This is a genomic window from Stenotrophomonas terrae (assembly GCF_039674165.1).
Lineage (GTDB): Bacteria > Pseudomonadota > Gammaproteobacteria > Xanthomonadales > Xanthomonadaceae > Stenotrophomonas > Stenotrophomonas terrae_A.
This window is the reverse complement of sequence record NZ_JBDJMY010000013.1, coordinates 57672-111547: the sequence shown is the minus strand read 5'-3', so window position 1 is coordinate 111547 and position 53876 is coordinate 57672. Positions and strand designations below refer to the sequence as shown.

Genomic DNA, 53876 nt, shown 5'->3' with positions numbered 1-53876 from the left:
GCCGAGCATGGCTCGGCATTACAGGGTCAGCTTTGTCGGGAATGCCCCTGCCGAGCATGGCTCGGCACTACAGGGCTGGCTTTGTTGGGAATGCCCATGCCGAGCATGGCTCGGCACTACGGGGCTGGCTTTGTCGGGAATGCCCCTGCCGAGCGTGGCTCGGCACTACAGGGTTGGCTTTGTCGGGAATGCCCCTGCCGAGCATGGTTCGGCACTACAGGGCTGGCTTTGTTGGGAAGGCCCCTGCCGAGCGTGGCTCGGCACTACGGGGTTAGATGTCGCTGCCGGCGGGCATTGCCTGCAGGGCCTTGATGGCCTCAGACAGAACGTCCACTTCAGGGCTCTCGAAGCCGCCGCGCACGTGTTGCTCGCTGGCAAACAAACCTTGCTCCAGCAACGCCAGGCAGGTTTCTTCGCGGGTCCAGCCACGCGCCACCGACAGGCGGCGGATGCGCTCCATCAGCAGCGGGTCGATATCCCGCAGAGTTACATCAGTCATGTCGACCACACCGCGTTGTCGGTGGATCCCCCGACGGCATCATCAACGACACCATCCGGGGATTCAATCCATGCGACCGATCAACCGGTGTGGGAGAGCTGGGTAGTGGCATCAACCTCGCGCCGCAGCCACCACGCCATCAGCAACCCAGGCAGGCCCACCACCACTGAAACCAGGAAGAAGATCTGCCAGCCATAGGCATCGGCCAGCACACCCGCAAACGGACCGACAAATACCCGCCCGAGTGTGGCGAATGCCGATAGCAAGGCGTAATGGGTAGCCGAGAAGCGTGTGCCACACAGGCCGCTGAGCAGCGCGACAAACGCCGCCGTGCCCATGCCACCGGCGAAATTGTCCAGGCTCAGCGCAAACAGCAGCAGGCCATCCATCGGGGTGGGGTGATCCAGATGGACGATCAGCAGGTTGAACGCAGGCACCTGCACCGTGCCCCAGGCTCCTGCCCCTTCCCGCGCCAGCAGGTAGAAGCCAAGATTGGATACCAGCTGCAGCACACCGAACCCGATCACCGCGGTCGACAGGCGCAGCCGCAACAGGAAGAACCCACCGACGATGGCGCCAACAATCGTCATCAGCAAACCAATGGTCTTGTTGGCCAGCCCCACTTCAGCCTGGCTGAAACCCATGCCTTTGAGCAGGAACGGCGTGGACAGGCTCAATGCGAATGCATCGCCCACCTTGTACAGCACCACCAGCGCCAGGAATGCCCCGGCCCCTCGCATGCTGAAATAGCTGCGCAGTGAGGCATTGAGGGTTTCGAAGCGCACCCAGCGGGTGACACCCAGCCCCAACAACATGGCGGCGGCGATCTGGGTGACCACAAACACCAGCCGCACCCAGCGATCGGTACTGTCCGGATCCAGTCCAATCAGCACCAGTGCCTGATGCGCCAACCAGGCGCCCAGCGCCACTCCGGCGACCAGCGCCAGAAAGCCACGCAGTTCGCCGCCGGCTTTGGAAACAGGAGCCTTGAAGCGCTCTGGGAGCTTCGGCATCAGCAACAACGCCAGCACGCCGACCGCTACCGACAGCCCCGCCATGACCCGATACACCTGCGGCCAGCTTTGCCATTGCTCGGCCCAGATCAGGGTAATGCCACCGGACAGCACCATCGCCAGCCGGTAGCCGAGCACCGTCAACGACCCGCCCAGGCCGCGCTCGGCCGGTGCCAGCAGATCGGTGCGGTAGGCATCGATCACCACATCCAGCGTGGCTGATAAACAGGCCACCAGCACCGCCACGGACGCAAACAGCGCCAAGTTGCGAGAAGGCGACAAGGTACTCATCAGTGTCAGCGCCGCGCCCAACGCGAACAGCATCAACACGATCCAGCCGCGCCTGCGCCCAAGCACCGGCAGGTCGAAGCGATCGATCAACGGCGCCCAAAGGAACTTGAAGGTGTACGGAATGCCGATCAGCGACAGGAAGCCGAGCGTGACCAGGTCGAGCCCGTCCACGGTCAGCCAAGCCTGCATCGCACCGCCAGTCAGTGCCAAGGGCAGGCCGGAGGCAAAACCAAGCAACAGGATCACGAACAGCCGGCGCAGGCGTTGCAGCCCAGCCGGCGGAGCCTCCACTACCGCCTCACTCACAGGTCATAGTCCACAGTGAACGGGGCGTGGTCGGAGAAGCGCTGGCCGGTGTAGATCGAGCTGCTGCGCAGGCGTTCGCGAAGGCCCGGGGTGACGAACTGGTAATCGATGCGCCAACCCACGTTGTTGGCGCGGGCCGCGCCACGGTTGCTCCACCAGGTGTAGTCCTGGCCTTCCGGGTGCAGCGCGCGGTAGGCGTCTACCCAGCCACGGCCGTTGGCCGCATCGGTCAGCTCGGCCTGGTCGGCGCAGAAACCGTTCATCCAGTCGCGTTCCTGCGGCATGCAGCCGGAGTTTTTCTGGTTGGATTTCCAGTTCTTGATGTCCAGCGCGCTGCGCACGATGTTCCAGTCGCCGCACAGCACGTAGTCACGGCCGCTGGCCAGCCATTCGTCCAGGATCGGCTTCAGCCACTCCATCACCTCGTATTTGAAGCCCTGCCGCAGCTCGCCCGAGGAACCGGACGGGATATAGAACGACACCACGCTGAGGTTGCCGAAACGCGCCTCGATGTAGCGGCCTTCATCGTCGAACGGTGCCCAACCCAGCGCGGTGCGTACTTCGTCCGGCTCGCGGCGGCTCCAGATGCCTACGCCGCTGTAGCCCTTCTTGGTGATCGCATCGCGGTAGAAACAGTGGTGGCCGTCCGGGCGGAACAGCGCATCGGTCAGCTGCGACTCCTGCGCTTTGGTTTCCTGAATGCAGAGCACGTCGGCCTGCTGGCCCAGGAACCACTCGTTGAAGCCCTTGGTGGTGGCCGAACGGATGCCGTTGGCATTGAAGCTGGTAATACGCATGAAGGACCGCTGTTGGGAAAGCTCAAGACCGGCACAGCATACCGCCCGGACCAGGGCGGTCGACACACTGGGCCGGTGCTTTCCCCTGACAGTGAGCCGGGCCCGGGCTTCAGCCGGCGGGAGCGCCCGCAACGCAGCATTTGCAAGGGGCATGCTTTACCCTAGGACCCTCAATAGACGACAAGAATGCGTATTTACATGAGTGACCATCGTTCCCGTTTCCTGCAGCTGGCGTTGAATGCCGACGCGCTGCGTTTTGGCCAGTTCACCCTCAAGTCCGGCCGGGTGAGCCCGTATTTCTTCAACGCCGGCCGTTTTGACACCGGTCTGGCCCTGGCCCAGCTGGGCAACTGCTATGCCGACGCCATCGATGCCGCCGGCATTGCCTATGACCAGCTGTTTGGCCCGGCCTACAAGGGCATCCCGCTGGCCACCGCCATCGCCTGCGAGTTCTCGCACCGCGGCCGCAACCTGCCGTTGACCTTCAACCGCAAGGAAGCCAAGGACCACGGCGAAGGCGGCACCCTGATCGGCGCCGACATGGCCGGCAAGCGCATCCTGATCGTCGATGACGTGATCACCGCCGGTACCGCCATCCGCGAGGCGCTGGCCATCATCCGCGAAGCCAATGGCATTCCCGCCGGCATCGTGGTGGCACTGGACCGCCAGGAAATCGCCTCGGAGACCGACCCGCGTTCAGCCGCGCAGGCCGTGGCTGCCGAAACCGGTATTCCGGTGATTGCGGTGGCCAATCTGGCCGATCTGCTTGCATTCGCCTCCGGGAACCCGGAACTTGTCGGCTATCGCGAACCGTTGCTGGCCTACCGTGGCCGCTACGGGAGCAATCCGACAGGCTGATAGCAGGGGGCTGCCAAGGTGCCAAATCCGACGAAGAAAGCGGCAACGTTGTTGCTGGTGCTGGCCGCACTGGCAGCCCCGGCGCTTGCCCAGAACAAGCCCGCCGACACCGGCAAGAAGCTGTATTGCTGGGATGAAGGCGGCAAGCGCATCTGTTCGGACACGCTGCCGCCGGAAGCGGTGAACAGCGCGCGCCAGGAGTTCAGTGCGCGCAGTGGAACGCGCGGTGCCGAGGTGCAGCGCGCGCTAACCGCCGAAGAACGAGCCGACGCTGCCTTGGCACAGGCCCAACAGGAAGTGGACGCAGCGGCGGCGGACACGCGCAAGCGTACCGAACAGGCGATGTTGTCCACCTACGCCACCGAAGACGATCTGCGCCGTGTGTTCAATGAGCGCACCGCGATTGTCGACAACAACATCAAGACCGCAGTGTTCAACGTGACCAGCCTGCGCAGCGCGCTGGCCGCCCAGCTCACTGCCGCCGGCAACAAGGAACTGGCCGGGCAGAAGGTGGCCGACAAGCAGGCCACTGAAATCCGCCAGCGTCACAATGAACTGCTGGCGCAGCTGCGTCTGCAGTCTGCGTTCGAGCAGCAGCGGCAGGCGATGGATGTTGAAATCGCCGAGAGCCTGGCACGGTATCGCGAGCTCAAGGGCATTGCTGCACCGGTGGATGCTTCCAGCGCCGCGTCGGCTGCTGCACCGGCGCCTGCTGCGGTTGTGCCTGCCAAGGGCTGAGCCGATTGGTGTTGGATTGAAGTATGGGAGCGGCCTTCGGGCCGCTTTTTTGTTTTGGGGCTTTCAGTCAAGAGCTCCCCCTCATCCGCCCCTTCGGGGCACCTTCTCCCGTAAACGGGAGAAGGGAATGGCTTCCTGCGGCGTTGAGTTCGCGAGTGGTTCCGGGTCTACGAGTGGGTTCCTGAGGCATTTAGTCCGCGTGTGGCTCCGGATCTGAAGTGGCTCCCTGCGGCGGTGAGTCTGCGCGTGGTTCCGGGTCTGCGAGTAGCTCCCTGCGGCATTGAGTCTGCGTGTGGTTCCGGCTCTGCGGGTGGCTTCCTGAGGCGTTGAGTCCGGGTGTGACTCCGGATCTGAAGTGGCTCCCTGCGACGTTGAGTCCGCGAGTGGTTCCGGAGCTGCAAGTAGCTCCCTACGGCGCTGAGTCCGCGAGTGGCTCCGGGTCTGCGAGTCGCTTCCTACGGCTTGGAGTGCCCGAGTCGCGGCAGATCCGCAGGCTGCAGCGGACTTGCCGCAAGCCATGAACCGTTTCCCTTCTCCCGCGTGCGGGACTGCAGCCCCCTTTTTGGGGGAAGGTGCCCCGAAGGGGCGGATGAGGGGGCTTTGGCTTTGGCTTTGGCTTTGGCTTTGCTTCCGCATCTACCCCCACACCCCAAGCCCCCCAAACCCCACTTTTTACGCGCCTTTTACGCCAGCCCCCGCTCTGCAGCGTCGATCGTTTACGCCCCCCAGGCGGACGATAGCGCTCTGATCGGGGTGATCAGAACTGCCTTCCTTTGCGGCCTGTCGCCCCGCCCGTCCACCAACGCGCGTGCTGGCAGCTGCGGCTACGTGCTGATCGTAATTCGAGGTTTCCATGCCTGGCTGGCTTGCTCTGTTGTGCGGCGTAGTGGTGCTGATCGCCGCTGCCTATCTGCTGTACGCGGTCCTTCGACCCGATTCGTTCTGAGGAGCGCCATCGTGATCGAAGCCATCATCATCATTCTGGCCAGCCTTGCGCTGGCCTGGCCGCTGGGCCTGTACCTCGCGCGGCTGATGCGCGGTACGCCGATGCGTATCGACATCCTCTTCCACTGGATCGAAAAACCGCTGTACCGCGTGCTCGGGGTCGACCCCAACCACTCCATGTCCTGGCGCGGCTATGTGCTCGCCTTCCTGATCAGCAACCTGGTCCTGGCGATACTGACCCAGACGGTGTTCATGACCCAGGCCTGGCTGCCGTTGAACCCGGACAACATCCCCAACATGCGTTGGGATACCGCGTTCCACACCATGGTCTCGTTCCTGACCAACACCAACCAGCAGCATTACAGCGGCCAGGCACAGCTGTCCTACTTGTCGCAGATGACCGGTATCACCGGCCTGCAGGTGATCACCCCGATGATGGGCCTGGCTCTTGCAGTGGCCACGCTGCGCGCCTTGTTCATGAAGCCGGCGACAAGCGACAACAGCAACGCGCCGGTGCACGTCACCGTCGGCAACTACTACGCCGACGTGGTGCGCCTGTGCCTGCGCTTCCTGCTGCCGCTATGCCTGGTTTGGACGCTGCTGCTGAACTGGCAGGGCGTACCTTCCACACTGGCCGCTGGGCCGCAGGCCACGCCGATCGACGCCAGTGCCGGCATGGAAACGCAGAAGATCCCGCTCGGCCCGGTCGCAGCAATGGTCGCGGCCAAGCAGCTCGGCGCCAATGGCGGCGGCTGGTATGGCCCGAACAGCAGCTTCCCGCTGGAAAACCCGACCCCGCTGTCCAACGCGCTGGAGCTGATCGGCATCCTGCTCATTCCGATGGCCACTATCTGCATGCTCGGCAGCTTCACCGGCCGGCGGCGGTTCGGCGCGCTGGTGTTCGGCTGCATGCTGACCATGTCGGTGCTCTCCACTTCCGCCAGCCTGTGGCTGGAAGGCCATAGCGCCAGCGCCGCCAGCGGCCTGTTGATGGAAGGCAAGGAGGCCCGCTTTGGTGCCGATGGCACGGCCTTGTGGTCGACCATCACCACCCAGGTGCAGAACGGCTCGGTCAATGGCATGCATGATTCGCTGAGCCCGCTCGGCGGACTGGTGCCGCTGGTCAACATGCTGATCAGCGCGATCTGGGGCGGCATTGGCTGCGGCATCCAGCAGTTCCTGGTCTATCTGATGATGGCGGTGTTCCTGGCCGGTCTGATGACCGGGCGCACGCCCGAGCTGCTCGGCCGCAAACTGGAAACGCCACAGGTGCGCCTGCTCGCGGTACTGGTGCTGCTGCAGCCGATCACCCTGCTCGGGCTGACCGCACTGACCTTGGCCGTGCCCGGTCTGGCCGGCACGTCGAATCCCGGCTTCCACGGCATCAGCCAGGTGTTCTACGAGTTCACCTCGGCCTATGCCAACAACGGCTCCGGCTTTGAAGGGCTGGCCGACAACACCGTGTGGTGGAACCTGAGCTGTGCGCTGGTGTTGGCCTTGGGCCGATTCCCGATCCTGATCATCCCGCTGATCATCGCCACACAGCTGGCGGCCAAGCGGCAGGTGCCGCAAAGCGCCGGCAGCCTGCAGATTGAAACCCCGACCTTCGCACTGACGCTCATCTGCGTGGTCATCGTCCTTACCGTGCTGCAGTTCCTGCCAGCGCTGGTGCTTGGCCCGGTGGCCGAACACCTGAGCCTGCTGGCCCTGCAGGGAGCCCCCTCACCGTGAACGCCCCCATGAACCGCTCCGCTTCTCCTGCGGCATCGCGCCGCCCCGCCCTGCTTGATGCGGCCGGCCTGCGCCGTGCGCTGATCGACTCGGTACGCAAGCTGTCGCCGTTGCATCTGCTGCACAACCCGGTGATGGCGGTGGTGATGGCCGGCACCGTGCTGGCGCTGATCGTCACCCTCAGCGGCAACGCGCCGCTGGGCTTCGGCCTGGCCGTCACCGCGATCCTGCTGGTGACGGTGTTGTTCGGCAATTTCGCCGAAGCCGTGGCCGAGGCACGTGGCCGTGGCCAGGCCGCGTCGCTGCGCCGTGCACGTCAGGACCTTGTCGCGCGGCGTGTCGCCACGCCGTTGCAGGGTGCTGCCGAAAACCGTGTTCCGGCGGCCGAGCTGCGCCCAGGCGACCATGTAATTGTCAGCGCCGGTGAGTTCGTGCCAGCCGATGGCGAAATCGTGCGCGGCCTTGCCACCATCAACGAAGCTGCCGTCACCGGCGAATCGGCACCGGTACTGCGCGAGGCCGATACCGATCGCTCCGGCGTGATCGGTGGCACCAAGGTGCTGTCCGACGAGATCGTGGTGCGGGTCAGTGCCGAACCGGGCCACAGCTTCCTCGACCGCATGATCGCGCTGGTCGAGGGCGCCAACCGGCAGAAGACGCCGAACGAGATCGCGCTCACTTTGCTGCTGGCGGCGATGTCGCTGACCTTTCTGGTGGTGGTGGCAACGCTGCCGGCGATTGCGGGCTTCGTCGGCGTCAGCGTTGACCCGCTGCTGCTGATCGCACTGCTGGCATGCCTGATCCCGACCACCATCGGTGGCCTGCTGCCGGCCATCGGCATCGCCGGCATGAACCGTGCGCTGTCGGCCAATGTGCTGGCCAAATCCGGCAAGGCAGTGGAAGTGGCCGGCGACGTGGATGTGCTGCTGCTCGACAAGACCGGCACCATCACCTACGGCGACCGTCAGGCCACGCACTTCCATCCGCTGGCCGGCATCGATGCTGCGCAGCTGCGTGAGGCATCGCTGCTGTCCTCAATGGCCGACCCGACGCCGGAAGGTAAATCCATCGTGCGTCTGGCCCGCGAGCAGGGTTGCACCACCGCCGAACCCGACCACGTTGATGCGGATCCCTCCGCAAAAGCCCGCACATCCATGTACGGCGTTCCAAATTTCCTGGCGTTCACCGCGCAAACCCGCATGTCCGGCGTCGACCTCGACAACGGCCGCAGCATCCGCAAAGGCGCTGCCGATGCCATCACCGCGCATGTGCTGGCGCTGGGTGGCACGGTACCGAACGAGTTGCAGGCGCGGGTGGATCAGGTTGCCCGTGGTGGTGCCACGCCGCTGGTGGTCAGCGAAGGCCGGCATGTGCTCGGCGTGGTGGAGCTGGCCGACGTGGTCAAGCACGGTATGCGCGAGAAGTTCGCCCAGCTGCGGGCAATGGGCATCCGCACGGTGATGATCACCGGCGACAACCCGCTCACCGCTGCCGCCATTGCCGCCGAAGCCGGCGTCGATGACTACATCGCGCAGGCGCGGCCCGAGGACAAGCTGGCACGCATCCGCGCCGAGCAGGCCGGTGGCCGCCTGGTGGCGATGGTCGGCGACGGCACCAACGACGCGCCCGCACTAGCCCAGGCCGATATTGGTCTGGCGATGAACTCCGGTACGCAGGCGGCCAAAGAGGCCGGCAACATGGTCGATCTGGATTCGGACCCGGCCAAGCTGCTGGCGGTGGTGGAAGTGGGCAAGCAGCAGCTGATCACCCGTGGCGCGCTGACCACCTTCTCGCTGGCCAATGACGTGTCCAAATACTTCGCCATCCTGCCGGCGCTGTTTGCCGCCAGCATCCCGTCGATGGCGGCCTTGAACGTGATGCAGCTGTCGAGCCCGCGCAATGCGGTGCTGGCGGCGCTGATCTTCAACGCATTGGTGATCCCGGCGCTGATCCCGCTGGCCCTGCGCGGTGTGCGCTTCCGTCCGGCCACCGCCACCGCGCTGCTGCGGCGGAACATGCTGGTGTACGGACTGGGCGGCGTGCTGCTGCCGTTTGCGGCCATCAAGGCCATCGACTTCCTTCTTGCTCTGGTATTTGGCGCATGAACACTTCAATCGCTTCTTCCCGTCGTTCCGGCAACCCGTTGTGGCGGCCGGCTATTGGCCTGTCACTGTTCGGTCTGTTCGGCACCGGTCTGGTCTATGCGGTGCTGGCAACCTGCCTCTCCGGTGCGCTGTTTCCGGCGCAGGCCGATGGCAGCCTGATCCGCGATGCCGTTGGACAGGTGCGTGGCTCGCTGTATCTGGCACAGCCCTTTGCTGGCGACGGCTATTTCCAGACCCGTCCTTCGGCCGCCAACTACGACCCCATGGCCGCAGCCGGCAGCAATATGGCGCGCAGCAATCCGGACCTGGTCAAGCGCGTGAGCGAAGCCACTGCTGCCGTTGCCGCGCGCGAGAAGATCGATCCGGCCACAGTGCCGGGCGATCTGGTCACGCAGTCGGCCAGTGGCTTGGACCCGGAGCTGTCGCCAGCTGCGGTGCAGGTGCAGATACAACGCGTGGCGGCAGCGCGCGGCTGGCCCGAGGCCCGCGTGCAGGCGCTGGTGGATGCACAAACAGAGGACCGCCAATGGGGCGTGTTCGGCCAGCCGCGTATCAACGTCATCGCGCTCAACCGTGCGCTGGATCAGGCCGCGCATGCGCCCTGATGCAGCCCGCACCCGCAACGGCGCACAATCGCGGCCATGAACGACTCCCGTAGCCGCCAGGCCGATGCCCTTGCGGGCGCCCTGCAACGCGACGCCGGCGGCAAACTGACCGTCTTCCTCGGCGCCGCGCCGGGCGTGGGCAAGACCTTCAGCATGCTCACCCGCGCGCAGGAACAACTGCGGCGCGGCGTGGATGTAATGGCGGCCGTGGTTGAAACCCATGGCCGCAGCGATACCGCCGCCCTGCTCGACGGCCTGCCGCGCATTGCAATGTGCGCGCTGGCGTACCACGGCCACCAGCTGCAGGAGATGGATCTGGACGCGGTGCTGGCACGCAAGCCGGCATTGGTGCTGGTCGATGAGCTGGCCCATCGCAATGCTCCCGGTAGCCGCCATGAGCGGCGCTGGCAGGACGTGATGGAACTGCTCGACGCCGGCATCGACGTCTGGACCACGATCAACATCCAGCACCTGGAAAGCCTCAACGATGTGGTGATGCGCATCACCGGCGTGCGCGTCAGCGAGACCGTGCCGGATGTGGTGTTCGACCGCCTGCACGACATCGTGCTGGTCGACCTGCCACCGCGCGAGCTGATCGAACGCCTGCAGCAAGGCAAGGTCTACGTGCCCGAACAGGCGGCGCAGGCGCTGCAGGCATTCTTTTCGCCGGCCAACCTCACCGCACTGCGCGAACTGGCAATGCAGGAAGCCGCCGACCGCGTCGACAGCAGCCTGCGCGAGACCCGCGCAGCGCGCGGCGAAAGCAATCTGCCGCTGCGGCGGCGGGTGGTGGTCGCCATCGATGGCAGCGGCCAGAGCGAATACCTGGTGCGGGTGGCGCGGCGCATTGCCGAGCGCCGCGATGCGCCGTGGACGGTGGTGACCGTGCAGCATCGCCGCTACGACGAGGCCACCCGCCGCGAGATCGATGATGCGTTCGCGTTGGCACGACGGCTCGGCGGCGATGCCGAACTGCTGCACGGGCCAGGCATCGCCGATGCGCTGCTCGACTATGCCGCGCACAACGCGGTGTCCTCGCTGCTGCTGGGCCGCACCCGCGAGCGGCCGTTGGCGCGGCTGTTCAACCAGACCCTGACCCAGCAGTTGATACAACGCGGCGCGCACTACGAAATCACCATCATCAGCACCCCGCAGGCACGCGCCAATGCGCGCCGCTTTGGGCTCTCGCTCGCGCCGGACAGCTGGGGCAAGGACGCAACCACCGCCGTGCTGGCCACCGCGATTGCCTGCCTGGCCGCGTGGCTGGGTGAGCGCTGGATAGGGCTGAGCGACCTGGCGATGGTGTTCATCGTCGCCGTGGTGCTTGTGGCTGCGCGCACGCGGATGAGCGCGGCAGTGCTGGCGGCGACGCTGTGCTTTCTGGCCTACAACTTCTTCTTCATCGCGCCACGCTTCACCTTTGCGATCGGCGCGCGGCAAGGCGTGATCACGGTGTTCCTGTTCCTGGCCGCCGCGCTGGTCGCCGGCCGGCTGGCATCGCGGCTGCGCATGCAGGTGGTGGCGCTGCGTGCGGCCAATCGCCATGCCAATGTGCGGCAGACGCTGGGCCGGCAGCTGGTCGGTGCCACCGACAACGCGCAGGTCGCACATGCCGGCCGCGTTGCCCTGGAACAGGCGTTGGATGCGCCGGCCTGGGTGCGCTTGGCCGGTGACACCAGCACCAGCGGCACGGCTGCACCTGGCGACACCGACCTGGCCGCTGCCGATTGGGCACTGCGCCACGGGCAACCGGCGGGCCGCTTCACCGATACGCTGGCCGGCGCCTGCTGGTGGTTCCTGCCCTTGCTGGATGGCGACGCGCGGGCGATAGGCGTGGCCGGCCTGCGTTTTGATCATCAGCATCCACGGCTTGCCCCGGAGCAGCGCCAGCTGGTGCAGGCGATGGCTGACGACATCGCTCAAGCCGCCCTGCGCACGCGGCTGGTCGCCGACCTTGAAACCGCGCATCTGCACAACGAGACCGAACGCCTGCGCTCGGCGCTGTTGTCTTCGGTGTCGCACGACCTGCGCTCGCCGTTGGCGGCGATGATCGGTTCGGCCGACAGCCTGTCCAACTACGCCGATGCGATGGACGCCAGCGACCGCCGCGCCCTGCTCGACACCATCGTGGTCGAAGGCGAGCGGCTGGACCGCTACATCCAGAACCTGCTGGACATGACCCGGCTTGGCCACGACGGGCTCAAGCTCAACCGTGACTGGATCGGCGTGGACGAGCTGATCGGCTCGGCCGCGCGGCGCCTGCAGCGCTATCAACCGGATGTGCGCCTGCAGCTGGATATTCCAGCGGAACTGGGGCCGATCTGGGTACACCCGGCCTTGGTCGAGCAGGCGGTGTTCAACGTGATGGAGAACGCCGCCAAGTTCTCGCCGCCCGGCGTGCCGGTGGAGGTACGTGCACGCCAGCAGGCCAACGAGCTGCGCATCGAGGTTATCGACGCCGGCCCGGGCATTCCCGATGCCGAGCGCTCGCGCATCTTCGACATGTTCTACAGCGTGGAGCGCGGCGACCGCGGCCGCCAAGGTACTGGCTTGGGCCTGACCATCTGCCAGGGCATGATCGGCGCACACGGCGGCAGCGTCGAAGCGCTGCCGGGGCGCGACGGACGCGGTACGCTGATACGAATGACCCTGCCCCTGCTCCAGCCGCATCCCGAGAGCCCGCGCGACGATGGCTGACGCGCCGGCCATTCCGCCGCCGCGCGTGCTGGTGGTGGATGACGAAGTGCAGATCCGGCGCTTTCTGGATATCTCGCTGCGTGCGCAAGGCTATGCGGTCAGCCAGGCCAGCAATGGCGCCGAAGGCCTGCAGCGGCTGGCCGAGGACGGTGCCGACCTGGTGGTGCTGGATATCGGCCTGCCCGACATGGAGGGCCATGAGGTGTTGGCCGAACTGCGGCAATGGAGCCAGGTGCCGGTGATCATGCTCAGCGTGCGCGCCGGCGAAGCGGAGAAGGTGCGCGCCTTGGACAACGGCGCCAACGACTACGTGACCAAACCATTCGGCACCCAGGAATTGATGGCGCGCGTGCGTGCCTTGCTGCGCAGCCGCAGCACCGACAGCGAAGGTCAGGTGCCGGTGTTCGATGACGGCCGCCTGCATATCGACCTGTCGCGCCGCGATGTACGCGTGGATGATGAAGCGATTGCATTGACGCGCAAGGAATATGCGCTATTGGCGTTGTTGCTGCGCAATGCCGGAAGGGTGGTGACGCAGCCGCAGATCTTGCAGGAAATCTGGGGGCCAACGCACCGGCATGACACCCACTACCTACGCATCCTGGTGGGGCGCTTGCGGCACAAGCTGGGCGATTCGGCACTGGAATCGCGTTACCTGTTCACCGAGCCGGGGGTTGGTTTGCGGTTTGGTGGGACTTGAAGTGACGCCGGGCAATTGGGGTTGTGGTTGTTGTTGTGGGAGCGGCGTCAGCCGCGAAGCTATCCAAACAACAGACACCCGTTGATCTGAGGTTGCAGATTGTTGAACGCCGAGGCTGCGTCAGCTTCGCGGCTTACGCCGCTCCCACAAGCGAAAGCGACAGCAAGGGCAACGGCACCCCTCCCCAACCCTCCCCTTGGCTACGCCAAAGGGAGGGGGCGCAGTGCGCGCGGCCTGCTGGGTCGAAGCGCAGCCGCTTGTCTCCCTCCCTTTGGCGCAGCCAAGGGGAGGGTTGGGGAGGGGTGCTTTTCGCAGCAATCCAAACCACCCCAGCAGCGCCCGCTCCGCAAAAAGCAGCCAGCGAAGTCCAACCCACAAAAACAAAAAGCCGCCTGCGCTACGCGCAGACGGCCTTTCGTCATGCAAAAACCAATCAGAACCCCAGTTCAGTCCCGGCCGGCAACACCTGCAGCAGCTGCTCGCGGAATACGCCCTTGATCCGCTCCAGCGCCGCTTCATCATTGGCCTCAAAGCGCAGCACCAGCACCGGCGTGGTGTTGGACGCGCGCACCAGGCCCCAGCCATCATTGAAGTCGGCACGCAGGCCATCAATCGTCGAAATACGCGCGCCCGAGAACGCCGAGTCCTCCAACTGCGCGGTCGCCACGATCAAGGCCACCTGCGCATGCTGGGTGCCCTCTTCCACCGCCACCTTCAACTCCGGCGTGGACACCGCATCCGGCAATTCGTCCAATACCTCGGAAGGCTCTTCATCGCGCTGGCCCAGGATTTCCAACAGGCGCGCGGCCGCATACAAGCCATCGTCAAAGCCGTACCAGCGCTCCTTGAAGAAGAAGTGGCCGCTCATCTCGCCGGCCAGCTCGGCGCCGGTCTCGCGCATCTTGGCCTTGACCAGCGAATGCCCGGTCTTCCACATCATCGGGCTGCCGCCATTGCGCAGGATGTAGTCCGACAACTTGCCCGTGCACTTGACGTCGTAGATGACCATCGCGCCCGGGTTGCGGGTCAGCACGTCGGCGGCGAACAGCATCAGCAGACGGTCGGCGAAGATGATCTTGCCGTCCTTGGTGACCACGCCTAGGCGGTCGCCATCGCCATCGAAGGCCACGCCCAGGTCCGCGTCGAAACGCTTGACCATCTGCACCAGGTCTTCGAGGTTGTGCGGGTCGCTGGGGTCGGGGTGGTGGTTGGGGAAATTGCCATCCACATCGCAGTACAACGGAATCACTTCGGCGCCGATGGCTTCCAGCAACTGCGGTGCCACCGCACCGGCAACACCATTGCCAGCGTCGGCGACGATCTTGAGCGGGCGGTCCAGCTGTACGTCGTCGGCAATGCGTTGCACGTAGTCGTCGATGACCTCGCGCTGCTGCAGGCTGCCGTCGTTGTCGGCGCGCTGCAGGCGGCCTTCCTGGATGCGCTTGTACAGGTCGGTGATGGCGTCGCCGGACAGGGTTTCGCCACCAATGACGATCTTGAAACCGTTGTAATCCGGCGGATTGTGGCTGCCGGTCACCGCCACGCAGCTGCCGGCGCGCAGGTGATAGCTGGCGAAGTACACCACCGGGGTAGGCGCCAGGCCGATATCGATCACATCGCAGCCGGCGCGGCGCAGGCCGGTGATCAAGGCGTCGGACAGCTCCGGGCCGGACAGGCGACCGTCGCGGCCCACCACCACATCGCGCAGGCCCTGTGCCTGCATCTCGCTGCCGATGGCCTGGCCAATCAGCGTGGCGACACTGGCATTCAACTCGGCGCCGAGCACGCCACGGATGTCGTAGGCCCGGAAAATGCCCGGCAACACCGCTTCGGCCCCCGGCTCAGGCTGCGCCTGCGGCTGATCGCCAGCGCGCGCATTGGCCGACAGCGGCAACGGCTGCGGGTCCTGTTCCAGCGCTTCCTGCAGGGTTGGGCCGGTGTCATCGGCCTGTGCCGTGTTCTTGCGCAGCGCCGGCAGGTTCATCAGGCGCTTGCGCCCCAACAGCAACAGCAGCGCGGTGGCCAGCAACAGCAGCGCCACAATGGCGCTGGGAATTACCCCAAGGCCGAGCGGGCCGGCGCTGGCATCGGGCAGTTCTGCAACCACCCGCAGGCCGCTGTCACCGACCGGGCGCGCCAGTGCATCGGCGCTGTTGCCAAGATCGGTCGAGCCCTTCTGGACGATGGTGAAACCGCCCTGGCGCAGCCCGAGGAAGGCACTGGCCGGCGAAGCAATGCCGTCAAATACCGAGGTCAGCCGGGTCAGCGGCTGGCGGATATAGATCACCGCCGGCTTGCCCTGCAGCAGTACCGGTGCGGCCAGGCCCAAACGCGGGCTGCCGCCATCGCGGACCACCTTGGCGGTCGGCTGGCCGGCGGCCATTGCCTGCTCAAGCAAGGCCAGGCGCGAGTAACCAAACGTGGCCGGCTCGGCATAGGCCTGGGCCAGGGTGGCATCCAGCACCTGCGCGTCTTCCACGCCGTTCCACTTGTCGCGTACGGCCAAGGCGACCGCAGTCGCATCGCCGCTGGCCAAGGCGGCCTTCACTGGCTCCAGCGCGAGCTGCTTGTTGAACTGCGCGGTCTGGGCGTCCAGTGCCTTCTGCACCTCGGCCACCGCCTGGTCGCGGGACTGCTCCAGCCCGGCACTGGCGCCGGACTGCATCCACTGGTCCGCCGCGCTCCAGCCGAACCAACCGGCCAACAGCAGCAGCATCACCGCCAGCAATGGCGTAGAACGACCCAGTGCGGGACGTGGCCGCCCGCTTTCATTCCCTTGGCTCATCGTGCGTTTCCCCCTGTCAGCGCACCCCGGTGTGGCCGAATCCACCCGTTCCACGTGCACTGTCAATGAAAGTATCCACTACCTGCAATGCAACGCGTGCAATCGGCATCACCACCAATTGCGCGATGCGGTCGCCGGGCTCGATCGTGAATGCGTCACGACCACGGTTCCAGACGCTGATCAGCAAGGGCCCCTGGTAGTCGGCGTCAATCAAACCCGTGCCATTGCCCAACACGATGCCGTGGCGATGGCCCAGCCCCGAGCGCGGCAAAACCACAGCACACAGGCCCGGGTCGGCAATATGTATCGCGATGCCGCTGGGCAGCAGCGCCGCATCACCGGGTTCCAGGGTGAGCGCGACTTCGGTCGCCGCGCGCAGGTCCATGCCGGCGCTGGCTTCGGTGGCGTAGCCCGGCAGCGGCCAGCTGTCGCCGAAGCGCGGGTCCAGCAACTTCACCTGCAAGGGCTGCAGTCCATTACTCATGCGTCCAACCTCTCTGCAATCAGATCCAACAACTGTTCGGCCAACTGGGTCTTGGCGGTGCCCGGGAACTCGCGCAGGCCACCGTCCCAGTAGGCAACGGCGGCATTCTGGTCGCTTTCAAAGCCATTGCCGGCAATGCCGACCTGGTTGGCGATGATCAGGTCCAGGTGCTTGTCGGCCAGCTTGCCGCGCGCGTACTTCTCCACGTCGTGGGTTTCAGCGGCAAAGCCCACCACCAGTTTCAGTGCCTGCTCCTGCACGGCGACTTCGGCCAAGATGTCGGCGGTGCGCACCAGCTCCAGGGTCAGCGTCTGGGTGCCGGCGGTTTTCTTCAGCTTCTGCGGCGAAACCTGGCGCGGCGTGTAATCGGCCACGGCGGCGGCACCGATATAGATATCGGCCGGCAACGCCGCCAGCACGGCCTCACGCATCTGCGCGGCCGAGCGCACATCAATGCGCTGCACGCCGGCCGGGGTGGCCAGCTGCACCGGGCCGCTGACCAGCACAACCTGCGCGCCCTGACGGGCGGCGGCGGCGGCCAGGGCGTAGCCCATCTTGCCGCTGGAGCGGTTGCCGACATAGCGCACCGGGTCCAGGTCTTCATAGGTGGGGCCGGCACTGATCAACACGCGCATGCCGTTGAGGCGGCCCGGCTTGGGCGCTGCCTGCGGCGCCAGATTGGCCGCCAGCGCGGCAATGATGGTCGGTGCCTCACTGACCCTGCCAGGGCCGGATTCGCCTTCGGCCAGCGGGCCGTCTTCGGGCCCGATCACCTGCACCCCGCGCTCGCGCAGCAGGGCCATGTTGGCCTGGGTGGCAGGATGCAGCCACATGCGGTGGTTCATTGCCGGGCATACGGTCAACGGCGCGGTGGTAGCCAGGCATAGCGTGGTCACCAGGTCGTCGGCATTGCCATGCGCCAGCCGTGCCAGCAGATCGGCGGTGGCCGGGGCAATGAGGATGCGGTCGGCCCAGCGCGCCAGCTCGATATGGCCCATGGCCTGCTCGGCGGCGCTGTCCCACAGTGTGGTGCGGGTGGGATGGCCGGACAGGGCCTGGAAGCTCAGCGGCGTGACGAACTGCTGTGCACCAGCCGTCATCGCCACCTGCACGGTGGCGCCGGCATCACGCAGCCGCCGCACCAGCTCCAGCGACTTGTACGCGGCAATGCCGCCGCCTACGCATAGCAGCAGCTTCTGTCCTTCCAAGGGGCGGGAAGTGGGGGAAACGCTGGTCACGGGTGGATAGTCCTAGGTACAGAAGAATCATTAGCTTAACCGAAGGGTTTGTTACGCCTGATCCAGTTTTTGGCAAATAGCGGTGAATCTGCGACGCATGCATATCCGTGATTGGCCCAGCGCGGAACGCCCGCGCGAAAAACTCCTTGCACGCGGGGCGGCTGCGCTTTCCGATGCTGAACTGTTGGCGATCTTTCTGGGTTCGGGCCTGCGCGGCCGCGATGCGGTGCAGACCGCGCGCGAACTGCTGCAGAGCCACGGCCCGCTGCGGGTGCTGCTGGACCGCAGTGCCCCACAGCTGGCCAAACTGCCGGGGTTGGGCCCTGCCCGCGCCTGTCAGCTCAGCGCTGCGCTGGAACTGGGCACACGCCACCTGGCTGCGGACCTGGAACGCGGCCAGGTGCTGACCGACCCGGCCGCCGCTGGCCGCTACTTCGCGCAACGCCTGCGCCACCGCCCGCAGGAGGTGTTTGCCGTGCTGTTCCTGGACAACCGCCACCGGGCGCTGGCTTTCGAAGAGTTATCCACAGGCACGGTGGACAGCGCCGAGGTCCACCCGCGCGAAGTGCTGCGCCAGGCCCTGGCCCACAACGCGGCGGCGCTGATCATCGGCCACAACCACCCGTCCGGGAATCCTGAACCGTCGGCGGCCGACCGCGCCATCACCGAACGCCTGCGCCAGGCCTTGGCGCTGGTGGATATCCGGCTGCTGGACCATTTTGTGATCGGCGATGGTGCGCCGGTGTCGCTGGCGGCACGGGGTTGGGTCTGAACAGGCTGGGCAAGCTGGCGCGGCGCCGGGCGGGAGCTGCGGTTTTCGGGCCAATGGCGTGCAGCCACCGGCCGGGGGCTGCCTGACCGGTCCAGGCGCCGCTCCAGTTCCAGTACGCTTCGCTGGCGCGAAAGGGCGAGCCAAGCAGATCCGCACAACGGATCTCAATCAGGCTGAGCCGGAGATCTTTCTGTTTTTTTGACATTCCTGACCCCCGGCCTGCGGCCCTTGGGGCGGCCGTGCCGCAGGTCAGGTAAAATGGTCAGTTCCGCGCTTCAAGCAGAATAGTCACGTGAAACCCCAACTCCGCGCCCTCATCGGCCAAGGCATCGAAGCCTTGCGCGCCAACGGCACTTTGCCTGCCGACACCCTGCCGCCGGATTTCGTGGTCGAACGACCCAAGACCCGCGAACACGGTGATTTCGCCACCAACGCCGCCATGCTGCTGGCCAAGGCCGCGCGCAGCAATCCGCGCGCCGTTGCGCAGGCTTTGGTTGCCGCGTTGCCGGTCAGCGACGACATCGTCAATGTCGAGATCGCCGGCCCAGGCTTCATCAATTTCAAACTCTCGCCGGTGGCTTACCAGCGCGAAGTCGTCAGCGTGCTCAAGGAGGCCGAAGACTACGGCCGCAACCTGAGCGGCAACGGCCGCAGCGTCGGCGTTGAATACGTATCGGCCAACCCGACCGGTCCGCTGCATGTCGGCCACGGCCGCGCTGGCGTGATCGGCGATTGCATCGCGCGCGTGCTGGAAGTCAACGGTTGGAACGCCAAGCGCGAGTTCTATTACAACGACGCCGGCGTGCAGATCGAAAACCTCGCCAAGTCGGTGCAGGCACGTGCGCGTGGCTTCAAGCCGGGCGACGAACAGTGGCCGGCCGATGCCTACAACGGCGAATACATCGGCGATGTGGCCAAGGCTTATCTGCTGGGCCAGACCGTGGACCTGGAAGGCAGCCAGATCGTCGGCGCCCGCGATGCCGAGAACCTGGATGAAATCCGCCGTTTCGCCGTGGCCTACCTGCGCAACGAGCAGAACCTGGACCTGGCTGCATTCGGCGTGGATTTCGACATCTACTTCCTGGAGAGCTCGCTGTACAAGGACGGCAAGGTTGCCGAGACCGTGCAGCAGCTGATCAGCTCCGGCCACACCTACGAGGAAGGCGGCGCGCTGTGGCTGCGCTCCACCGATTTTGGTGACGACAAGGACCGCGTGATGCGCAAGTCCGACGGCACCTTCACCTACTTCCTGCCGGACGTGGCCTACCACCTGAGCAAGTGGCAGCGCGGTTACGAACGCGCCATCACCGAGCTTGGTGCCGACCACCATGGCTCGTTGGCGCGCGTACGCGCTGGCCTGCAGGCGCTGGACGTGGGCATTCCCAAGGGTTGGCCGGAATACGTGCTGCACCAGATGGTGACGGTGATGCGCGGCGGCGAGGAAGTGAAGCTGTCCAAGCGTGCCGGCAGCTACCTGACCCTGCGCGACCTGATCGACGAAGTGGGTGCCGATGCGGTGCGCTGGTTCCTGATCGCCCGCAAGCCCGACTCGCAGCTGACCTTCGACATCGACCTGGCCCGCCAGCAGAGCAGCGACAACCCGGTGTTCTACGTGCAGTACGCGCATGCCCGCGTCTGTTCGCTGCTGCGCCAGGCGCAGGAGAAGGGCCTGGACTACAAGCAGGCCGAAGGCCTGGCAGCGCTGTCGCAGCTGAGCGACGAACTCTCGCTGGAACTGATGAACGAGATTTCGCGTTACCCGGAAGTGGTGGAAGCGGCCGGCATCGCGCTGGAACCGCACCAGGTCGCGCAGTATCTGCGTGAATTGGCGCACGCTTTCCACACGTGGTATCACGGCACGCCGGTGCTGGTGGATGATGCCGCCGAGCGCAACGCCAAGCTCGTCCTGGCCAGCGCCGCACGGCAGACCCTGGCCAATGGCCTGAGCATCCTGGGCGTCAGTGCCCCGGAAAAGATGTAAACACCTGGAGACGCAGTAGACATGGCAGCACGACGCGGCAAAACCCAAGCCCGGCGCAACAACAACAATGGCACGCCCGGCTGGGTGTGGCTGGTTGCCGGCGTGGCGATCGCGGCCGTGGTGTTCCTGGCGGCGCCCAACCTGTTCAAGAAGGACGGCGACGGCTTTCTGCGCGTAGGCCCGCAACCCAACCCGGACGCACAGCCGGCGCCGGTAGCCGATGCCGACGTCGACGCCGGTGTGGAATCGAACAAGCCAGCCACGCCTGCCGGTGCCAAGCCGGAAGAGAAGCCAGCCACCCAGTACGATTTCTACACCTTGCTGCCGGGCACGGAAGTGCAGATGTCCGACGCCGAACTGGCCGCCAGTGCCAAGGCCGAGGAACAGCGCCGTGCCGCCGCAGCGCGCGCGGCAGCGGCTGCCAACCCGTCCACGCCGGTCGCTGCACCGACCGAAGCACAACGTGCGCAGGCCGCGCTGGAAGGACGCCCGTTGCCGGCACCGGTAGCTGAAACAGCGCGCCAGCCGGCACCGATCAGCGAAACCCCAGCACGCCCGGCTCAGGTTGCCAGCGCTACGCCGGCACCTGCGGCTACCGCGCCCAAGCCAGCGCCCGCAGCAGCAACACCGGCCGCGCCGGTGGCAGCAGCGGCACCGGCGGCGACGGAGAACGTGCGCTACATCCTGCAGGCGGGTGCGTTTGGTGCCTCCGGCGATGCCGAGTCGACCAAGGCCAAGCTGGCGATGATGGGTTTGGCGGCGCGGGTGGAATCGGCACAGATCAACGGCAACACCGTGTACCGCGTGCGCATGGGCCCCTACGGCACCGCCAGCGAACTGGCCGAAGCCAAGGCCAAGCTCAACGGTACGGGCCTGCAGGCGATGGCGATCAAGGCGCAGTAACGCCGCTGATGGCAGTGTTAGCCCAAAGTTTGTTGTGCAAACTTTGGGCCCCGTGCCTGTTTTCTCCACAACCCTGCGCCTGTCGGCGCGCCCCCTTAACTAAAGGGGGGAAGTGAAACCGCCGATGGCGGCTTCACCCCAAGATTTGCTGCGCAAACCTCGGGCCCCACTCCCGTTGCATCCACATCCCCGCGCCTGTCGGCGCGCCCCCTTAACTAAAGGGGGCTATTGCGGCTAACGGGTCGCTCGAAAAGCTCTTCGAACATTTAGGCCGTGACATCACTTGATGTTGGGGCCTTTTTGTTTGCGCCGTTGTAGCCCGGGTAAGCGGAGCGCACCCGGGGCTTTGGCGCATGATCCATAAGGGATTTCGGTGTGGTGTTTTCGCTGGTGCGAAGAGCAGGAGCACCCCTCCCCAACCCTCCCCTGCGCCTGCGGCGCAAGGGAGGGGGCTGAGAGCGGCTGCGCTGTCTGCTGTCTGATGACCGTTGGCAGCTTTCTGTTTTCTGCTTTCTGCTTTCTGTTTTCTGCTGCCTGGTACCTGCAGCGCTCGCCACCGTGCTCGTTGTCAGGTCACGCGTTCTGCCCCCTCCCTTTGGCGAAGCCAAGGGGAGGGCTGGGGAGGGGTGCTTTTGGCTTTAGATTTGGCGGTAAAGCCCTGCCGAGCATGGCTCGGCACTACAGGCACCGCTCGACTTTGGCTTTGTCCCTTCTCCCGCAAGCGGGAGAAGGTGCCCCGAAGGGGCGGATGAGGGGGCTTTGGGCTTTGCGGCAAAGCTCCTGCCGAGCGTGGCTCGGCACTACAGTTGAGGCTTGGCTTTGCCTGGATTCCTTCTCCCGCTTCCGCCGCCACAGTGCGAAAATCGGCCTCCCCTGCCCCAAGGATTCCGCAATGTCCAAGACCGCTCTGATCACTGGCGCCACTTCCGGTTTCGGCGCCGCCGCCGTCCGTCGCTTCGCTGCTGCGGGCTGGAAAGTGATCGCCACCGGTCGCCGTGCCGAGCGCCTGCAACCGCTGGTGGAAGAATTCGGCGCCGACACGGTTCATGCCGCTGCCTTCGACATCCGCGATGCCGCTGCCATGGAAGCCGCATTGGCCGCTCTACCGCCGACCTTCCGTGACATCGACCTGCTGGTCAACAACGCCGGTCTCGCCCAGGGCACCGCCGCCGCCCAGCACGCCAGCCTGGAAGACTGGCGCACCATGATCGACACCAACATCACCGCGCTGGTCACGTTGACCCACCACCTGCTGCCCAAGCTGGTCGAACGCCGTGGCGCCATCATCAACATCAGTTCCACCGCGGCCCTGTATCCCTACCCGGGCGGCAATGCCTACGGCGGCACCAAGGCCTTTGTCAGCCAGTTCTCGCTGGGCCTGCGCGCCGACCTGCATGGCACCGGCGTGCGCGTGACCGCGATCGAGCCGGGCATGGCCGAAACCGAGTTCACCCTGGTGCGCACGCATGGCAACCAGGCTGCATCGGATCAGCTGTACGGCGGCGCCAGCCCGATGACTGCCGAGGACATCGCCGAGCAGATTTTCTGGGTGGCAACCTTGCCGCCACACTTGAACGTCAACCGCATCGAGTTGATGCCGGTTAGTCAGTCGTTTGCTGGGTTTCAGGTGTTTCGGGGGTAAGTCGGGTTTGCTTGCTTAGAAGCCTCCCCTCACCCCAACCCCCGCTCCGCGCCCCGGCCCTTGCGCTGACGCAAGGGCGTTCGGCGGACTGCGAACCCTTGGTTCGCAACCAGTCCCCCTCACCCCGCAACGGGAGAGGGGCTCTTAGATCTCGCTTGCTTTTAGGCCAGCGGTTCGTCTGACAGGTAGGTGTAGCCGGTCAGGCCGGCTTCCAACGCTGCGTCGAGTTCGGCGGCGCGATCGGCCGGCAGCTGGGCGTCGGCCACGCGCTTGCGGTAGGAGGCGCGCAGCTCATCCAGGCTGTAGCCCACGTAGTCGAGCATCACGTCGGTGGTGTCACCGCGGCGTTGCTGGGTGATCACGTAGCCATCGTCTTCAACCACCACTTCCACCGCATCGGTGTCGCCGAACAGGTTGTGGATGTCGCCGAGGATTTCCTGGTAGGCACCGACCAGGAAGAAGCCGATGCGGTAGCTCTCGCCATGGCGCACGGCGTGCAGTGGCAGCGAGCTGTCCAGGCTTTCGTTCTCGACGTAGGTCTTGACCATGCCATCGGAATCGCAGGTCATGTCGGCGATCACGCCGCGACGCTCCGGGCGCTCGTTCAAGCGCTGGATCGGCACGATCGGGAACACCTGGTCGATCGCCCACGCATCCGGAATCGACTCGAACACGCTGAAGTTGACGAAGTACTTGTCCACCAGCCGGTCGTTCAATTCATCAAGCGCCGGGCGATGGCTCTTTTCGTCATAGCTCAGGCGCGCGCGCACGCCGGTGGCGATGGCGTAGAACAGGTCGTCGATGCGCGCACGCTGCGGCAGGTCGATCTGGCCCAGTGCATAAGCGCTCAAGCCTTCGGCGTGGAAATGCTGGGCTTCCTGGAACAGTTCCACCGCCGGGCGCTGGTCCAGCTCGTCGTGGATCTCGCGCAGGTGACGGATTGCCGCCGGCTCGTCGTCATGCGCTTCGGGCACGCGGCCTTCGGCTGCCTGCTCCACTTCCGACACGTTGGCGATCAGCACCGCGTGGTGCGCGGTCATCGCGCGGCCACACTCGGTGATGATGCGCGGCGGGGTCAGGCCATGCGCTTCGCAGGCTTCGGCCAGCGGCTGCACGATGTTGCTGGCGTAGGCGTTGAGGCCATAGTTGATCGAGCAGTAGCTGCGCGAACGGGTGCCTTCGTAATCGATGCCCAGGCCGCCGCCCACATCGACGTGGCTGATCTTGGCGCCCAGGCGCGACAGCTCGACGAAGTAACGGGTGGCTTCACGCATGCCATTGGCGATGTCGCGCACATTGCTGATCTGGCTGCCCATGTGGAAATGCAGCAGGTTCAGGCAATCGGCGTATTCGGTGTCGCGCAGGCTCTTCCACAGGTCCAGCAGCTGGCGCGGGGACAGCCCGAACTTGGCCTTGTCGCCACCGCTGTTCTGCCACTTGCCGGCACCCAGCGAGGCCAGACGCATGCGCACGCCCAGGCCCGGCATCACGTCCAGTGCCTTGGATTCCTCCAGCACCAGCTTCAGCTCGGACGGCTTCTCGATGACGATATAGGTCTGCAGGCCCAGCTTGCGGCCAATCAGCGCCAGGCGGATGTATTCGCGGTCCTTGTAGCCGTTGCAGACGATCAGCCCACCCGGCCGGCTCAGCGCCAGCACCGCCATCAGTTCAGGCTTGGAACCGGCTTCCAGGCCGAAGCCTTCGCCGTGGTGGCTGGCCAGGGTGCCGGCCACGCCACGGTGCTGGTTCACCTTGATCGGGTAGACCGCGGTATAGCCGCCGGCGTAGTCCCAGTCGGACTGGGCCTGGGCGAACGCCGCCTGCAGCTTGCCCAGGCGCTGGCCGAGGATGTCCGGGAAGCGCACCAGCAACGGCAGTTTGGCGCCGGCGGCGCGCGCCGAATCGACAATCTGCGGCAACGACACCGCCGTGCCTTGGGCACCTGCGGGACGGACCACCACGTGGCCTGCGGCATCGACGTCAAAATACCCGTCGGACCAGTGCGGAATCGAATAGGTCTTGCGGGCCTGTTCGAGGGACCAATCGCTCATCGGCGTAGCAACTCTCAGCTGTGGATAAATAAGGACGCGCATTCTAACGCTAGCGGGGCAAGGGTCCGTTACAATCCGCGCCCTCACTACCTCCCCTCTCCCCCCGGGAGAGGGGTCGGGGGTGAGGGCAAGCGTGAAACCTGACTGTGACAGGCTTCGCCCTTACCCTCATCCGCCCCTCCGGGGCACCTTCTCCCGGGGGAGAAGGACAGCCCCAGCACCCAGGAATCATCATGACCTCCAACGAAAACTGGTTCATCGAACACTTCCAGCCGACCGGTTCGGCTATTGGTTTCCGCATCACCGGCAAGCTGGACGAGGTGCAGTCGCCGTTCCAGAAGATCGAGATCTACAACAGCACCGACTGGGGCAAGTTGATGGTCATCGATGGCGCCATGATGCTGACCACCAAGGACAATTTCTTCTACCACGAGATGATCAGCCACCCGGTGCTGTTCACCCACCCGGCGCCCAAGCGCGTGGTGATCATCGGCGGCGGCGACTGCGGCACCCTGCGCGAGGTGCTCAAGCACCCGGGCGTGGAAAGCGCCACCCAGTGCGACATCGATGAGCAGGTCACCCGCATGGCCGAGAAGTACTTCCCGGAACTGTGCGAATCCAACGGTGACGTGCGCGCCGAGCTGCTGTTCGACGACGGCGTGGCCTATATGGCCAACTGCGCCCCGGGCAGCGTGGACGTGGTGATCGTGGATTCCACCGACCCGGTCGGCCCGGCCGAAGGCCTGTTCAACAAGTCCTTCTTTGAAAGCTGCTTCCGCGCCCTGAAGGACGACGGCCTGCTGGTACAGCAGAGCGAGTCGCCGCTGGCGCTGCTGGACCTGATCAAGGACATGCGTTCGGAAATGGGCAAGGCCGGCTTCCAGTCGTTCAAGACCCTGCCGTTCCCGCAGCCGTGCTACCCGACCGGCTGGTGGTCGGTGACCGTGGCCAGCAAGCAGGCCGGTTTCGGCTTCGGCTTCCGCGAGGCCGATTCGGCCGCCAAGCCGTTCGACACCCTGTACTACACCGCGCCGCTGCACACCGGCGTGCTGGTCAGCCCGCCGTTCGTGGCCAAGGCCCTGGGCGAATAAGCCCGCTGCCAGCGTTGTGAACACGACCCCGCGCCCGGCAACGGCGCGGGGTTTTTCGTTTCAGGACACAACGGCGCACAAGACACCTGAGCGCAACAGGTTCGCCCCCGCAACAATCCTTTCCGTCACAAAGTTCCTACATTTTTTTTACATTCAGCAATTCATGGACTGTGCAGTTTTATAATTGCGCCACATCCCGCCCGTACGGGCACGTTAGACCGGCTTTGCAAGACGCTTTCCGCGCCGTTGCCCGCGTCAGGAAGGTTTTCATGAACACATTGCCCAGCTTCGACGGCGAACACGCTGTTGTTCCCGACAACCAGTTGCTCAAGCGCGGCGAACGCCTGCTCGAGCCCGATGTCTACCGCACCGAACTGGACGGGCGTGCGGCTGTGGTCAAGGACTACCGTCGCTACCGTGGTACGCCGTTGTCGCCAGTAGCGCGCCTGCTGGTCCGCCGCGAGGCCCGGGTGCTCAAGCGCCTGCAGGGCTGGAAGCACGCGCCGGCCCTGCTGGGCACCTTGGGCGGCCTGGCGCTGGGCATGGAGTTCATTCCCGGCGACACCTTGAGCGCAGGCGTGCAGGGTGTCAGCCAGGAAGTCTTCGACCAGCTGCAGAACGCCCTGGCCCGCCTGCATGCCGCCGGCATCACCCATAACGATCTGCACGGCACCAATGTGGTGGTCAGTGCCGGCGTGCCGGTGCTGCTGGACTTCACCTCGGCGCTACGCGCACCGCGCTGGCTGCGCAACTGGCCGATCTTTCGCCAGCTCCGCCGCAGCGACATGAAGAACCTGGTCAAGATGCGCCAGCGTGTGACCGGACTGAAGCCTTCCGCCGAACAGGCCGCAGCGCTCGCCGAGCCAGGCTGGGTGCAGGCCGTGCGGAATACGTGGAAGCGGCTGTATCGGTGGATCAAGGGCTGAGCTGAGCCGACCCCTCCCAACCCTCCCCTCCGCCTGCGGCGCAAGGGAGGGCCAAGCTCTGCTCCCTCCCTTTGGCGCAGCCAAGGGGAGGGCTGGGGAGGGGTGCTTTAAAGCTTTAAAGCTCTAAAGCTCTAAAACCCCAAACCCGCAAAACCTCAAAGCGCATCGCCATCCAGTTCGCCGGTGCGGATCCGCACCACGCTGCCCAGGTCGTAGACGAAGACCTTGCCGTCGCCGATCTTGCCGGTGCCGGCGGCCTTGACGATGGCTTCCACCACTTCGTCGGCCTGCGCATCGGTGACTGCCACTTCGATCTTCACCTTGGGCAGGAAATCGACCACGTATTCGGCACCGCGGTACAGCTCGGTGTGGCCCTTCTGGCGGCCAAAGCCCTTGACCTCGGTGACGGTGATACCGGCCACGCCGCGTTCTGCCAGCGCCTCGCGCACGTCGTCCAGTTTGAACGGCTTGACGATGGCCATGATCATCTTCATTGGTCGGCTCCTTGAGTGGTGGCTGAAGCATACCCCGAGACGACAGGGTGCCACCCGCCAGCTTCCGGACTATCCTTACCGCAAGTCAAAACGGATACCGATGCCCGCCAACGGTGGCCAGCTCCCACGCTAGGCCCAACCCTGCGGAGAAACCCCATGATCGACCTCAACCACATCGATGAGCTGGCCCGCCGCCTCAGCAGCCTGGTGCCGCCGGGCCTGCGTGAATCACGCGAAGAACTGCAGGCCACTTTCAAGACCGCGCTGCAGGCCGGGCTGAGCAAGCTGGACCTGGTGACCCGCGAAGAATTCGAAGTGCAGCGTGCCGTCCTGCTGCGCACCCGTGAAAAGCTCGACGCGCTGGAACAAGCCCTCGTCGCCCTGGAAAACCGCGTCTCCGACAAGAACGCCTGAGCGCGCGGCCATGAGCCTGGCGCTGGTGCACAGCCGCGCCCGTGCCGGCGTGCATGCACCGCTGGTGCAGGTGGAAGTGCACCTGTCCGGCGGCCTGCCCTTCACCCAGATCGTTGGCCTGCCCGAAGCGGCCGTGCGCGAATCGCGCGACCGGGTGCGCGCAGCCATTCTCTGCGCACAGTTCGACTATCCCGCGCGGCGCATCACCATCAATCTGGCACCGGCTGATCTGCCCAAGGAAGGCGGCAGGTTCGATCTACCGATCGCACTCGGCATCCTCGCCGCCAGCGGGCAGATTGATCGCAACGCCTTGGCCAACTACGAGTTCATCGGCGAACTGGCACTGACCGGTGAACTGCGCGCGGTGGATGGCGCCTTGCCTGCCGCCATCTCGGCCGCCAACGCGCGGCGCTGCCTGATCGTGCCACCGGGCAACGCAGGTGAAGCGGCGCTGGCCCAGCGCGCCGAGGTCAAAGTCGCGCGCACGCTGCTGGAAGTCTGCGCCGCACTCAGCGGCAACAAGCAGCTGCCGGACGCGCAGGTGCCAGCAACCACACCGGCGATGCTGGCCGACCTCAGTGACGTGCGCGGTCAGCAACATGCGCGGCGTGCCTTGGAGATCGCCGCCGCAGGGGGCCACCATCTACTGCTGCTGGGTTCGCCCGGTTGCGGGAAAACCCTGCTGGCCTCACGCCTGCCCGGCATCCTGCCCGAGGCCAGCGAAGCAGAAGCATTGGAAACCGCCGCCATCGCCTCGGCCAGTGGCCGTGGCGTCGACCCCAGCCGCTGGCGGCAACGCCCCTATCGCGCGCCGCACCACACCGCCAGCGCGGTTGCCCTGGTGGGCGGTGGCTCACATCCACGGCCCGGTGAAATCTCCCTGGCGCACAACGGCGTGCTGTTCCTGGATGAACGCCCGATTTAGTCTTCTGTATGATAGTTATCACAAATCCGCAGAGCCTTCTACAGCTTACGTCTTGAGTCCATCACGCTTGGGAGAATGCCATGCCATATGTCACCGCTCCACGGTGCTTTGCCGGGTACCCCCTGTCGGCGATCCCTGATGCGCTGATAGAGGCGCTTCAAGCGAGCCGTGATTGGCAGAACAAAGTTAGGTGCATCTCGATACGGCTACAAGCATTCTGTGAACTGACCGAGCAGTCACTCATCGGATTGCCTGATTCGCAGGCATCGACGCTCATTCAAGCGTTTGTAGCTTCACTCCACAGTTCATGGTTCCAATTGGACAACACGAAGACGCTGGTATGGCACAGTCTTCACCAGTTCCGCACCGCCCTGCCCATTCCGCTGCAGCCCTATTTCCCTTGCACAAGGGACAAGTCAAAGTGGCCCACGAGTTTTCGCGCAGAGGTTGAACGATACGACCGGACGTGCTTAACAACGGAACTTGCGGAATTCTGGACGGGCTGGACCGCCGTGGGAGCAAGCGGACGCTTGGCGACTATGACGCTCTGGCAGTTTTGGCAGCAGCACGGTCCGGAACGCGCGAGACAACTGCATTCAGCCACACGAAACTGGTATGCGTCATCGCGGCAAAGCAGGATCGGTGCCGTCGAACCGTTTTCCCAGTACTTGGCCCGCATACCGTCGTTTGATTTCGACGACTCCATTGCGGTCGGCCGCGCTATCGCGGACTTCATGCCGGTCTACTTTCGGCAGCGACACGCCAGCGGGGTTCACCTCGCAACCTTGACGTCGGAGTGGTCTCGCTTTGCTGACCTACTGAGTAAACACCTCGTCGGGCATGTGTGGGCGGCCCCTATTCCCACGATTCCACTGCCGCGACGGCGTCGCGTCTTGAACTCGCAGGCACACGTGCGAAAAACGTCCGAAGGACATGTCGTCAAGACCTCTCTTCTAACGACAATCCCTCTCCAGCTTTCCGATACCCAGGCCAAGGAACTTTTGTTCCGAGACATCCAGCAGGATTTCGACTACGTCTTGGCTTGGGCACAACGTGAGGTATCCGAAGCTCGGTCCCGCAGGCTTCTACGAGTCGCTGCCGCCGGCGAAGTTGAATCGCTGACGCCCTCTCGCAAGCGACGCCTGCATGAAACCGATACAGCGGCAGAACGTGAAGCCCACTTTGCCCGTAGCTCCTACGCTCTCGAGCAATTCGGCTTCTCGTATCTCAGCGACGAACCGCAGCAGGTCGAAGTGGAAACCCTTCTGCAGAGCTACTGCCCTTTGGATCTCGGCCTAGCCACTCCCGCGTTGCTTCTCGCACATGCGGCCGTACTCGTGGCCAATCATCCCGTGATTACCACTGCATTCCTGGAGGAGCTGCAGATGTACGACGCGGAGGGCACACAAGTCGGCTTGGTACCCACAGACGCCGGCTGGTACTTACGTGGCGTCAAGCGACGAAAGGGCGCAAAGCTCGCCCAGCAAGACATCCTCCTTACGACCGAAACGCATCAAGTTGTTCTTGACGTCATTGAGATGACCGCACCTATGCGCCGCTGGCTGAAGGATCAAGGTGATCCCCTGTGGCGAAGGCTGTTCCTCGCTCTCGCCTCGATGGGATGTCGACCGAGTCAATGGCGACCCAGCGCAGAAGCCTTCCGTCAGAAAGCGTGGCTGGTGCATCGCATGCAAAGCGCCACGAAGCCCTCCGATACGGATTTGAATTGCCAAGGGCGCTTGCAAGGTGAGGGGCAAGCGCAACGGATTGCATCATCTTTTTCGCTCAAACGACTTCGTTCCTCAGCCGCGGTCCTTGTCTACATCGGCACGGGCAGCGTGGACGCAATGGCAAAGGCACTGGGCCACACGACGTGGAGGCCAAAACTCTTAGACCGCTACCTCCCGAAGCCTATCCAAGAATTTTTTACCGAGCGGTGGATTCGTCTATTTCAGACAGGAATAATCTGTAAAGCGCTTGAAAACTCTCCGTTAGTGCTAGACGTATCTGGATTCGAGTCCCTCGCGGACCTCGACCAGTTTCTCGAGAACCACGCACTCAAATGCGTACCTACCCATCTAGAGGACGCCGATGTCGCGAACGACACCCCGCCGCAGGAGAACACGCGACTGGTATTTGGCCTCGATGTCGACATCCTAACTCTACTCATTAGTACCGAAGCTGCCGTCCGGGACGCGACGTCCGTACCCGCGGGCCGCGCAGTACGCTGGGCAAGAATTTCTGAGCGGCTTGTTTCTTTCTTAGAGTCACAGACCGACGAACCGCTGTTTACTGAGATGGTTAAAGATGCTCAAAGGCGCGCTGATCCGCGCCTAGTGCAGGACCTCATCTATGGCTAGGTCGCAGGCCAACTTAGAGCTCGAGGATCTTGAGGGTATGCTCGCACCATTCGCGCGCACTTCCGGGCCTCGCTATTCCACTGCAGATTGGCTATTGAGTCCATTGGATTCAGAGCTATGGCTGGTACGTTTCCGCTCGATGAGCTCAGTAAATTGGCGAATTCCACTTCCCGACGGAACAATGCTTACAGACAGGGTTCATGCGCGCCTTCTGTCGACCTTGCGAGCATGGTTACTAGCGCGCTTCCATGTTGACTTCACCGGCGGTCGCCGATACGCAAAGCAATCAGCCAGAAACATCGTCGCCAGCAACCTGCATTGCATCGACTATCTCCTGCTCCGAGCAGACAAACTTGGCATTCTCAGTCATGGGTTGAGCGCACTTTCAATCAACGATTTGAAGGCGATGATCAGCGGACTCTGCTCATCCTCCCACGTCAGCGAGAGCGTCTATGAATGGCCTGCCCGCCTCACTAACTATCTCCGATCTGTAGCACATGCAGTCTCCGAATCTGACCTAGCGAAAGCAAGATCGATCGCGCCGTGCTTCGATACTGCATTGCCGGCGATCGCAGCGCGCCTGACCAGTCTGAACGATAATGAGATCGTTAGAGCCAGGGCATGGATGCTCGCCAATGGTACCTACGATGAGCGGAGTAAGGGCGCACGCTACTCCCTTCATCTTCCCAAGCTAGGGCGAGAAATTTATCGAGGGACCTTGCTAGGATGCAGGACAATTTTTCAAGCCCCTCCCGAACTGTACGTGGGCTCACATGCACTTCAGGATGTCGAGCTATCGCGCGTCCCGGTGACAAATCAAGACCGCTCAGGCCCACATCGCGGCGTCCTGTCGAGACAAGTTCGTTGCATCTGCGTGCTAGCGCTACTGAAAAGCGAAGGCTTCGAATCTCCCACATTCCCTACCGACGAACTTCATGCATTTGCGGCTTCGCTGGACGTCAAAGACAACGGTAGATATGCGACGCTACCGCAGTCGGTTGTATTCTCAGGTCTGCGTCGTGCGCTCGAGTTCAGCGTGTCGTTCGGCGACGCGATTATTGATAGTTACATAAACGTAGCACGTGCCGCACATGCGCATCGCGAAAGCGCTGAAACGCTACTAGATCGACTCGACATCAAGCAATTCCTTACAGACGAATGCAAACATCTAGGGATCACTCGTTGGTGTATCAGCCCCACCAACGCCAGCTTAAACGGGCGTGCGGGCCCTGTTACCAAATCGGACTGGTATATATCACTGCGAAATAACGAAGGTCTCTACGAGGTCCTGCAGGTACTGTATGGCGCCGTCTATCTTGTCGTCGGCACGTTAATGGCTCGTCGGGCCGGTGAACTCACCGAACTCCGCGCCGATAGCTATCTCGACACGTCGAAGACTCGCCTAGTCTTCGAAAACCGCAAGTCAGGCTTCGATGACCTTCGCGAAACTGAAGCGCGACCTATACCTCAAATTGGCGTACGCCTTCTTCGAATGTTCGAACGGCTTCAGAGCGCACTGATAGAGATGGGGGCAATGGAGTCTCATGGACTTCTCTTTGCGACACCTGTATTGAAAGGCCGTATCGGGCTTCGTACCACGTGCTGCACCTCTTACTCTCGCCAGCTCAACCTTTTCTGTGATTGGGCGCAGCTACCGGTCGATAGTAAGGGACGGCGATACTACGTGCGCCAGCATCAACTACGCCGTTTTTTCGCGATGCTTTTTTTTTGGGGCGGTGGATTCGGCGGACTCGATGCGCTGCGCTGGTTTCTTGGCCACACAGATCCCGCCCACCTCTGGCACTACATCACTGAAAGCACACCGGGCGCAGCTCTACGATCAGTCGCAGCAGAATGGGCGGCCAGCTCTATCTCATCCGGCGCGCCTGAGTTCGCTGCACTTGCGGCCCTAGTCGAAGAACATTTCGGAACCAGCGACATTTCGGTGATCGACAATGAGGCCTTGACCGCACACTTGGAAGACCTTTTGGAAGACGGGGTGGTCCGAATCGAACCTCAGTTTCTTGATGGTGGCAGCCACTATCGAATCGCCGTACTTATCATTCCCGCTGGAGATACACATTGAAAGGGCCAACTTCAAAAGGCATAGAGCGACGCCAACGTGATATCTCAAGCATAAAGTGTACGCTTGCCCTCCTGTCGGAAGCAGTTACCGATCCCGCTAACTTCATCAGTGATCGTCGACTGCATAGTGCCGTTTCGTCGCAAGGTGCGCTAGCAAAGCTAGCTGATGATCGACGAAGCATCATTGCGATGAGCTTGAACCACCAGCGCAAGGTTGCGGAGGAACTGCCAGGCGGTTTTCTAGCACTGGACCGACTGAGGCGCGCCGTTAAAAGTGCCCTCGAACAGCAGAGCACACGCGAGCATGAGGCAGGCCGCACCAACAAGGCGGCTTTGAGGGCACGCATCGTCGAGCTCGAAGCGTTGATTCTCTCCCTGCGCCAGGATTTGATCATCGTCCAGCGCGCCTACGATCACCGGTGCGCGCAAGCGCGCTCTTATGCCAAGGGCGCTAGCGCCGCAATTCGTGCCCTGTGCGAGAAGGAGCAGAGAGAAATCGAGGCAACGTTTTCGTTGCGCAGCGTGCATTCGACGCAGAATGAAAAAGTAGTTTCTATAAAGACCGCTCGGCCGCGAGCTCCGCAGCATGGCTAATAGCCAACTTCACGTGCTCACCGGCCCGTGCTTCGAGATGCCGCTGTATGTCGGTCATAACGGGGAGCTCAAGACCCAAGCGGCGGATAGCATCCCTATAATGTTCTGGCCGGACGGTCGGTGGTGCGCGCCAGCCAACCGGTACATGCGCGAGGCCTTTGAGAAAGGCCTTTCACGAAGGAATCGAGGCGGTTCATTGGCGGTTGCTGCTGCACACCTCGGACACTTTCTGCGCTTCCTCTGGGCTCGCCAGGTGGATCCGATTGACCTTTCCGACAATCAATTTCGTGAATTCATTGCCGAGCTTCGGAATGAACGCTGCCCCCGTGATCCAAGTCGTCGACAGCGTGATGATACGACGGTCATTGCCATCGGGCGCACTTGCCTCAGCTTCTTGCTATCCGTCGCTCGCCACTATGGCGACGACGACTTCATCCATCCCAGCGGTCGGATACGCGCGGAAGTGCATGAGCATCGCCCGACGACAGATAGCGACCGCAATAAATCCGCCGGCGTTCGACGATACTGGCACCACCCTGCGTTTCCAAACCCGGAGCCCCAACGCAAGCGGATGCCGATCAGCACAGCGAGCATCGAGCAGTTACGTGCGGCGGTCGGCGTAGCCAGCAAGACGAGTCATCAACGCACACGGCGCCACGTCATGCTGAAACTTTTTGAGGTCACGGGAGCACGACGCGGTGAAATCGCCTTAGTCAAGGTCGCCGACATCATGGAGGCGGCGGCGATGCAGCATCCAATGTTGAGAATGCCGACATTAAAAAAGCGCGGTGGCCGCCTACGTTATCGCATGCTGCCAATCAGTCGCTCCGACATTGCTTTTCTCAAGCAATACATTGAGGTTCACCGCCGGTCCGTGCTTACCCGTAAGCGGCATAAATGCGTCGATCACGGAATTCTCTTGATCAATGAGAACACCGGCGAGCCGCTGGTCGCGAATACCATCACGCAAGAGGTCCACCTCCTTGCTAGAAAGGCACGCATTGAGGAAAAGGCATGCCCGCACATGTTTCGGCACCGTTTCCTAACGAAATTGTTTGTCGCCTTGATCGAGCAGCACAAGCTTGAGAACGCAGATGTTTTTCGTAGACTTTTGTTAGATGGAGAGACGCTTAAACGCAAAGTTTCGGAGTGGACGGACCACACCGACATGGCGTCTTTAGACCGCTACATTGATCTTGCATTCGAAGAGGTAGGGAATTTTCAACGCGTTCACGATTTGGCATTTATGGGCGTGACGCTCGATTCTTTCCTCGGCACAATCGACGCGGAATTAGAAGCTGTACGACGCAGCGAGCAGCCAGCCTTAATCCTCGGTCGACTATCTGAGTCTTTGCAAGCCCTGCGTAATGATCTAGCCAGTGTAGCTCGAGCGTAGTGCATACGGCTATATCGGACGAGCTATCCAACACTCGATGCGGCGAAGGCCAATGTGTAAGATCGCCAGGCGTGATTTGAAGTTTTTAACCCTTTCACAACCGTCCCTGATTTCGGGGTAGAACTGCCAAACGGCGACCACCTGATCACCCAGCGCCAAGCCAAATGATCTGGTCAGCATCACCAAGCAACTGGACAGTCAGCCGCAGTGAGTTTTTTGGACCTAACATCATAGATTGGTCAGGTTGGACAAGCTATGTGTTCCCCTTGGGGCGATTCGACTCCGCCTCCGGCGCTGTCTTGGCATGAGGTGATCGCCCGTTGTAAGCTGACAACTAGGCCCATGCGCGGGCCCGCCCGTCCACAAGGCGAAGTCGAACTGACAGCGCGGGAGTTTCGACTAGACCTGCCTTGACCTTCAATGGTCGCCGCTGGCTTGGTGTGTGGACGCATCGATCTTGCAGCGACCGCGGAGATAGCGTCATGGCAAATGGTTTTTCGTCTGCACAGATCAGCCGCTTCAAGCGCCAGGCTAAAAAAATAGCGCGCGAGAGTTCCTTGATTCATGCCGAAGCCCTCGACCGGGTTGCAACAGAGCAAGGATTCGCCAACTGGTCGCTGCTTTCAAAGGCGCGTGATCCATCCGTCGCGCACCGAAAGACGATCTCGGAAGCAACCAAAGCTTCGGCGCTCACCAGGTACTACCTACATGGAGACATAGACGAGCAGGATTCTTCCGTCTACTACTGCGCACGTTGTGACCTGTTTTGCACGCCCGATCATTTCAGTGATATGGGCCTGCATCGGGGGCAGTCCCATGAAATGCGGTACTTGGACTCAATTGAACGCTGGAACGAACGAGGCACAGTGTGGCGGGCGAAGTGGCGTCGGCCGGAGGACGCCATAAACCTACTGGCGGCAAAGGCTGTGTCCATTAATGCCGCCTATCAGAAATCCCGTTCTCCTTTCCACCGTTGGCTTCTAACTCAGCTTGACCGCGATGACAACGTAGCCGACTTGGCGGTGGACGTCCGTGCTGACAAGGCTTTTCCTGTAACCGCAAGTAGCCTGCAAGAGATACGGTCCTACCTTTCAATGCACGGAGACCATGTATTGGAGGCATTGGAGCAAGCATGGGACGAGTTCTCAGCTAGGCACCGCGAACGGTGAAATAGCAGAGGGGCGGGCTACGGCCGGCCCCTCTGCTCCCCATTGATTAGAGGATTGGAACCAGGTCGTCGTTCGCGCCGACTTTTCGCTTGCGCATCGACTCGCCCTTGAGTGTGAGCTTGTAGCTGGTGTGGATGAGCCGATCCAGGATCGCATCAGCCAACGCCGGGTCATTGATGAATCCATGCCAGTCCTTGATCGGTAGTTGGCATGCGACGGGAGTGGCGCCGGCTGTCCAGATGATTTGGTTACGCCTTCCAGTTCATTTGGTGTTGCTGTCCAGAAGTCTGGCGGTATGTAGGTAGAACCCTTTCTATGTCCATAGCCAATGTTTGTGATCAGCGCCAAGCCGACCCGCATCACCAACTCGGGGTCAGATGCTCAAGGTACCTGGCTCGTCCCCGTGCTCTCGTCGCCTTGCTGCGTAGAAGTAGGGCGCCGTTGTCCCAGGCTGTAGAGCCGAACAGGCACTAGTCTATTGCGCCAAAGACCGGTGCTAGCGGCACATTCGCTGCCGGCCAAGATAGAAGGCTGAGCGCGCGCAACCCAACAATGGCGCGTTGCAACAGATGCGTGCCACGTGGCACTGCTACCAGCGCTATGTGGCACCAGCTCTTCCGCCTCTACGTGGAACGAGCTCCGAGCTCGGACCTCGCAGAGGTCAGTGCCACGTGGCACTGCTACCAGCGCTATGTGGCACCAGCTCTTCCGCCTCTACGTGGAACGAGCTCCGAGCTCGGACCTCGCAGAGGTCAGTGCCACGTGGCACTGTTACCGGCGCTATGTGGCACCAGCTCTTTCGCCTCTACGTGGAACGAGCTCCGGGCTCGGACCTCGCAGAGGTCAGTGCCACGTGGCACTGACGATGGCACGTGTGCATGAGCCTGGTTGCCAATGCCCTGCGGCGGGCGGGCACCGACTGCCCTGAGTCGAAGGGGGTCGGGCTTCGGGGCGTAGCGAGCAGTGAACGCACTTCATCCGCGCGACTGGCAAAAGGACGAACATGACCCCCAAGGTCTTGCGGAGCTGGTGCCACGTGGCACCAGCCAGGGCAAGCCCGCATACACCAGAGTACGGCAACTCAATCTTGGGGGGACGTCGGTTACCCAGTAATTCTCAATCCTATAGAAGTGTCGCCGTTCAATGAAACGCAATAGAATCACACGCAGAATTCGGAATTATGATTCTCCTCATAATTCTCCATAATTCCTCCTGACTAGACGACGGGCGAGTGGTCAAGCAGTGTGTTGCTTTGAATCCAGTCCATCCCATCGGACTGACGTGGATATTGCGCCCCTAGATGTGTGGGTGATGGAATAACCAAAGGCTCCGGGGTGCTCGGACTCCTGGTATCAGCCTGTGCTCCATAGCTGCTCGTCTGGGAAGAGCTGTTCGACCTGCTTAACTATCATGCTCGGAAGATCCCCTTGGGAAACAGCCTGGCCAGACAGTGCCATCGTTTGTAGCACTCGGGTTTGCAGCCAACTGGAGACCAGTTGCGCCCGACGATCGTTTACAACCTGCTCCAATGGGCGCCGCGGCACAAGGACAACTACAAGATCACACTCAAGGGCCTCGGCAGCTTGAGCAAGCGAATCCATTGCGAGCTTCCCCTTCGCTTCGTTGAGCTCCATCTGCCGAACCGTCTGTTCGTTCACACACATTCGACGTGCGAGCTCATGGCTCGGCATACCGAGCGCCTCTCTGATTGTATGGATCCATCCGTGGCGTGGCATCAGATGCGTGGTCAGGGGTATAGACATCACAGCAGCGAGCCGAGCGTCTAGCCGCTTGCGAGCCAACTGCCGCATTTCAGGCGTCATGATCATTAGACGTGCTCCAGTTTAGATTAGTAGCTCGTAGATGGATATCATCGGGCTAGAGCTCGTGATCATCCGTCATCACGGTGAATTTTGCTTCTACGGACGACTGCTTCTGTTCGCTCAGGGAGCCGGCCTAATGGTTCCAGCGCAAACGGGGCCAACAGCGCAAGCTGCATAGAGCCAAGGGGCCGAGTGAGGCCTTCGACGCGAAATCGATAAAATTATTGTTACCGACTATCGCGAAGGATCACGACCGAGAACCTGCCTCTCTGCGCACTTCATCTCAAAAGAGGAAATATCACCCAAGCTTGTTGCGGCATAGAATATAGATACTAAATTTGCAAGAAGAGGGGCAGTGCTGGGTTGCGCTGCTGGGTATCCGTTGTGTAGATGTTAATCGTTAGCGCATATCCAACGCGGCCAATCATGAGGCAGTACGCATGTCGGATCAGGCTCCTATCGTCACATACTTCTTCTTAGACACTGAATGGGCGGATTCGGAAGGAGTCGAGTTGGTAAGCATGGCACTAGTTGGCGAAGATGGAGTTAGCACCTTCTACGTCGAGCGCGATCCGCTGCCCCCAGCTCCAACGGACTTTGTGGCAACAACTGTCTACCCGTTGCTGCAGCGCGGTCCCCACGCACTACCTGACCAAGCCCTCGCGGCAGCCCTCATCGCCTTCCTGAGGAGACAGCACTGCCCACATGTGATCGCTGACTATCCAAACGACCTTCGGTTGTTTCGGCAGGCGATATCCTGGGGTGGGACAGCATTCGAATTAGAGGGGCCACCGAGCTTCCCGTGCACGTTGATGAGCAGAGATCCCATTACCACTTCTCACCTAGAGAGGTGGTTCTTGAGGCATCCGGATCTTCTATTGCGTCGCCATCACGCGCTGGTCGATGCACAAGCTCTTCGTGCAGCATGGATGGTCGCGAGCGGTCGCTTAGATGTCGACTTTGGAGTTCCCAGCTTTTAGTGGACACCTGATGGGCGATGGCGGTGCGCTGCCTCGAACGCGTCAGAGCAGACACCGCCGAAGCGACTGTGACGGCGTATGGGCCTGTAGAACTAGCCGATGTAGTCAGATGTCCCCATCGTGGGGCGTGACCCGCCAAATGATCGGAAATAGATCGTCACACAAACTAGACATCGCATTGAAATGTCCAGGTCGTGATAGACACCTACATGGGGCAGACATCCCTCTAAATCGCTCGATCTTTTGTGACCCATCGTTTGCTGCTAAAAAGTATCGGCTCTTGGTCGCAGCACCTCATACGACCCAAAGCGGACATCCATCTGCCTTCGAGCTGAGGCGCCGTGAGGTATTCAGCGCTATTTCTGGGTCCGGTCATACCTCGGCTTGTTAGCCGGACCTAGCCACCCTAAGATCGCACTGTATCAAGAGAAAATCCCTCCATACGGCGCTTTGTGGATAAGCCGTATAACCGGACCCACGGGTCCGTCGATTAGGTAGTTAGGCGCAACCAACAACATGGGGAATCCAGTGCCAAGCGACAGCGAAGTCAAAATTAAAGTAATAAACGCTATGAACAATAATCGGTACCGTTGGCGCACCATCGGCGGCATATCCAAGGAGGTCGGCCTTCCTCAGGACGTTGTTGTTAAGGTGATTAGTCTAAACAGCGACTCCGTTGTTCGAGCTCCCGCATTGAGCAACAAAGGCGAACCACTGTTTACCACGCGAGAGCACTTGCTAGAAAAAGCGACAATTGGGGAAAAAATTCTCGGCGCCTTCAAGAATCGGGTCTATTGAGCATGGACAGCTCAATTTTTCAGCCCGCTGTTCTCTTCGCGTTCTTCGGGGCGCTTGCCCTCAAGCTTCTTGAGCTCGCCGAACTTCACCATGTCCCAAAAGCCAGCAGGCCTGACTACGCGGAGTTCGTTTATTGGATTCCGTTCCTAATCATGCCTCTTCTCGGAGGTGGTCTTGCCTACGCATATGTCATGTCGGACGTTCAACTCAAGCCGATGCTGGCAATTAATATCGGCGTATCCGCACCACTTATCTTCCGAGCAATGGCGCAGATCAACCCTTGGCAACCCAAGACGATTGATCCTGGCGATGGCGCCTAATGATTCATTCAAGCCGAACCCGTTTCGCGGATCGGCTCAAGTCCAGAGTTAGACCCCTTTTCGCGATCGGATAGTTATGAAAGCACTACAGCCCTTGTTGTTCTTGCTTCTCGCTGCCATCTCAACGACCTCGTTTGTCGCTGGCGATCCGGAGAGGTCACCCCAAGCACAGGTCATTCATCTGGTCGTGGAGCTACGTAGCGACGAGATCCAAAGACTGGATAAAAGTGCTGATTGGTGGCGTGACACAGAGGAGCGCTCTTGGTCGGTCAAGGGTCCTTTCGGTTCCGGCACTATTGATAGCACTCACTACTTTCAGGTCAGCTACTTTGGCGTTCATTCGCGTACAAGACCGCGCTCTGTGGCATTTGGTCTGAAACTCGACTCGGGCCGGATGCCCGCGGGTAGGGTGTGATAGCAACCGCTTCTGGCCGCAGGGCGTCATGCGACCCATTGCAGCCATTAGGTTATCAACGGACAGATATCAGCTGTGCAGCGGTTGTTGTCGGCCAAACGACCGCTCTTCGGCGAGGACTGGCCACTTACTGCCCCATAAAAACAAACGCAGGTGAGTACATTCAATGAAGCTTCAAACGATCCGGCTCTCAAATTTCCAATCATGCGGAGCGGCGCCCACCGAAATTCGGCTGGAGGAGATCACGTACCTCATCGGCCCGAACGGCTCTGGCAAGACAGCAGCACTCCAAGCCCTGTGCCGTCTGTTTGCCTTTGATCCATCACTGCGCAGAATCTTGCGCTCGGACTTTCACGTCGCATTCAACGAGACAGCATCGCCTGCTGAGCGTCAGCTGTGGATCGAGGCCGACTTCCTGTTCCCGGAACTTGGCGACGATGACGATAACAGCACTGTAGCTCCTCATTTCGGCCACATGCGTCTTGACGAAGTTGATGGTATACCCCGCGTGCGTTTTCGCCTCATCGCCACCATGGGCTTGGATGGGGACATTGAAGAAAGCATGGTCTATGTGCTGGACATCAATCCAGATGGATCGCCACTGACCACCGCTCAGGTCCCCCGATCTGAACGAAACCATATCCACGTTCATTACCTGCCCGCGCGCCGTGATCCCGCAGATCACATTGCCTATAGCACCAATGCACTGCTGGGACGCATGCTACGCGCGGTAAACTGGGATGCAGAGCGAACTGTCATCAAGGGCCTGACCGACCAAATCAGCGAAAGCTTGGCTGCCAATCCATCAATCAATGCGTTCAGCATAAGCTTGAAGTCGGCATGGAGCGTTTTGCACAGGGGTAGCTTCTTTGCCGACCCCAAGCTCACATTTGTTGCGTCTGAGATTGATGCCTTGCTGCGGCACATGTCGGTCTCATTCACGCCGGGCCATGACGAGCAGTTGGTCGACTTCTCACGACTCAGCGATGGTCAAAAGTCGATGCTGTATCTGTCCATAGTGCTGTCCTCGCAAGCCATCGGTCGCGCGGTCCTGGCTGAAGATGACGATTCTTTCGATGCAGACAAGCTGCGCCCGCCCGTGTTTACGGTGGTGGCGGTCGAAGAGCCAGAAAACAGTCTCTCGCCACACTACCTTGGACGGATCGTCAATGCACTCACCGCGATGACCAGCGATGGCGACGCGCAAGCATTGATTGCGACCCACGCGCCATCAATACTGCGGCGTGTCGCTCCGGAACGTATCCGCTATCTGCGGCTGACCCAGGAGCGAACAACGCGCGTCACACATATCCTGCTGCCAGATGCAGCTGATGAAGCTCACAAGTTTGTGCGTGAGGCAGTGCAAGCCTTTCCAGAAGTATATTTCTCGCGGCTTGTCATTCTTGGAGAAGGCGATAGCGAAGAAATAGTGCTGCCGCGCCTGCTACAGGTCAAAGGAGCGCCGGTTGATGAGTCCGCTGTCACCATTGCCCCGCTTGGGGGCAGGCACGTCAATCACTTCTGGCGTCTGCTGTCGGCTTTGCAGATCCCATATCTGACACTCCTTGATCTGGATGTGGCTCGATATGCCGCTGGCTGGGGACGGATAAAATACGTCAATGACCAACTGGCTGTCTATGCGCCGAGCAAGGTCCTCCCCGCCAACCATGTCATTCCTAAGTGGAATGACGCCACCCACAAGGTTCGAGATTACGACCACTATCTTGCGGAGCTTGAAAAACGAGATGTGTACTTCTCGTACCCCATGGACCTGGATTTCACCATGCTGCTCTCCTTCCCAGAAGCCTACGGCGTCGAGCAAGAAGAGCCGGATCAATCTACGGTCAAGGCTGTTCTCGGCAAGCAGCACCACGACGCCAGCCAGTACAGCGAAGACGAACAGAAGCTGTTCAGTACCTACCATAAGCGCTTCAAGCTTGGTAGCAAACCCGCAGCCCATATAGACGCATTGGCTCAGCTAACAGATGAGAAGTTGCTGGCTGACATGCCAGCATCGCTGAGCAGATTGGCTGATGCCGTTATCGCCAAAATCGCGGAGTTGCCTGAGTGATTGCAGTCGATGCCTGGAAGCCCGCGGATGGGCTGACTCTTGAACCGAATGCATTACGGGCAGCTAAGGAGCCCACGCGCAGTCTCGCGCTGACCGCTGGACCAGGAGCGGGCAAGACCGAAATGCTTGCGCAGCGGGCAGACTTCCTGCTGCGCACGGGGACCTGTCGTTATCCAAAGCGGATTCTGGCCATCTCGTTCAAGGTTGATGCCAGTAGCAACCTGAAAGAGCGGGTCAAGCGGCGCTGTGGTTCCGAGCTTTCCACGCGGTTTGACAGCTATACCTTCCACGCTTTTGCCAAGCGCATCATTGATCGTTTCCGTCCGGTGTTGACGGGTGAATACGCACTGGATGTTGGATACAAAATTGCAGATCGAAAACTTGGTCCATCACGAACCTTGATCGAATTCTCCGATCTTGTGCCGTTTGCAATCCAAATTTTGCAGCAGTCTGCAGTCGCGAGAAACGCCATTCGGCAAGCCTATAGCGACGTGTTCCTCGACGAATTCCAGGACTGCACCAGCCTTCAGTACAAGTTGCTCAAGGTCGTCTTTCAAGGTACGAGCACTCGCTTGACCGCCGTGGGCGACACTAAGCAGAAAATCATGGGCTGGGCGGGAGCCATGGACGGTATCTTTCAGGCTTTCGTTGCCGATTTTTCTGCTACTCCGATCAGTATGTACCGAAACTTTCGCTCAAAGCCGCGGCTGCTTCGCTTGCAGAACGAGATCATCCGCAAGCTTGACCCATCTTCCGTCATGCCTGATGAGGAGCTTGGCGGCGACGAAGGCGAGGTACTTGCCTGGCGTTTTGAAGATGGTCGTCAGGAGGCTGACAGCCTCGCAGGCTTGATTGAAGGCTGGATAAAGAACGAGCACCTGCCACCTGCGGAAATTGCGGTCCTGATTCGCAATCAGCTCGACCTGTACGCCGATCACCTGATGGCGGCATTGGAGGCGCGTGGCATCCCCTTCCGCAACGAGCAGCAGATGCAGGACATCACGGTTGAGCCTGCGGCACGTTTGATCGTGGATTATCTCTCCTGCCTCTATGGTCAGCGTGAGCCCAAAGCTTGGATTCGGCTCATGAATCAGCTGATCCCTTTTGCTGATGAAGAAATTCAATCGAACGCGCGCAAGGACCTTGATCGGCTCGTTAAGCGGCAGCGAAGAGAGACAGCCATCGTCAAACTGCTCGATGATCCCTTCGCCGGCTGGTGGAAGTTTGTTCAGGCATTCCTGAAGCAAATCAGTATCGAAACGTTGGTGTCGATTTCCCCGGACTACGAGTCGCACGATCGGTTGAAAGAGGTGATTCGCGATACCAAGGCCAAGATCGAGGAATTGCTAAAGTTGGAGCCTGACTTACCCAAGGCTCTTGAGCGGTTCTCAGACGACCAGGCCGTACGAATTCTCACTATCCATAAGAGCAAGGGCCTTGAATTTGACTCGGTCATCATCATGGCCGTCGAGAACGAAATTTTCTTTGGCGATCAGGATGAGAACCGATGCGCTTATTTCGTCGGGGTTTCTCGTGCTAAGAAGCGTTTGGTCCTTACATACGCCGATCAACGGGAGCGCCCAGCGGGACATACGAAGCGCTGGGATGTGCAACGCACTGCTCAAAATGAATACTTTGGTTATGCCACGCCGTTCTTAAAAAAGGAGCAATAGGAAATCAGAGCGACGCTGGATTCGGGTGATATTCGGCGACTTGGTTCGTCGACAGCCGGCACCCAAGATCCTTTTCTCCTTGGCCTTCCTCGGTCGGGCGAAGGCATGTGAAGCGGTAGAAATTGGTGGCTACGAATGTCGGCTATCTGTTTAGGCGATCGTTCGGCGTGTTGATGGTGAACGAAAAATATCAGCCTGTTCCTGCGGTACTCGATCTCGCGCCGGACGACAGCTTTTGACCGAAAGTTGACCTGGTCGATTATGGCGACGCATGAAGCAAATCTGACTGCGCGCGCATGGCGTGCGCCCGTGCGAGAATCCGGGCGAGCCCGCCTTAGCGGGAACCCGCCCATGACCGAACTTGATCAGGTCAGTTCGTAGCGCTTTTCGATTACGGCGAACAGCTGAGCAGCCTCTTCTTTGGCACGCCTGCTCTCCGCGGTCGCAAGTGGTGCCAATTCGATTCCGTCGACACCCCCGACATACATTGGCCCGCCGACATCATCGTCATAGAGTGTGCCGTCTTCATTGATCGCTTCATGTCGATTTTGGCTCAGGTCCCGCCCTAGCATGCGCGAAAGATGCATCCAGACCCACGAGCGGAACGGTGTCTCGTTCCGGTCTTCGATAAGCGCGTGCATAGCGGATACATCACCGTCGCGTGCGAGCACGGTTAACCATTGGTGGGCCAACTCGGGTCGACCATGCGTATCGGCCAAGTTAGCCATGGCGTAGGGATCCATTTCATCCGACGGCTCAAGCTCGAGCACCCCGGGATCACCGTAGCGCTCCGCGGTGAGCAGCATCGCGCGTGCAACCCCGCCCCTTGCCGCTGCAAGGAGGTGGTACCGATGTTTGGCCACAACTCGAACGAACCTGTCCGCGCCTGCGGCGATCTCTGCAAAGCCCACTGGCTCGACTGACCACTGACCACGCCGACGCAGTTCGCGGCCGAAGCGGCGGTCATCCTCGTCTGGCAGCCCCCCATAGGGCTCAAGCATGTAGGCGCTCGCTAGATGTGCAGCGGCTATGCCGCGCGACGCGGCCGCCTCCAATCCTTCTAGCAGCAAGGGGAGTTCGCCTAGCAGCGCATCAAACCCTTGCTGCATGCGGCTGACTAGGTCGGTCGCCACCCATTCGGCTACGACAGCCGACCCTGCGCCTCCAGCTTCCGCCCACTCGCTTTCATGGCTCGCGAGCGCGGTAATCAGCTCCTCAAAGCGAACCGGTGCATAGCCGGATGTACCGAGTAAGCTAACCAAGCCTTGGGCTGCTCGCTCTGCCTCCTCGAGTGACATCCCAAAGTGCAGACACCTCTGGATGACCAGGTTCTCATCTGCCGTGAGGCCTGTCTTGCACCAAGGAACGTCGCACCACGCGGCCTGATGATGGAACGCAGCATGGGTAGCGAATCCAGCGGCTGCCGCCAGCAGCTCATGGACCTGGCTGCGGGTTAGAGACGCTGAAACTTGCGTCCGAAGATACGCATGGACATGAAACGCATATTGCTTGATGGTCATGACTCGTCCTCGATGGCCAAGCCGATCCGGGTCAGGCGCACACGTTTAAGTCCCCGGCAGCTGGCCAGAAGAAGAATCAATCAGGGAATACGGCCTGTTTTTGCTCGTGTGCAAGCAAGGCGGGCGCCGCAGGTAGTGTATGCCTTCTGCTACCGGGATTCCAAACGCGCTGAAACTGCGCGCACTGGTTCCCGACCTCACCGTTCCTACTATGGCCGGCAGAGGGACAGGGCCGATCAGCGAGGCCCGATTCTGAACCAAAGCGGGATCTGCCGGGGTCGCTACAGAGTTCAGCTATAAATTGAGCCTACCGCTTCGCACTCCGTCAGCGTGGCTCGAAACTTCGTTAGCCAGCCTCACTGCCGTTGGATAGCCTCTGACACCTCTACAGCCCAGCGAGAGGTGTGGATGATCCGCGTCTCCTGCAGCTGCTCTTGAAGGATCTCGCGTTTGGTTAGTTGAGACACAGCTTCCCACTCGTTCCTGAAAATGTAGGTAGCGTTGCCTGACTCCGGACTCTCGAAGACGTATCGGCGCCTGCGTGTGAATCCGAAGACGATGTACTCGCTAAACCCACCTAGCCCCACGGCCATGAAGTCAGGCTCGTGCCGAGTGATAGTGCGGATGCGATGTTTTGCAGTTTCGCGATCGCTTTCCGATAGCCGCTCTAGGTAGCCCTCCAAGGCCTGAACCGCTCTATCGAATGGGAAGATTCCAGGGGGGAGAATGCGCCAGTTGATCTTTTGGACCCTGACCGGCACCGCCAGGGCTGGATCAACGATGTCAAAGTGCTGGAAGCACTCCAAGTAGATATTGAGAAGGTTGGCGATGCTATCTTCTGGCTCCGTCCGATCAATGGTCCTTGTAGCCATTGCGATTCCAGCATCAGTCTGTACTGCCGTCAGGAACTCGCCAGGCGGAGCAATATGTTCCCTAGGGTAAGTGTCATACGATCTCGTCTGAGTGCCGTGATGAGTCTGCCCGTGCCAGTCCTTCCATGAGGTATTGATCATTCGAGACTTGCTGATCATCGGAAGGTCTTTCCTGATGATCTCTTTACCACGCGCATTAAAGAGCGTAGCCGGCCCGTCGGCGCTCGGCACGATCGACGCACCCGTGGGTGGAATATGGTCAAATCCCAAAAGCACAGCTTGGTCATCAGTTAGGGGAGCGCTGAGCAGTCGAAACTGTGGCAGCCGTGCGATGGTGCTTCGGTAGATTGAAAGACCCCTCACTTGCTTGGGCATGCGCTACTCCTTATGTAATGAGAAAGCGGGATAACCAAATTTGCGGAGCTATAGCCGACTCGCAAGTAATGCAGCTACTTTATAGTTCACGGAGAGATAGTACAAATACGTGCTATATCAACGCTTCCTGACCTTTGAGTATAGCTCTAAGGATTGCTTGCGAGCTGTAGTTTAGGTCTGGCGTAGGCCAATCCCCGTTGAGTATTCTACTAGGGCTAAGCAGCGCCACGACTTAACTTCGGACTTTTCTCCTTCATGAGCATCACCGACAAGACAAGGAAAGTGCTTTGGGGCCGGTCAGGGAATCTTTGCGCGTTCTGTAAAACTCCTCTAGTCCTAGACGCGTCAATGCTAGATGCCGAGTCGGTGGTCGGCGATGAATGTCACATCATCTCAGGGGCAGCAAAGGGGCCACGGCACGATCCATCCTTTTCTCCAGAGCTCAACGATGACTTGTCCAATCTTCTTCTACTATGTCGAGTTCACCACAAGCTGGTAGATGATCAGCCGGAGACCTTCTCTGCAGGAATGCTTCGCCAGCTTAGGGGCAATCACGAAGCATGGGTCAAAGAGCGCCTTCGCCAGTCCGACAGAGCGGAGGCCCCTACAATCGTGCGGTCAGCCGCTGACATTCCTACTCATCTCCTACTCGTTACATCTGCAAAGACATTGCTGGATCACGCTGCAGGCTGCCACGGCCGCTACTACGACTACCCCGACGATCTTTCAGAGCCTGATCTCGATGCTGTAGGCGCATTCCTGCAGAATCTGACAGATTGGATTGACGTTGGTTTGGACGAGCCCCACGAGAGGATAAGCGCTCAACGTTCGCTAGCGGAGAACATGATGGACCTGGACGAAGCCGGTCTACGGATCTATCTGGCCCGAGAACGGCAGCAGTTACGTGGCGGCATTGCGGCACCCTCGGCATTCTATGTGCTGCATCTCCGAATAGTCAGGCATAACGACCCAGGGCAAATTTCCTTGGGATCGTCCGAAAGCCGTTAGGCCACTTAAAATTCATCTTTACGAAGTTCAAGTGTCAGCCGGGAGCTGCTGATTTGACCTTCGGCGAGGCAGAGCTTGGCAAGATCGACAACGCGCTCGCGCTAATCGACATCAAAGGCGCACCGCTACCAGTGGGCTGGGATGCTTCCATCGATCGCTGATATCTCCATCCAGCCCCGAAACCTGCAGTGGAAGCTCGCCGAGTAACGCAGCAACATCCATTCTCGCTGTCGCGGCAGGATTCGAGTGGCGGCGGTATGCTGCCGCTCATGGTCGGAATTCTGCTTCGCTTGCTCGGAGGGTGTACCGAGTTGACAGGCACTACAGTCCTCCCGATGCAGTCCATTTGCGATAGCGAAAAAGACGGCTGGGATGAACAGACGGTAAGCAGAGCTGGCCAGGCGTGGGCCAAACAGCACTCTCAAGATTCAAGTGCAACACGGGATTAGAATGCTTCGACTTCCGCCTCCATCCAAATCGCGAGACACAGCACCCACTGAAAAATCGGTGACAACTCTACGGAAAATTGGTTGCAAAAAGCTAAATGCCGGAGTGGAATCGACATGCACTGGAAGTGCTGCGCGAACCATTGGAATCGGGCACGGTCACGGTATCGCGGGCGGCACGCAGCATGGAGTTCCCGGCGCGCTTCCAGTTGATCGCGGCCATGAACCCCTGCCCCTGTAAGGATTACATAGGCAAACAAGTCAGCACAGATTACATGCTAGGGTGCCGACACATCCGTCCATCTGGAGGTAACGGTGCCACTCGAACAGATTTCGCATGTGCCTTGTCGCGCCGATACGAGTGGGGGTACGGTCAGTTGGAAGCCGGTAACGATCCGCAGCACCATCCATGGATTACCACAAATCGTTTGGGCTGATCAAAGCCCTTGGCGGGAAGCCAATTTATGGGCACTTGAGCAGGCACGCAAAGCAACTAAGAGCATGAAAACTGTGCTCTCGGCGATGACACACCTCAACGCTTACGCGAAATGGTTAGAGGATGAAGGAGTAAGGTGGTGGGATTTTCCTTCGCGCGAATCCGATCGATGCCTTGTGCGCTTCCGTGGAGCTTTGATGAACAACGTCGAAGAGGGCTGCTTGGCACCCTCGACTGCAAGTCATCGCATGTCTGCAGTAATCCGGTTCTACCGCTGGCTGCATTCCGAGAATTTACTATCGCCAGAATGGCCTATGTGGAACGAGAAAGTCGTCGGGGTTCGACTGACTGACTCATTCGGCTTTGAAAGAACACTCATCACGAACAGTACGGACCTTGCAATTCCCAATCGAAAAGCATCTCGAGACCCGCTTGAAGGCGGGCTGCTACCGGTCTCCCTTCGACGCAGGAATGCAATTCTTACTTATTGCAACAAGAACGCGAGTCAAGAACTAACCCTAATGCTAGGCCTTGGGTTTCGCACGGGCATGCGTCTTGGAACAATATGCGACCTAAAGATTAAAACCCTCCAACGAGCCGTACCAGATCCGTCCTTTCCCGGCTGGTTTCGAATAGCCGTCGGGCCTGGCGCACATCCACCAGTGCACACGAAGTATGGAGTAACAGGTCAGATCTGGATAGATGAGTCTGACTTGCAAGCAATCACCTCCTACTCGTTCGAATTTCGCCGATTGAACAGGCAGGCTAGGGCCGCTCCTGAGCATAGAGAGCATGTATTTCTTACGCGAAATGGCGCTCCCTACGGTGCCGATTCTGGAGATAAATCGAACGCGCTCAACGTAGAGCTCCATCGTCTGCGTAGAAGAAGCATAGCCGAAGGGATAGAGGACTTACGCAACTTTCACTTTCACCAAAGCCGTTGCACGTTCGCCACGGAAATAGCGCGACTAGCACTCAAACACGGAAATGCAAACCAGGCCATTAGCTTTGTGAAACAAGCCCTGCTTCATCGGGATGAATCAACCACCCTAAAGTACATTCGGTTTGTTGAGAACAACTCCGTTATGGCAAGCGCTGCAGATGAATTCACCAAAGCGTTCGTAGGCTTCCCTGCCGTAGTGGAGGAAAGTGAGCTTGAGTAAGCAAGCCCGACCCGATCTGACATTTCCGCAAATCCCCTACGGAAGCCACCAGGTACAACACGACCTCCAGTTGCTCCTTTACCGCGGTGCGAGCAGTGTGCACTTAAGCAAGGTTGGCGCTTTACTCGCTGACGGGTGCCTCGGTCATCCGATCATGCAGCGCCTACCTCTTGTGACTAAGCTGCATGACGCAATCTCGGGGTCCATCGCCATGGGTAAGAGTCGTTCCACGGCTCTCAATCGCATCAAGGCCTTGAGAATCTTCTACGCCTGGGCTGACGCTAACCGACGGGATTTGACCGTAGAATCAGCACTCGATGACTTTATAGCTTGGGGTAACTCACTGTGGCATAGAGTGCACATAGCAAAAGATATGAATCAGATGTACGCATATCGGCTTGCAAATGCGGCATCTTCACCCCTGAAGACGGCTTTGGATATACGGCTGTCACCTATTCGGCAAACGATGCTTGAGGCGGTTCCAGTCAAGAAAAAAGTCCTAAGCACAAAAGCTGACAAGCAGAACCTCGCCGAAACGTTCGAATTCGGACACGCACTTTTCGACATCACGCAAGCTCTCACAGTCGAGGCAATCAGGGGACCTCTCCCTATAGAAATTGAGCTCCGAATTGGAAAGAAAGCACTCGTCTGGTGCGGACTCAAACCTTCCAAAGAAATCAAAGGCCTTCACTTTAGCGCGCCATTGTCGAGACTGGTTAAAGCATTGGATGCGCGGTCGCCCCTTAAAGACACGGCATCAATCAGGTGTAGATACCCGGCGATCAATCTAAGGGTAGATGCTGAGCTCCTCATGTTTATCGCGCAAACCGGCATGAATCTGACTCAAGCGTACAAGTTGAAACGAGGCAGCTTTCGTTATCGATCAGAAGGTGAGAACTTTTTGGTTTATAGGGCCTACAAAAGGAGAATGGGGGGAGAATCTGAGTTCAGGATATTCAGAGAGTATCGATCCCTTTTCCAAAAATATATCGAATGGCTGGACGCCATTATTCCGGAAGAGGAAGATCAAAGACTCTTTCCTTACATGTACTCCGGAAAAATCCCATCCTTCGCCACCGCCCCCGGCTTTAAATCTATACGCCATCATTGCAAGGAGCTCAACATAAAGTGCGTTCGACCCATGGAGCTCAGAAGCACTAGAGTTAACTGGGTACTCCGGCGCAGTCGCGATCCCGAGATTACAGCTCAGATGGCGCAGCACTCGAAGGAAACCCTTCTTCGCATATACGAAAGGCCTCACCATCAAACAGCTGCAAGGGAGATCTCCAGATTCCATGCGCTCAATGATTCGAGCAGGGCTCCACCTGGACCGGGAACATGCGTTGGGCAGAATCCACAAACCACTTCGCCCACTAGATTTCCTCCCGCATATCCAACGCCCGATTGCATTAGCCCTAGCGGTTGTCTTTTCTGTCAGTTCCACCGGGATATGGACACCCAAGACTATGTGTGGTCATTAACTAGCTTTAGTTACTACAAGTGCCTTGAGCTATCTCGATTCCGTCCGATCCAAGAAGAAGTTTCCCCGCACCCCGCGGTTGCAGTGATCGAACGAATTGATGCCAAGCTTGCCTCCTTCCGAGAAGCGAGCAGCTTGCGATCGGCGTGGGTGGATGAAGCGCGGGATCGAGTTCGTGAAGGCAGATTCCACCCGGCATGGGATGGTTTTATTCAACTTCTGGAGGCTAAGTGAAGGCGCACAGTCTTTCGGCTTCGGAGCGTTTTGATAGCCAACTGAGCAAATCGGAGCACACACCTCCGCTACCGACTTGGCCTCCTCCTCAAGATTTCCCAATTATCGTGGACGCTTCCGGGAGAACTGTCAGCTACTACGGTGACCATAAGTGGAATCTCAACGTCTGGGCTGGCAAGCCCGTCACTCTCAACTTTGGTGACGGCCCACCGCGCAAGAACTGCCCCAGCCTATCAAATGAAAATGCGAACCTATTGCGCCAGATTTCGGCTTGGTGGCTTCACGGCCCCGTTCGAGCCAGATCACCTGAAGCGCTGCTCAGGCGCTTCGAGATAATACGACCCATCTTTGTACTTTGTTCGCAGAACCGCATCAAGGCGAGCGACCTTATGCGCTTTCCTCGCGCTGTTGATCTCGTGGCAGGAGTTCTAGCCCCCTCATCAGCTCACTACGGACTTACGCTTCTGCATCAACTGTGGGAACTACGCGATTCCTTAGGCTTTCATTTACTTGATACGGAGAACTTAAAAGCAATTGGTGCATCGCTCTCCAAGCACGAGAAGGAACAGACTCCGTACATTCCACCCAGAATTTGGCAGTATCAGCTAAACCGTCTAAAGGCCTGCATCGATGATTTCAATGACAATCGACGGGAAATCGAAGCATGCTATCTTTTTTGTCTTGATGCCTACGCTAGAAACTCAGGGTCCCTAGCTCAAGCGTGCCGAAGAGAAACGAAGTCCGGCCACAGGCCCTTCGGCGGCCATAGAAGAGCAGGCGAATCCACAGATGGCCGTTTGTTCCACGGCCCATTCCACCTAACGGCACGTAGATTCGGTATAGACGGCCTGCTGGAACGTTGGCTTCTTCAACCTGGGGAGAGTCTAGAGAAGTCAGGACGCGGCATCCACTCTCTCAGTACGTATTTCACCCTTATCGGATTTGTTGGTACCGCATATCTTGCGAACTTCTCGCTCATGCGCATCGAGGAAGCGTGGTCATTGCGTTCTGACTGTCTGACCGTTGAGCGAGATGATCTAGGGGACGATATTCACATCTTACAGGGCGTTACGACCAAGACCGTTGAGGACGACGATGCCCGATGGATCACCGCACCTACATCCCATGCCGCAGTAGAAGCGATGGCCTGCGTTGCCAAGCTTCGAATGCTTGCCGCGGACGCCAACCCTGATGTCCCGGTCACCGATGATGACTTGCGTGCCCCATTTCTAACTCTCAGGCCTTATGAGCCTTGGGGCGGCAGGGCAGGCGATATGAATCTCCCTATCGCCATTAGACAGACCTCTCAAAGCTATAGGAACTTCATAGAGAGATTCCCACAGCTCTTCGATAGCCAGATTATGAAAATCACCAGTGCGGATCTTGAGATTGCTCGTCTCGTGACACCTAGCCTAGACCCAGAACTGTTCGAGGTGGGCAAGGTGTGGCCAATTGCGTGGCATCAGCTGCGTCGGACTGGGGCTGTAAACATGACCGCCTCGGGGATAGTGGGAGACTCATCCCTTCAGTACCAGCTTAAGCACGCCAGTCGCGCGATGAGCCGCTACTACGGACAGGGCTACTATCATCTAAATTTTCCGCTCAACGACAGTGCGAAAGCAGAATATATTCGAACAATGTACGAAATGGTTGCAATTGAGTTCTCG

General features: G+C 60.7%; 39 protein-coding genes and 3 pseudogenes (1 of these 42 only partly in view). 30 read left to right on the top strand and 12 right to left on the bottom strand.

Translation table 11 applies throughout. The features are described 5' to 3' along the window. Nucleotides 1-271: 271 nt before the first annotated feature. The 3 genes from ABE493_RS08425 to ABE493_RS08415 all read right to left on the bottom strand — a co-directional run bounded on the left by ABE493_RS08425 (nucleotide 272) and on the right by ABE493_RS08415 (nucleotide 2906). Complete coding sequence (locus tag ABE493_RS08425) at nucleotides 272-499, bottom strand: hypothetical protein (RefSeq protein ID WP_346498488.1); 228 nt, start codon at nucleotides 497-499, stop codon at nucleotides 272-274. Between the two features lie 80 nt (nucleotides 500-579). Continuing rightward, entirely contained in the window at nucleotides 580-2109 is a 1530-nt protein-coding gene (locus ABE493_RS08420; protein ID WP_346498487.1) for an AmpG family muropeptide MFS transporter, read from the bottom strand. Then, nucleotides 2106-2906, bottom strand: coding sequence for an exodeoxyribonuclease III (locus ABE493_RS08415; RefSeq protein ID WP_346498486.1), 801 nt, complete (start codon nucleotides 2904-2906; stop codon nucleotides 2106-2108). The genes ABE493_RS08420 and ABE493_RS08415 overlap by 4 nt, the downstream gene beginning before the upstream one ends. Nucleotides 2907-3104: 198 nt before the next feature. On the opposite strand from ABE493_RS08415, the gene pyrE reads away from it, so the two are divergent. From pyrE to ABE493_RS08375, 8 genes are all read left to right on the top strand, one after another. Then, complete coding sequence (gene pyrE, locus ABE493_RS08410) at nucleotides 3105-3764, top strand: orotate phosphoribosyltransferase (protein WP_346498485.1); 660 nt, start codon at nucleotides 3105-3107, stop codon at nucleotides 3762-3764. Nucleotides 3765-3833: 69 nt separating this feature from the next. After that, nucleotides 3834-4502, top strand: a complete 669-nt coding sequence (locus tag ABE493_RS08405; RefSeq protein ID WP_346498490.1) for a hypothetical protein — start codon at nucleotides 3834-3836, stop codon at nucleotides 4500-4502. 853 nt (nucleotides 4503-5355) lie between these two features. Then, nucleotides 5356-5448, top strand: a complete 93-nt coding sequence (locus ABE493_RS08400) for a potassium-transporting ATPase subunit F (RefSeq protein ID WP_082746531.1) — start codon at nucleotides 5356-5358, stop codon at nucleotides 5446-5448. An 11-nt stretch (nucleotides 5449-5459) separates the two neighbouring features. After that, complete coding sequence (kdpA, locus tag ABE493_RS08395) at nucleotides 5460-7178, top strand: potassium-transporting ATPase subunit KdpA (protein ID WP_346498484.1); 1719 nt, start codon at nucleotides 5460-5462, stop codon at nucleotides 7176-7178. 8 nt (nucleotides 7179-7186) lie between these two features. Continuing rightward, entirely contained in the window at nucleotides 7187-9283 is a 2097-nt protein-coding gene (kdpB, locus tag ABE493_RS08390) for a potassium-transporting ATPase subunit KdpB (protein WP_346498483.1), read from the top strand. Next, on the top strand, nucleotides 9280-9888 hold the full coding sequence (kdpC, locus tag ABE493_RS08385) for a potassium-transporting ATPase subunit KdpC (protein WP_346498482.1): 609 nt from the start codon (nucleotides 9280-9282) through the stop codon (nucleotides 9886-9888). The genes kdpB and kdpC overlap by 4 nt, the downstream gene beginning before the upstream one ends. A gap of 36 nt (nucleotides 9889-9924) precedes the next feature. Beyond that, a complete protein-coding gene (locus ABE493_RS08380) occupies nucleotides 9925-12585 on the top strand; it encodes a sensor histidine kinase KdpD (RefSeq protein WP_346498481.1) in 2661 nt (886 codons plus the stop codon). Continuing rightward, on the top strand, nucleotides 12578-13285 hold the full coding sequence (locus ABE493_RS08375; protein ID WP_346498480.1) for a response regulator transcription factor: 708 nt from the start codon (nucleotides 12578-12580) through the stop codon (nucleotides 13283-13285). Before ABE493_RS08380 ends, ABE493_RS08375 begins: the two co-directional genes overlap by 8 nt. A 433-nt stretch (nucleotides 13286-13718) precedes the next feature. Here ABE493_RS08375 and ABE493_RS08370 read toward each other — a convergent pair whose 3' ends face one another. From ABE493_RS08370 to coaBC, 3 genes are read right to left on the bottom strand one after another with little or no spacing between them, the layout of a single operon-like run. Continuing rightward, on the bottom strand, nucleotides 13719-16070 hold the full coding sequence (locus tag ABE493_RS08370; protein ID WP_346498479.1) for a phosphomannomutase/phosphoglucomutase: 2352 nt from the start codon (nucleotides 16068-16070) through the stop codon (nucleotides 13719-13721). A gap of 16 nt (nucleotides 16071-16086) precedes the next feature. Next, nucleotides 16087-16554: a dUTP diphosphatase gene (gene dut, locus ABE493_RS08365; protein ID WP_346498478.1), complete on the bottom strand. Its 468-nt coding sequence runs from the start codon at nucleotides 16552-16554 to the stop codon at nucleotides 16087-16089. After that, nucleotides 16551-17792, bottom strand: coding sequence for a bifunctional phosphopantothenoylcysteine decarboxylase/phosphopantothenate--cysteine ligase CoaBC (gene coaBC, locus ABE493_RS08360; protein ID WP_346498477.1), 1242 nt, complete (start codon nucleotides 17790-17792; stop codon nucleotides 16551-16553). Before coaBC ends, dut begins: the two co-directional genes overlap by 4 nt. A gap of 97 nt (nucleotides 17793-17889) precedes the next feature. On the opposite strand from coaBC, the gene radC reads away from it, so the two are divergent. From radC to ABE493_RS08340, 4 genes are all read left to right on the top strand, one after another. Continuing rightward, nucleotides 17890-18564, top strand: coding sequence for a RadC family protein (gene radC / locus ABE493_RS08355; protein WP_346498476.1), 675 nt, complete (start codon nucleotides 17890-17892; stop codon nucleotides 18562-18564). 292 nt (nucleotides 18565-18856) lie between these two features. Further along, the gene (gene argS / locus ABE493_RS08350) at nucleotides 18857-20545 is read left to right on the top strand and encodes an arginine--tRNA ligase (protein ID WP_346498475.1); all 1689 of its coding nucleotides are present in this window, start codon (nucleotides 18857-18859) and stop codon (nucleotides 20543-20545) included. A 21-nt stretch (nucleotides 20546-20566) separates the two neighbouring features. Beyond that, nucleotides 20567-21448 carry an SPOR domain-containing protein gene (locus ABE493_RS08345; protein WP_346498474.1) on the top strand — a complete coding sequence of 294 codons (882 nt, stop codon included), beginning with the start codon at nucleotides 20567-20569 and terminating at the stop codon, nucleotides 21446-21448. An 892-nt stretch (nucleotides 21449-22340) separates the two neighbouring features. Then, entirely contained in the window at nucleotides 22341-23090 is a 750-nt protein-coding gene (locus ABE493_RS08340) for an SDR family NAD(P)-dependent oxidoreductase (RefSeq protein ID WP_346498473.1), read from the top strand. A 161-nt stretch (nucleotides 23091-23251) separates the two neighbouring features. On the opposite strand, the gene speA is transcribed toward ABE493_RS08340, so the two are convergent. Further along, nucleotides 23252-25141: an arginine decarboxylase gene (gene speA, locus ABE493_RS08335; RefSeq protein WP_346498472.1), complete on the bottom strand. Its 1890-nt coding sequence runs from the start codon at nucleotides 25139-25141 to the stop codon at nucleotides 23252-23254. Between the two features lie 233 nt (nucleotides 25142-25374). Between speA and speE the strand changes: the two genes are divergently transcribed. Continuing rightward, on the top strand, nucleotides 25375-26232 hold the full coding sequence (gene speE / locus ABE493_RS08330; protein WP_346498471.1) for a polyamine aminopropyltransferase: 858 nt from the start codon (nucleotides 25375-25377) through the stop codon (nucleotides 26230-26232). Nucleotides 26233-26501: 269 nt separating this feature from the next. Next, entirely contained in the window at nucleotides 26502-27158 is a 657-nt protein-coding gene (locus tag ABE493_RS08325; protein ID WP_346498470.1) for an RIO1 family regulatory kinase/ATPase, read from the top strand. A 155-nt stretch (nucleotides 27159-27313) separates the two neighbouring features. Here the strand turns inward: ABE493_RS08325 and ABE493_RS08320 are convergent, their stop codons facing one another. Further along, nucleotides 27314-27652, bottom strand: a complete 339-nt coding sequence (locus ABE493_RS08320; protein WP_057628415.1) for a P-II family nitrogen regulator — start codon at nucleotides 27650-27652, stop codon at nucleotides 27314-27316. Nucleotides 27653-27808: 156 nt separating this feature from the next. Between ABE493_RS08320 and ubiK the strand changes: the two genes are divergently transcribed. The 7 genes and pseudogenes from ubiK to ABE493_RS08285 all read left to right on the top strand — a co-directional run bounded on the left by ubiK (nucleotide 27809) and on the right by ABE493_RS08285 (nucleotide 36595). Continuing rightward, a complete protein-coding gene (gene ubiK, locus ABE493_RS08315) occupies nucleotides 27809-28066 on the top strand; it encodes a ubiquinone biosynthesis accessory factor UbiK (RefSeq protein WP_346498469.1) in 258 nt (85 codons plus the stop codon). Between the two features lie 10 nt (nucleotides 28067-28076). Continuing rightward, nucleotides 28077-28985, top strand: a pseudogene (locus ABE493_RS08310) (YifB family Mg chelatase-like AAA ATPase); the annotation flags it as partial. An 86-nt stretch (nucleotides 28986-29071) separates the two neighbouring features. Further along, entirely contained in the window at nucleotides 29072-31351 is a 2280-nt protein-coding gene (locus ABE493_RS08305) for a hypothetical protein (protein ID WP_346498468.1), read from the top strand. A 37-nt stretch (nucleotides 31352-31388) separates the two neighbouring features. Next, nucleotides 31389-33437 carry a hypothetical protein gene (locus ABE493_RS08300; RefSeq protein ID WP_346498467.1) on the top strand — a complete coding sequence of 683 codons (2049 nt, stop codon included), beginning with the start codon at nucleotides 31389-31391 and terminating at the stop codon, nucleotides 33435-33437. Then, the gene (locus tag ABE493_RS08295) at nucleotides 33434-34030 is read left to right on the top strand and encodes a hypothetical protein (protein ID WP_346498466.1); all 597 of its coding nucleotides are present in this window, start codon (nucleotides 33434-33436) and stop codon (nucleotides 34028-34030) included. Before ABE493_RS08300 ends, ABE493_RS08295 begins: the two co-directional genes overlap by 4 nt. Next, nucleotides 34023-35426, top strand: coding sequence for a tyrosine-type recombinase/integrase (locus ABE493_RS08290; protein WP_346498465.1), 1404 nt, complete (start codon nucleotides 34023-34025; stop codon nucleotides 35424-35426). The genes ABE493_RS08295 and ABE493_RS08290 overlap by 8 nt, the downstream gene beginning before the upstream one ends. Before the next feature lie 482 nt (nucleotides 35427-35908). After that, entirely contained in the window at nucleotides 35909-36595 is a 687-nt protein-coding gene (locus tag ABE493_RS08285; RefSeq protein WP_346498464.1) for a YozE family protein, read from the top strand. A 46-nt stretch (nucleotides 36596-36641) separates the two neighbouring features. On the opposite strand, the pseudogene ABE493_RS08280 reads toward ABE493_RS08285, so the two are convergent. Together ABE493_RS08280 and ABE493_RS08275 are read right to left on the bottom strand one after the other, a co-directional pair. After that, nucleotides 36642-36821, bottom strand: a pseudogene (locus tag ABE493_RS08280) (ATP-binding protein); the annotation flags it as partial. Between the two features lie 1126 nt (nucleotides 36822-37947). Further along, a complete protein-coding gene (locus ABE493_RS08275; protein WP_346498463.1) occupies nucleotides 37948-38424 on the bottom strand; it encodes a helix-turn-helix domain-containing protein in 477 nt (158 codons plus the stop codon). Nucleotides 38425-39914: 1490 nt separating this feature from the next. Between ABE493_RS08275 and ABE493_RS08270 the strand changes: the two genes are divergently transcribed. The 4 genes from ABE493_RS08270 to ABE493_RS08255 all read left to right on the top strand — a co-directional run bounded on the left by ABE493_RS08270 (nucleotide 39915) and on the right by ABE493_RS08255 (nucleotide 44675). Further along, nucleotides 39915-40196, top strand: a complete 282-nt coding sequence (locus ABE493_RS08270; protein ID WP_346498462.1) for a hypothetical protein — start codon at nucleotides 39915-39917, stop codon at nucleotides 40194-40196. 2 nt (nucleotides 40197-40198) lie between these two features. After that, nucleotides 40199-40516, top strand: coding sequence for a hypothetical protein (locus ABE493_RS08265; RefSeq protein ID WP_346498461.1), 318 nt, complete (start codon nucleotides 40199-40201; stop codon nucleotides 40514-40516). A gap of 581 nt (nucleotides 40517-41097) precedes the next feature. After that, complete coding sequence (locus ABE493_RS08260; protein ID WP_346498460.1) at nucleotides 41098-43002, top strand: ATP-dependent nuclease; 1905 nt, start codon at nucleotides 41098-41100, stop codon at nucleotides 43000-43002. Then, nucleotides 42999-44675 (top strand): ATP-dependent helicase, encoded by a 1677-nt coding sequence (locus tag ABE493_RS08255; RefSeq protein WP_346498459.1) that lies wholly within the window; start codon nucleotides 42999-43001, stop codon nucleotides 44673-44675. The genes ABE493_RS08260 and ABE493_RS08255 overlap by 4 nt, the downstream gene beginning before the upstream one ends. 365 nt (nucleotides 44676-45040) lie before the next feature. On the opposite strand, the gene ABE493_RS08250 is transcribed toward ABE493_RS08255, so the two are convergent. Further along, nucleotides 45041-46195, bottom strand: a complete 1155-nt coding sequence (locus ABE493_RS08250) for a hypothetical protein (protein WP_346498458.1) — start codon at nucleotides 46193-46195, stop codon at nucleotides 45041-45043. Between the two features lie 356 nt (nucleotides 46196-46551). Continuing rightward, nucleotides 46552-47442: a hypothetical protein gene (locus ABE493_RS08245; protein WP_346498457.1), complete on the bottom strand. Its 891-nt coding sequence runs from the start codon at nucleotides 47440-47442 to the stop codon at nucleotides 46552-46554. 255 nt (nucleotides 47443-47697) lie between these two features. Here ABE493_RS08245 and ABE493_RS08240 point away from each other — a divergent pair, with 255 nt between their 5' ends. The 5 genes and pseudogenes from ABE493_RS08240 to ABE493_RS08220 all read left to right on the top strand — a co-directional run. Beyond that, a complete protein-coding gene (locus tag ABE493_RS08240) occupies nucleotides 47698-48450 on the top strand; it encodes an HNH endonuclease (RefSeq protein WP_346498456.1) in 753 nt (250 codons plus the stop codon). A 544-nt stretch (nucleotides 48451-48994) separates the two neighbouring features. Further along, nucleotides 48995-49144, top strand: a pseudogene (locus ABE493_RS08235) (ATP-binding protein); the annotation flags it as partial. Nucleotides 49145-49211: 67 nt separating this feature from the next. Next, nucleotides 49212-50495 carry a site-specific integrase gene (locus ABE493_RS08230; protein ID WP_346498491.1) on the top strand — a complete coding sequence of 428 codons (1284 nt, stop codon included), beginning with the start codon at nucleotides 49212-49214 and terminating at the stop codon, nucleotides 50493-50495. Further along, a complete protein-coding gene (locus ABE493_RS08225; RefSeq protein ID WP_346498455.1) occupies nucleotides 50488-52209 on the top strand; it encodes a hypothetical protein in 1722 nt (573 codons plus the stop codon). The genes ABE493_RS08230 and ABE493_RS08225 overlap by 8 nt, the downstream gene beginning before the upstream one ends. Then, a protein-coding gene (locus tag ABE493_RS08220; protein WP_346498454.1) for a hypothetical protein crosses the window boundary here: on the top strand, nucleotides 52206-53876 show its 5' portion. It continues 393 nt past the right edge of the window; 1671 of the gene's 2064 nt are visible here — the first part of the coding sequence; its start codon is at nucleotides 52206-52208; the stop codon falls past the right edge of the window. Before ABE493_RS08225 ends, ABE493_RS08220 begins: the two co-directional genes overlap by 4 nt.

Coding starts and splice junctions, on each gene's coding strand:
- ABE493_RS08425 (WP_346498488.1), bottom strand. CDS start 499: ATGACTGATGTAACTCTGCGGGATATCGACCCGCTGCTGATGGAGCGC.
- ABE493_RS08415 (WP_346498486.1), bottom strand. CDS start 2,906: ATGCGTATTACCAGCTTCAATGCCAACGGCATCCGTTCGGCCACCACC.
- pyrE (WP_346498485.1), top strand. CDS start 3,105: ATGAGTGACCATCGTTCCCGTTTCCTGCAGCTGGCGTTGAATGCCGAC.
- ABE493_RS08400 (WP_082746531.1), top strand. CDS start 5,356: ATGCCTGGCTGGCTTGCTCTGTTGTGCGGCGTAGTGGTGCTGATCGCC.
- kdpB (WP_346498483.1), top strand. CDS start 7,187: ATGAACCGCTCCGCTTCTCCTGCGGCATCGCGCCGCCCCGCCCTGCTT.
- kdpC (WP_346498482.1), top strand. CDS start 9,280: ATGAACACTTCAATCGCTTCTTCCCGTCGTTCCGGCAACCCGTTGTGG.
- ABE493_RS08380 (WP_346498481.1), top strand. CDS start 9,925: ATGAACGACTCCCGTAGCCGCCAGGCCGATGCCCTTGCGGGCGCCCTG.
- ABE493_RS08375 (WP_346498480.1), top strand. CDS start 12,578: ATGGCTGACGCGCCGGCCATTCCGCCGCCGCGCGTGCTGGTGGTGGAT.
- ABE493_RS08370 (WP_346498479.1), bottom strand. CDS start 16,070: ATGAGCCAAGGGAATGAAAGCGGGCGGCCACGTCCCGCACTGGGTCGT.
- dut (WP_346498478.1), bottom strand. CDS start 16,554: ATGAGTAATGGACTGCAGCCCTTGCAGGTGAAGTTGCTGGACCCGCGC.
- radC (WP_346498476.1), top strand. CDS start 17,890: ATGCATATCCGTGATTGGCCCAGCGCGGAACGCCCGCGCGAAAAACTC.
- ABE493_RS08345 (WP_346498474.1), top strand. CDS start 20,567: ATGGCAGCACGACGCGGCAAAACCCAAGCCCGGCGCAACAACAACAAT.
- ABE493_RS08340 (WP_346498473.1), top strand. CDS start 22,341: ATGTCCAAGACCGCTCTGATCACTGGCGCCACTTCCGGTTTCGGCGCC.
- speA (WP_346498472.1), bottom strand. CDS start 25,141: ATGAGCGATTGGTCCCTCGAACAGGCCCGCAAGACCTATTCGATTCCG.
- speE (WP_346498471.1), top strand. CDS start 25,375: ATGACCTCCAACGAAAACTGGTTCATCGAACACTTCCAGCCGACCGGT.
- ABE493_RS08325 (WP_346498470.1), top strand. CDS start 26,502: ATGAACACATTGCCCAGCTTCGACGGCGAACACGCTGTTGTTCCCGAC.
- ABE493_RS08320 (WP_057628415.1), bottom strand. CDS start 27,652: ATGAAGATGATCATGGCCATCGTCAAGCCGTTCAAACTGGACGACGTG.
- ubiK (WP_346498469.1), top strand. CDS start 27,809: ATGATCGACCTCAACCACATCGATGAGCTGGCCCGCCGCCTCAGCAGC.
- ABE493_RS08305 (WP_346498468.1), top strand. CDS start 29,072: ATGCCATATGTCACCGCTCCACGGTGCTTTGCCGGGTACCCCCTGTCG.
- ABE493_RS08300 (WP_346498467.1), top strand. CDS start 31,389: ATGCTCGCACCATTCGCGCGCACTTCCGGGCCTCGCTATTCCACTGCA.
- ABE493_RS08290 (WP_346498465.1), top strand. CDS start 34,023: ATGGCTAATAGCCAACTTCACGTGCTCACCGGCCCGTGCTTCGAGATG.
- ABE493_RS08285 (WP_346498464.1), top strand. CDS start 35,909: ATGGCAAATGGTTTTTCGTCTGCACAGATCAGCCGCTTCAAGCGCCAG.
- ABE493_RS08275 (WP_346498463.1), bottom strand. CDS start 38,424: ATGATCATGACGCCTGAAATGCGGCAGTTGGCTCGCAAGCGGCTAGAC.
- ABE493_RS08270 (WP_346498462.1), top strand. CDS start 39,915: ATGGGGAATCCAGTGCCAAGCGACAGCGAAGTCAAAATTAAAGTAATA.
- ABE493_RS08265 (WP_346498461.1), top strand. CDS start 40,199: ATGGACAGCTCAATTTTTCAGCCCGCTGTTCTCTTCGCGTTCTTCGGG.
- ABE493_RS08260 (WP_346498460.1), top strand. CDS start 41,098: ATGAAGCTTCAAACGATCCGGCTCTCAAATTTCCAATCATGCGGAGCG.
- ABE493_RS08250 (WP_346498458.1), bottom strand. CDS start 46,195: ATGACCATCAAGCAATATGCGTTTCATGTCCATGCGTATCTTCGGACG.
- ABE493_RS08245 (WP_346498457.1), bottom strand. CDS start 47,442: ATGCCCAAGCAAGTGAGGGGTCTTTCAATCTACCGAAGCACCATCGCA.
- ABE493_RS08240 (WP_346498456.1), top strand. CDS start 47,698: ATGAGCATCACCGACAAGACAAGGAAAGTGCTTTGGGGCCGGTCAGGG.